General features: G+C 67.4%; 41 protein-coding genes. 18 read left to right on the top strand and 23 right to left on the bottom strand.

Annotated features, from left to right (window positions below; translation table 11 throughout):
• Positions 1-39: 39 nt before the first annotated feature.
• The 4 genes from ACO6D5_RS04175 (at position 40) to ACO6D5_RS04160 (ending at position 3,222) form a co-directional block, all read left to right on the top strand.
• Positions 40-465, top strand: coding sequence for a CopD family protein (locus ACO6D5_RS04175; protein WP_315529565.1), 426 nt, complete (start codon positions 40-42; stop codon positions 463-465).
• 253 nt (positions 466-718) lie between these two features.
• Positions 719-1,480 (top strand): MetQ/NlpA family ABC transporter substrate-binding protein, encoded by a 762-nt coding sequence (locus ACO6D5_RS04170; protein WP_315529574.1) that lies wholly within the window; start codon positions 719-721, stop codon positions 1,478-1,480.
• Between the two features lies 1 nt (position 1,481).
• The gene (locus tag ACO6D5_RS04165; RefSeq protein ID WP_485824680.1) at positions 1,482-2,585 is read left to right on the top strand and encodes a methionine ABC transporter ATP-binding protein; all 1,104 of its coding nucleotides are present in this window, start codon (positions 1,482-1,484) and stop codon (positions 2,583-2,585) included.
• The gene (locus ACO6D5_RS04160) at positions 2,566-3,222 is read left to right on the top strand and encodes a methionine ABC transporter permease MetI (RefSeq protein WP_315529562.1); all 657 of its coding nucleotides are present in this window, start codon (positions 2,566-2,568) and stop codon (positions 3,220-3,222) included. Before ACO6D5_RS04165 ends, ACO6D5_RS04160 begins: the two co-directional genes overlap by 20 nt.
• A gap of 37 nt (positions 3,223-3,259) precedes the next feature.
• Here the strand turns inward: ACO6D5_RS04160 and ACO6D5_RS04155 are convergent, their stop codons facing one another.
• On the bottom strand, positions 3,260-4,045 hold the full coding sequence (locus ACO6D5_RS04155) for a hypothetical protein (RefSeq protein WP_485824679.1): 786 nt from the start codon (positions 4,043-4,045) through the stop codon (positions 3,260-3,262).
• Between the two features lie 116 nt (positions 4,046-4,161).
• Here ACO6D5_RS04155 and ACO6D5_RS04150 point away from each other — a divergent pair, with 116 nt between their 5' ends.
• Positions 4,162-5,352 (top strand): trans-sulfuration enzyme family protein, encoded by a 1,191-nt coding sequence (locus ACO6D5_RS04150; protein WP_485824678.1) that lies wholly within the window; start codon positions 4,162-4,164, stop codon positions 5,350-5,352.
• Here ACO6D5_RS04150 and ACO6D5_RS04145 read toward each other — a convergent pair.
• On the bottom strand, positions 5,327-5,797 hold the full coding sequence (locus tag ACO6D5_RS04145; protein ID WP_485824677.1) for a hypothetical protein: 471 nt from the start codon (positions 5,795-5,797) through the stop codon (positions 5,327-5,329). The genes ACO6D5_RS04150 and ACO6D5_RS04145 overlap by 26 nt on opposite strands.
• A gap of 194 nt (positions 5,798-5,991) precedes the next feature.
• Here ACO6D5_RS04145 and ppk2 point away from each other — a divergent pair, with 194 nt between their 5' ends.
• Positions 5,992-7,143 (top strand): polyphosphate kinase 2, encoded by a 1,152-nt coding sequence (gene ppk2, locus ACO6D5_RS04140; RefSeq protein ID WP_485824676.1) that lies wholly within the window; start codon positions 5,992-5,994, stop codon positions 7,141-7,143.
• A 4-nt stretch (positions 7,144-7,147) separates the two neighbouring features.
• Here the strand turns inward: ppk2 and ACO6D5_RS04135 are convergent, their stop codons facing one another.
• The 5 genes from ACO6D5_RS04135 to ACO6D5_RS04115 form a co-directional block, all read right to left on the bottom strand.
• Positions 7,148-7,501, bottom strand: a complete 354-nt coding sequence (locus ACO6D5_RS04135; RefSeq protein ID WP_006225753.1) for a DOPA 4,5-dioxygenase family protein — start codon at positions 7,499-7,501, stop codon at positions 7,148-7,150.
• A gap of 16 nt (positions 7,502-7,517) precedes the next feature.
• Positions 7,518-7,877: a translation initiation factor Sui1 gene (locus ACO6D5_RS04130; RefSeq protein WP_315529553.1), complete on the bottom strand. Its 360-nt coding sequence runs from the start codon at positions 7,875-7,877 to the stop codon at positions 7,518-7,520.
• 56 nt (positions 7,878-7,933) lie between these two features.
• A complete protein-coding gene (locus ACO6D5_RS04125) occupies positions 7,934-8,314 on the bottom strand; it encodes a S4 domain-containing protein (RefSeq protein ID WP_315529552.1) in 381 nt (126 codons plus the stop codon).
• A 143-nt stretch (positions 8,315-8,457) separates the two neighbouring features.
• Entirely contained in the window at positions 8,458-9,447 is a 990-nt protein-coding gene (locus ACO6D5_RS04120) for a tripartite tricarboxylate transporter substrate binding protein (protein ID WP_485824675.1), read from the bottom strand.
• Complete coding sequence (locus ACO6D5_RS04115; RefSeq protein ID WP_485824674.1) at positions 9,444-10,280, bottom strand: amidohydrolase family protein; 837 nt, start codon at positions 10,278-10,280, stop codon at positions 9,444-9,446. The genes ACO6D5_RS04120 and ACO6D5_RS04115 overlap by 4 nt, the downstream gene beginning before the upstream one ends.
• 116 nt (positions 10,281-10,396) lie before the next feature.
• On the opposite strand from ACO6D5_RS04115, the gene ACO6D5_RS04110 reads away from it, so the two are divergent.
• Together ACO6D5_RS04110 and ACO6D5_RS04105 are read left to right on the top strand one after the other, a co-directional pair.
• Positions 10,397-11,284 carry a LysR substrate-binding domain-containing protein gene (locus tag ACO6D5_RS04110; RefSeq protein ID WP_315529546.1) on the top strand — a complete coding sequence of 296 codons (888 nt, stop codon included), beginning with the start codon at positions 10,397-10,399 and terminating at the stop codon, positions 11,282-11,284.
• Positions 11,285-11,416: 132 nt separating this feature from the next.
• A complete protein-coding gene (locus tag ACO6D5_RS04105) occupies positions 11,417-13,249 on the top strand; it encodes an ABC transporter ATP-binding protein/permease (RefSeq protein WP_485824673.1) in 1,833 nt (610 codons plus the stop codon).
• Positions 13,250-13,325: 76 nt separating this feature from the next.
• Here the strand turns inward: ACO6D5_RS04105 and ACO6D5_RS04100 are convergent, their stop codons facing one another.
• Entirely contained in the window at positions 13,326-14,129 is an 804-nt protein-coding gene (locus tag ACO6D5_RS04100; RefSeq protein WP_315529541.1) for an aspartate dehydrogenase, read from the bottom strand.
• Positions 14,130-14,298: 169 nt separating this feature from the next.
• Here ACO6D5_RS04100 and ACO6D5_RS04095 point away from each other — a divergent pair, with 169 nt between their 5' ends.
• Complete coding sequence (locus tag ACO6D5_RS04095; RefSeq protein ID WP_315529540.1) at positions 14,299-14,805, top strand: N-acetyltransferase; 507 nt, start codon at positions 14,299-14,301, stop codon at positions 14,803-14,805.
• Here the strand turns inward: ACO6D5_RS04095 and ACO6D5_RS04090 are convergent.
• From ACO6D5_RS04090 to ACO6D5_RS04055, 8 genes are all read right to left on the bottom strand, one after another.
• Positions 14,766-15,728 (bottom strand): BMP family ABC transporter substrate-binding protein, encoded by a 963-nt coding sequence (locus ACO6D5_RS04090; protein ID WP_485824672.1) that lies wholly within the window; start codon positions 15,726-15,728, stop codon positions 14,766-14,768. The two genes, ACO6D5_RS04095 and ACO6D5_RS04090, sit on opposite strands and share 40 nt — an antisense overlap.
• Positions 15,725-16,702 (bottom strand): Bug family tripartite tricarboxylate transporter substrate binding protein, encoded by a 978-nt coding sequence (locus ACO6D5_RS04085; RefSeq protein WP_485824671.1) that lies wholly within the window; start codon positions 16,700-16,702, stop codon positions 15,725-15,727. The genes ACO6D5_RS04090 and ACO6D5_RS04085 overlap by 4 nt, the downstream gene beginning before the upstream one ends.
• Before the next feature lie 191 nt (positions 16,703-16,893).
• Positions 16,894-18,282 carry an amidohydrolase gene (locus ACO6D5_RS04080; protein WP_485824670.1) on the bottom strand — a complete coding sequence of 463 codons (1,389 nt, stop codon included), beginning with the start codon at positions 18,280-18,282 and terminating at the stop codon, positions 16,894-16,896.
• A gap of 143 nt (positions 18,283-18,425) precedes the next feature.
• Positions 18,426-19,919, bottom strand: a complete 1,494-nt coding sequence (locus ACO6D5_RS04075; protein WP_485824669.1) for a DHA2 family efflux MFS transporter permease subunit — start codon at positions 19,917-19,919, stop codon at positions 18,426-18,428.
• Between the two features lie 131 nt (positions 19,920-20,050).
• Entirely contained in the window at positions 20,051-20,998 is a 948-nt protein-coding gene (locus ACO6D5_RS04070; RefSeq protein WP_315529533.1) for a tripartite tricarboxylate transporter substrate binding protein, read from the bottom strand.
• Positions 20,999-21,040: 42 nt separating this feature from the next.
• A complete protein-coding gene (locus ACO6D5_RS04065) occupies positions 21,041-22,312 on the bottom strand; it encodes a carboxylesterase family protein (protein WP_485824668.1) in 1,272 nt (423 codons plus the stop codon).
• A gap of 158 nt (positions 22,313-22,470) precedes the next feature.
• Positions 22,471-23,421, bottom strand: a complete 951-nt coding sequence (locus ACO6D5_RS04060) for an adenosine deaminase (RefSeq protein ID WP_485824667.1) — start codon at positions 23,419-23,421, stop codon at positions 22,471-22,473.
• 46 nt (positions 23,422-23,467) lie between these two features.
• Positions 23,468-24,403, bottom strand: a complete 936-nt coding sequence (locus tag ACO6D5_RS04055; RefSeq protein ID WP_485824666.1) for a LysR family transcriptional regulator — start codon at positions 24,401-24,403, stop codon at positions 23,468-23,470.
• A 158-nt stretch (positions 24,404-24,561) separates the two neighbouring features.
• On the opposite strand from ACO6D5_RS04055, the gene ACO6D5_RS04050 reads away from it, so the two are divergent.
• The 7 genes from ACO6D5_RS04050 to ACO6D5_RS04020 all read left to right on the top strand — a co-directional run bounded on the left by ACO6D5_RS04050 (position 24,562) and on the right by ACO6D5_RS04020 (position 30,148).
• On the top strand, positions 24,562-25,269 hold the full coding sequence (locus tag ACO6D5_RS04050) for a hypothetical protein (protein WP_485824665.1): 708 nt from the start codon (positions 24,562-24,564) through the stop codon (positions 25,267-25,269).
• A gap of 69 nt (positions 25,270-25,338) precedes the next feature.
• Entirely contained in the window at positions 25,339-25,701 is a 363-nt protein-coding gene (locus ACO6D5_RS04045) for a sel1 repeat family protein (protein ID WP_485824664.1), read from the top strand.
• A 9-nt stretch (positions 25,702-25,710) separates the two neighbouring features.
• On the top strand, positions 25,711-27,075 hold the full coding sequence (locus tag ACO6D5_RS04040) for an MATE family efflux transporter (RefSeq protein WP_485824663.1): 1,365 nt from the start codon (positions 25,711-25,713) through the stop codon (positions 27,073-27,075).
• 88 nt (positions 27,076-27,163) lie between these two features.
• Positions 27,164-28,711: a lytic murein transglycosylase gene (locus ACO6D5_RS04035; RefSeq protein ID WP_485824662.1), complete on the top strand. Its 1,548-nt coding sequence runs from the start codon at positions 27,164-27,166 to the stop codon at positions 28,709-28,711.
• Positions 28,708-29,316, top strand: coding sequence for a class I SAM-dependent methyltransferase (locus ACO6D5_RS04030; RefSeq protein ID WP_485824661.1), 609 nt, complete (start codon positions 28,708-28,710; stop codon positions 29,314-29,316). The genes ACO6D5_RS04035 and ACO6D5_RS04030 overlap by 4 nt, the downstream gene beginning before the upstream one ends.
• Positions 29,317-29,374: 58 nt before the next feature.
• The gene (locus ACO6D5_RS04025; RefSeq protein WP_485824660.1) at positions 29,375-29,932 is read left to right on the top strand and encodes a GNAT family N-acetyltransferase; all 558 of its coding nucleotides are present in this window, start codon (positions 29,375-29,377) and stop codon (positions 29,930-29,932) included.
• A gap of 30 nt (positions 29,933-29,962) precedes the next feature.
• Positions 29,963-30,148 (top strand): oxidoreductase-like domain-containing protein, encoded by a 186-nt coding sequence (locus ACO6D5_RS04020; RefSeq protein ID WP_485824659.1) that lies wholly within the window; start codon positions 29,963-29,965, stop codon positions 30,146-30,148.
• 10 nt (positions 30,149-30,158) lie between these two features.
• Here ACO6D5_RS04020 and ACO6D5_RS04015 read toward each other — a convergent pair whose 3' ends face one another.
• The 7 genes from ACO6D5_RS04015 to ACO6D5_RS03985 all read right to left on the bottom strand — a co-directional run bounded on the left by ACO6D5_RS04015 (position 30,159) and on the right by ACO6D5_RS03985 (position 38,394).
• Positions 30,159-30,596 (bottom strand): acetyltransferase, encoded by a 438-nt coding sequence (locus ACO6D5_RS04015; protein ID WP_315529518.1) that lies wholly within the window; start codon positions 30,594-30,596, stop codon positions 30,159-30,161.
• 63 nt (positions 30,597-30,659) lie between these two features.
• Positions 30,660-32,399 carry a M14 family metallopeptidase gene (locus ACO6D5_RS04010; RefSeq protein WP_485824658.1) on the bottom strand — a complete coding sequence of 580 codons (1,740 nt, stop codon included), beginning with the start codon at positions 32,397-32,399 and terminating at the stop codon, positions 30,660-30,662.
• 71 nt (positions 32,400-32,470) lie between these two features.
• Positions 32,471-33,340: an ABC transporter permease gene (locus tag ACO6D5_RS04005; protein WP_006225778.1), complete on the bottom strand. Its 870-nt coding sequence runs from the start codon at positions 33,338-33,340 to the stop codon at positions 32,471-32,473.
• 5 nt (positions 33,341-33,345) lie between these two features.
• Positions 33,346-34,269 carry an ABC transporter permease gene (locus tag ACO6D5_RS04000; protein WP_006225779.1) on the bottom strand — a complete coding sequence of 308 codons (924 nt, stop codon included), beginning with the start codon at positions 34,267-34,269 and terminating at the stop codon, positions 33,346-33,348.
• A gap of 166 nt (positions 34,270-34,435) precedes the next feature.
• Positions 34,436-35,968, bottom strand: a complete 1,533-nt coding sequence (locus tag ACO6D5_RS03995) for an ABC transporter substrate-binding protein (RefSeq protein WP_315529512.1) — start codon at positions 35,966-35,968, stop codon at positions 34,436-34,438.
• Between the two features lie 50 nt (positions 35,969-36,018).
• Positions 36,019-37,872 (bottom strand): dipeptide ABC transporter ATP-binding protein, encoded by a 1,854-nt coding sequence (locus ACO6D5_RS03990; RefSeq protein ID WP_315529511.1) that lies wholly within the window; start codon positions 37,870-37,872, stop codon positions 36,019-36,021.
• Positions 37,873-37,881: 9 nt separating this feature from the next.
• Positions 37,882-38,394: a winged helix DNA-binding protein gene (locus ACO6D5_RS03985; RefSeq protein ID WP_183013121.1), complete on the bottom strand. Its 513-nt coding sequence runs from the start codon at positions 38,392-38,394 to the stop codon at positions 37,882-37,884.
• A gap of 333 nt (positions 38,395-38,727) precedes the next feature.
• Between ACO6D5_RS03985 and ACO6D5_RS03980 the strand changes: the two genes are divergently transcribed.
• Entirely contained in the window at positions 38,728-40,437 is a 1,710-nt protein-coding gene (locus ACO6D5_RS03980; protein WP_485824657.1) for a ShlB/FhaC/HecB family hemolysin secretion/activation protein, read from the top strand.
• 67 nt (positions 40,438-40,504) lie between these two features.
• Positions 40,505-52,116 (top strand): two-partner secretion domain-containing protein (locus tag ACO6D5_RS03975; RefSeq protein ID WP_485824656.1); only part of this gene is annotated, 11,612 nt, incomplete at its 3' end.

The following is a 52,116-nucleotide window of genomic DNA, read 5'->3' as shown; positions in this document are numbered from 1 at the left end:
GGCGCTGCAGGCCGCACGCAAGCGGTGATAATGCCGGCCATGACATACCAACTACTCAAGATGGCCCACGTGGCGGCCGTCGTCGCCTGGATCGTCGGGTCGCTGTTCGTCTCCTTGTTCCTCTTGTCGTCGCAGCCGCAAGACGGCGATGACGCGCCTAAGGAACGCAAGATGCTGGGCGCGCTGCGCCGCTGGACGCTGTGGGTGACGACGCCGGCGATGGTCGTCTCCTGGATGATCGGCCTGCATCTGGCAATGACCTTCGGCTGGTTCGCCATGAACTGGATATGGATCAAGGCCGGCTTCGCCCTTGCCTTGTCCGCCTTGCTGGGCATCCAGAGCGCCGCGTTGCGCCGCATGGCTAGCGGCAGCCCGAAGCGGCCGCCGGCGGTGGATCTCTACGCGCCGTTCACCGTCATCGCCTGCGCGGTCATCGTGACGCTGGTCGTCGTCAAACCGTTCTGACGTGTTGCCGGCGGCTTATGCCGCTGGGCCATATCCAAAGATCCCCGTAATAAGGACTCAACGAAGTATTCGTTCGTGCCCGTCGGGGCCCTCCCTAGAATCGTCTCTCTCATAACTGCATTGACTGAGAGGCGATTCCATCATGACTACCCGTTTTCTAGGCGCGCGCACCGCGCAGGGCAACACCGCGCCCGTCAAGCGGACGCGCCTCGTCCTCAAAACGCTGCTGGGCGCCGTGCTGGCTTCGGCCGCGATGTTTCATGGTCCGGCGTTCTCCGCCGATCCCAAGCCCTTGAAAGTGGGCGTGCGCGGCGGGGTGGACGAGCAGATCTGGGAAGTGGTGACGCAGGTCGCCAAGAAGAACGGCCTGGCCGTCGAGCCCGTGGTCATCACGGGCACCGCCAGCCCCAACGAAGCGCTGAACAATGGCGACCTGGAAGCCAACGCCTTCCAGCACATTCCTTTCCTGAACGACCAGATCAAGCAGCGCGGCTATAAGCTGGTGCCGGTGGCGAACACGTTGATCTCGCCCATTGCTTTCTATTCCAAGAAATACAAGTCGCTGCAGGCGTTGCCCGATGGCGCCCGCGTCGGCATTCCGAACGACCCCAGCAACCAGACCCGCGCGCTGGTGATCCTGCGCGACCATGGGTTGATTACGCTGAAGGACGGGTTCGACCCGGCGACCGGCACTGCCACGCTGGCCGATGTGACTTCCAACCCCAAAAAGCTGAATTTCGTCGAAAGCGCGTCCGTCGTGCTGGCGCGTTCGCTGCCGGACGTGGACACCGCCGCCATCGTCAACAGCTTCGCCTACCAGGCGGGCCTGATCGCCACGCGCGACGGCATTGCGGTGGAGAAAAAGGAAAACAATCCTTACGTGAACATCATTGCCGTGCGCGAAAAGGACAAGAACGCGCCGTGGGTGCCCGAGCTGATCAAGGCCTACCACTCTGAAGAAGTCCGTCAGTTCATCCTGAGCAAGTACGAAGGCTCCGTGATCCCGGTTTTCTGAGATGCAGCACGAATTCTCCCGCCCCGGCCCGTCGGCAGCGGCCGGGTCGTCGCCGGGGCCGGACGCCCATATCGTTTTCGACGGGCTGCAAAAGCGTTATCAAAGCCCGCAGGGCGCGGTGGCGGCGTTGTCCGACGTGTCGTTCTCGGTGGCGCGCGGCGAGGTCTTCGGCATCATCGGGCGCAGTGGCGCGGGCAAGTCCACCCTGTTGCGATCCATCAACATGCTGGAACGCCCCTCCGCCGGGCGCGTGCTGGTCGACGGGGTGGACGTGGGCCAACTGGACGAAGATGCGCTGGTGGGCCTGCGCCGCCGCATCGGCATGATCTTCCAGCACTTCAATCTGCTGTCGGCCAAGACGGTGGCCGAAAACGTCGCGCTGCCGCTGCGTGTGGCCGGCGTGAAGCCCGCCGCCGCGCGCGCCCGCGTCGAAGCCCTGCTGGACATGGTCGGGTTGCGCGACAAGGCGGACGTCTATCCGTCCAAGCTGTCGGGCGGCCAGAAGCAGCGCGTGGGTATCGCGCGCGCGCTGGTGCATGAGCCGGAAATCCTGTTGTGCGATGAAGCCACGTCCGCGCTGGACCCGGAAACCACGCAATCCATCCTGGCCCTGCTGCAGGACATCAACCGCAAGCTGGGGTTGACGGTGGTGCTCATCACGCACGACATGGCGGTGATCCGCGAAGTCTGCCACCAGGTGCTGGTGCTGGATGGCGGCCGCAAAGTGGAGCAGGGCGAGGTCTGGCGCGTGTTCGGCAACCCGCAGGCGGACGCCACGCGCGCACTGCTGCGACCCTTGCAGCACGAATTGCCGGCGGACCTGGCGGCCAGGCTGGTGCCCGACTTGCAGGGCCGCGATGGCGTCGCCGTGCTGCGGCTGCGCTTCACGGGGCAGGGACGGCCTGACGGCGTGTCGCTGCAGGCCTTGGCCGCGATGGGGCCGGGCGCCACCTTGCTGCATGGCGGACTGGATCGGTTGCGCGGCCATGCGCAGGGCAGTCTGCTGGTGTCGGTGCCGGCGGGCGCATTACAGGAAGAGGCCGCGCGCGCCGCGCTGGTGGCCGATCAGATCAAGGTGCTGGGTTATGTCGCTGCCGATGCTTGATAAATACCTGCAGGCGTTCCTGCAGACTCTGGCGATGGTGAGCGTATCCGCCGTCATCGCCATCGTGTCGGGCCTGGCGCTGGCGGTGGTGCTGACGGTCACCGCGCCAGGCAACCTGTATCCCAGGCCGCGCTTGAACAAGGCGCTGTCGATCACGGTGAACACGTTCCGCGCCATCCCCTTCATCATCCTGCTGGTGGCCATGCTGCCGTTCACGCGCTTCCTGGTGGGCACCACGTTGGGAACCTGGGCGGCCATCGTGCCGCTGTCGGCCAACCTCGTGCCCTTTTTCGCGCGGATCGCGCAGGTGAGCTTGAACGACGTGGATCACGGGCTGGTGGAGGCGGCGCGCGCGATGGGATGCCGGCGCTGGCATATCGTGCGCCACGTGCTGCTGCCCGAGGCCTTGCCCGGCATCATCGGCGGCATGACGGTCAGCGTCATCGCCATGATCAACGCGTCCGCCATGGCCGGCGCCGTGGGCGCGGGCGGCCTGGGCGACCTGGCGATCCGCTATGGCTACGAACGCTATGAAACCCGCGTGATGTTCGAGGTGATCGTGATCCTGATCGCGCTGGTGTCGATCGTGCAGTTCACCGGTGAATGGCTATCGCGCCGTGCCGACCACAAGCGGTAGGCACGGGGCGGCGATGCGGGCGGGCGGCCAAATCGGATCAGGGCAGCGCCGAGAGGATGCTGGCCAGCTGCTGCTTGCCCAGTTGTTCCTGTTCGGCGGACAGCTTGCCGATCGCCGCCATGTGCTGGCGGAACTGGTTCAGGTCGTCGTCGCGGTCGAACAGCAGTTCGTCATGGTCCGCATACCAGTGCTGACGGTTGTCGTCCAGCAACGTGATCATCTGGCCGAACTCTTGCAGGATGCGCGTCTCAAGCGTCCAGACCTGCGCCAGGCTGGCGCTGCGCCGTGCCAGCGACGCGTCCAGGCCCGACAGCATTTTCTGCTTTTCCGGTTCGCGGATCGCCAGCGAACGGATCAGCGCGGGCATGTCCTTCAAGACCTGCAGGCTTTGCTGCCGGTACTTCGGCACCAGGCGCTCGGCCTGTTCAAGAATCATCCGGCTTTCCACCAGGCCGGTGTCCCGGGCCAGACGGTGCGCGTCCAGCAGCCGCGGCATGCCGATGTCGTTCAGGTCCTGAAGGTAGGCCTTGTGCTGCGCCAGCCGCTCGCCGGCAACGGTCTTGATGACGCGCTCCAGCTCGCCGTAGAACCCGGTGGCCTTGGGCGTCTGGTCGATGGCCGGCAGGGCGTCGGGGGCAGCGTCCGGGCTCGTGACCATCAGCTGCAACGTATCGGCGACCTTGCGGATTTCGGCGGCGGCCACCTGTTCCTGCTCGCGGTCAGCGGCATTGCGCACGCCGATCACCACGGCGGACACGAGCACCGCCACGCCGGCAAGCAGCGCAATGCGCAGCCAGCCAGGGCGCGCACGCGGGGGGCGCAAAGGCTTGTCCTGGGAAATCATGGCGCACCAACAATTGGGGACATGGTTTTGAATGTAACGCAGTTTTCCGGCAAGGGCGTGACGCCTTTGCAATATCCGATGACAGGAGTTCCGCTATGTCCGACACCACGCAGCCAGGCTTCGCCACACGCGCCATCCACCTGGGGTACGACCCGCTGGAAGAACAGGGCGCGTTGTCGCCGCCGTTGTACCTGACGTCCACCTACACCCAGGACAGCATCGAAGCCTTTGACCAGATCCGTCTGGGCGAAAAGCAGGGCTATGTCTATGGCCGCACGCGCAACCCGACGCAGGCGCTGCTCGAAGAGCGGCTGGCGTCGCTGGAAGGGGCCGAGGCCGGCGTCGTCACGGCTTCCGGCATGGCGGCCATTTCCGCCACCTTGTTCTCGCTGCTGCAAAGCGGTGACGAGATCGTGGTGGACCAGATCGTCTACGGCACCGCGTTCACATTGTTCACGCAGGGGCTGAGCCGCTTTGGCATCCACGCCGTCTTCGCCGACTTTACGCGGCCCGAGACGGTCGCCGCGGCGATCGGCCCCAAGACGCGCGCCGTCTATTTCGAAACGCCGGCCAATCCGAATCTGCGGCTGGTCGATATCGCCGCCGTGTCCGCCATCGCGCGCGGCAAGGGCTTGTTGACCATCGTGGACAACACCTTTGCCACGCCGGTGCTGCAACGCCCGTTGGAACATGGCGCCGACATCGTGCTGCATTCCGCCACGAAGTACTTGGGCGGCCATGGCGACCTGCTGGCAGGGGCGGTCGTGGGCCGCAAGGCGCATATCGACGCCATCCGTCTGCAAGGGCTGCGCTATTTCACCGGCGCGACCTTGTCGCCGTTCACCGCCTTCCTGGTGTTGCGCGGCATTAAAACGCTGGAACTGCGGGTGCAGCGCCATAGCGAATCCGCGTTGAAGGTGGCCAAGCTGCTGCGCGAACACGGGGCCGTGGCCGACGTGTTCTATCCGGGCCTGGAAGGCACCGCCGGCGCGGACATCGCGCGGCGCCAGCAGGCGTCGGGCGGCGGCCTGGTGGCGTTCGAGCTCAAGGGCGGGCTTACGGCCGGCCGGAACCTGCTGAACAGCCTGAAGCTGGCGCGTATTGCCGTCAGCCTGGGCGACCCGGAGACGCTGATCCAGCATCCCGCGTCGATGACGCATGCCAGCTATTCCGCGGAAGACCGCGAGAAGTATGGTTTGTCCGAAGGGCTGCTGCGCCTGTCCGTGGGGCTGGAGACGCCGGAGGACATTCTGGCCGATCTCAAGCAGGGCCTGGACCGGGCGTAGGCGGCGGGCTCGCGGCGCGCCGCCAGGCGACCCATTCGCCTGCGCCTTCGAAATGGTGCAGGCCGCGGGCGGCGGTTGCCCGTCCCTCGCGCAGCACATCCAGGTCCAGCCCCGGCAGGTTGCGCAGCAGGGCGGCCGGCAGGCGGTCGATGTCCAGCACCCGCTCGTCCAGGTCCATGCGCATCAGCCCGCCGCCATCGGTGGGCACGCGCACGAACCACAGGCTTTCCATGTGGTCGCCGATCCACGGGTCGGGGTACATCGCTTCCGTGAAGACGAAGCCGAATTCGTGGATGTCGCTCCACGGCCAGAACTCTTGAATGCCCATCGCGCGCGCCAGTTCGCTTTCGCGGGTGAGGCCGGCGTCATCGAACCGCACGGTTTCGCGCAAGGGGTCTTCAGGGGGCGGCGGGCCGTTCAGGAAGCGCTTGAGGCGTGACCACATGGCAGGCAAAGGCGGGATCGGAGACGGATGGCGCAGTGTACCGGGCCGGGAATCTGTAAAGAATGTTACAACCTTTGATTCTCGTCAATTCCACGCCCCGGTGCGCACGGTAGGGTTTCGCCTTTGGCCGATGAGGCCGCCGGCGACGGGCCGGCCGGCGTGGCCAGACGACCAGCGCAGCAAGGACAGGATTCATGACAGACAAGACCCCGCAAGCCGAACAGGCCATCGCCGCCACGCCGAACAAGCGCGCGGGTGCCGCCGCCAAGCGCACCGCCAGCACCCGTGCCGGCACAGGTTCGCGCCGGGCGCAGCCGACGGCGGCGCCCATCGAACCCGTGGTGCAGGCCCGCAAGCGCGTGGCCGCCCGCGAAGATGCCGCCCGCCAGGAAACCGTGTCGGTGCTGTCCGATATCGCGCGCCGCTATACCGTCGGCCCAGACGCGCAGGCCCACGAAGCCTTGCGTTCCGTTATCGAGGACCTGTCGCCCGACGATGCCCGTGCCGTGCATCGCGCGTTGCTCGATGCCAGTACGCAGGCGCCCGGCAGCCGCCGCAATCCCGACGAAGAACTGGCGACCGATTGGCGGGAAGGAATCTATCCCTACCGCCACCGCATGCTGCGCCGCAATTACGAAAAGCAGAAGTACCAGCTGCAGGTCGAACTGTTGAAACTGCAGGCCTGGGTCAAGGCGACCGGCCAGCGGGTGGTGATCCTGTTCGAAGGCCGTGACGCCGCCGGCAAGGGCGGCACCATCAAACGCATGATGGAACACTTGAATCCGCGGGGCGCGCGCGTGGTCGCACTGGAAAAGCCATCGGACACGGAGCGGGGTCAGTGGTATTTCCAGCGCTATGTGCAGCACCTGCCTACGGCAGGCGAGATCGTGATGTTCGACCGGTCCTGGTACAACCGCGCCGGCGTGGAACGCGTGATGGGATTCTGCTCGCAACAGGAGTATCTGGATTTCCTGCGCCAGGTGCCGGACTTTGAACGCCATCTGGTCACTAGCGGCATCCATCTCGTCAAGTTCTGGTTCTCGGTCAGCCAGGAAGAGCAGCGCCGGCGGTTCCTGCAACGTAAGGTACACCCGCTCAAGCAGTGGAAGCTGAGCCCGGTGGATCTGGCCTCGCTGGACAAATGGGACGACTACACCCGCGCCAAGGAAGCGATGTTCGCCCATACCGACACCGCGGACGCGCCGTGGATCGTGGTGAAGTCCGATTGCAAGAAACGCGCGCGGCTCAATGCGATGCGCTATGTGCTGAGCCGCCTGCCGTACGAAGGCAAGAGCGGCGACGCCGGCATGGCGCTCGACTCGCTGATCGTGGGCCGGGCGCTGTAGGCGTTCAGGCGCCCAGCGCCTTCAGGTTCAGCGTGTAGCTGCGTCCGATCCACACCGCGCAGTCGCGGTGGTCTCGCAGCGAATCGCCCGTATTGGGATGCATGAAGACATCCAGCGCGCCATGGTTCAGGGTCAGCCAGGTCGAGATCTCGGCGAAGTGCGCCGGGGTGAATGCGATCTGGTAGCTCCACTGCGGATGCGGGCCGACGGGGCGCTCATGAAAGCGCCCCATTTCCATCTTGCCGTCGAACTGCGCGATCACGCGTTCGCGCAGCGCGAACGCGGCGTCACGGCTGGCGCCGTCGAAATACACGTGGGCGTGCCAGCTGGCAACGCTGCTTACGGCGACATCGTTCATGGTGTTCTCGTCAGGTTCAGCCACCGGCGCGCTTGGCGCGATGGCCGCTTTTTATCAGGGTGTCGATGATGCGGTCGCAGTGGTCGCCCTGGACTTCGATCACGCCGTCCTTGACCGTTCCGCCCGAGCCGCAAGCCGTGCGCAGCTGCTTGCCCAGCACGCCCAGCGCAACGGGATCCAGCGCCAGTCCCCTGACCACGGTCACGCTCTTGCCGCCGCGGCCTTTGGTTTCGCGGGATACGCGGGCCACGCCGTCGCCGGCGGGCACGGCAGAGGCGGCCTTGCATAGGCATTGCGCCAGCGGCTGCCGGCAATCGGGGCACATGCGGCCGCTTTCAGTGGAATAGACCAGGCCGCCGGTCGAGCTGCGTTTCATGATGGACGTTGTGGAAATTCAAGGATATGCGCCGGATTATGCCAGCCCGGCGTGCCCTACTTGCCGCGCATCTGGTCGATCAGCCGGCGGTCCCGCTTGGTTGGGCGCCCGGTTTCGATCCCGAGCGCGGGCTCCGGCGCCAGGCGCCGCATCTCCGCCGCACGCTCGCGCGCCGCGACGCTCTCGGGCGTTTCTTCGTACAGCAGGCGGGCGACGGGCGCGGGGCCGCGCACGCCGCTTACCGCGACCACGCGCACGTGCAGCGCCGGGTCTTCCTTGCGGACGGTGACGAGATCGCCCGGCGCGACTTCGCGCGAGGGCTTGGCGGCCTGGTCGTTCACCAAGATCCGGCCCTTGCCGATTTCCTGCACCGCAAGGCTGCGCGTCTTGTAGAAGCGGGCGGCCCAAAGCCACTTGTCGAGTCGAATCTTGTCCATCTTGGCTGTCCTAAGCGCAATTCTGCTTCAAGCCATGATGATAGCTGCGCCGGCCTTACGCCGCCCCGCAAAAAAAAACGGCGCCCGACAAGGGCGCCGCAAGACCGGCAATCCGGCAACCGGGCTGGCTGGCCCGGCAGTACTCAATCCAGCTTCAGGTCCGCTTCCTTCACGACGCGCTGCCATTTGGCGATTTCGGCGCGGCGGAAGGTGTCCAGTTCGGCGGGCGTCGAACCGATCGGCTCGGCGCCGATGCCGGCCAGCTGTTCGGCGATGGCGGGGTCCTTCAACACCTTGGCCAGCGCTTGCGACACCTGGTCGACGATCGCGGGCGGCGTGCCGGCGGGGGCGAACACGGCGTTCCATTCATACGTCTCGTAGCCCGGCACGCCGGATTCGGCGATGGTCGGCAGGTCGGGCGCGGTATTAGAGCGTTCCAGGCCGCCGACGGCCACGGCGCGCAGCTTGCCGTTCTTCACGTGCTGCCAGGCCGACCCCATGCTGGCGAACATGACGGGCACCTGGCCCGACATGACGTCGATCATGGCCGGGCCGCCGCCTTTGTAGGCCACGTGCTGCAGCTGCGTCTTGGCCAACAGGTTGAACAGTTCGCCTGCCAGGTGCTGCGCGGAACCGGGGCCGGCCGACGCGAAGTACACGTGGTCCTTGGCGCCGGGCTGGCCCAGCTTGATCAGGTCGGCAACCGTCTTGACCTCGTACGAGGGCGTGACCACCAGCACGTTCGGCACGCGCAGCAGCAAGGAGACGGGCGCAAACGCGGTCAGCGTGTCGAACTGCATCTTGGAATGCAGCGCGGGATTCTGCGCGTGGTTGGAGGCGTCCAGCATCAAGGTGTAGCCGTCGGGCTGCGCCTTGGCCACGACCGCGCCGCCGATCATGCCGCCGGCGCCGCCGCGGTTTTCAATAACGACGGGCTGGCCCAGTTCGGCGGCCAGCTTGGGGCCGATGAGGCGAGCCACGACGTCCACGGTACCGCCGGGCGGGTAGGTCACGACCAGCGTGACGGCGCGTTCGGGATAGGCGGCGGACGCCGCGCCAGCGGCGCCGGCCAGCAGACCGGCAGCAACGAGCAGGCCGCTGCGGCGCGCCAGGCGTTTGATCAGGTGGGTCATGATTTGTCTCCTTGGAATTGGAACAGCTGCAACGGCGTGCCGGCAAGCACGGCGTGCCGTTGCGTGGGATCGTCGATCCAGGCGTCCAGCCATTGCGTCGCCGCGGGATAGGACGCCAGGTGGCGGTGTTCGGTATGGGGCCAGTCGCTGCCCCACATCAGGCGGTCGGCGGTGTAGGCGGCCAGCAGTTGTTGCGTGGCCAACCGGCCCGACGCGGCACAGTCCGCGGCCTGCCAGTTGCGGTAGGGCGCCGACAGCTTGACCCACACGCGGCCGCTGCCGGCCTGTTGCAACAGGTACAGAAAGCCGGGGTCGGACACGCCGAGTGCCGGGTCGGGCCGCCCGAAATGGTCGACGACCACGCGGCAACCGGCAGCCAGCAAGGCGGGCAGGATATCCGGCAGGCGAGCCGCCTGGATATGGACTTCGACGTGCCAGCCCAGCGCATTCACGCGGGCCAACAGCGCTTGCCAGCCGGCGGCGGCGAGTTCGGGCACGGGCAGCCCGATCAGGTTCAGGCGGATGCCCGCCACGCCGGCCTCAGCCAGCGCCTGCAATGCTCCGTCGGCGATGCCGGGCGCGACGACCGCCACGCCGCGCAGGCGACCAGTGGCGGCGCGCAGGGCGTCGACCATGTAGCGGTTATCGGTGCCCAGGAAGCTGGGTTGCACCAGCACGCCGTGGCTGAGCCCGTGCGAGTCCAGCAGCGCCAGGTAGTCGGCGAGCGTGGCATCGTAGTCAGGCGTGTGGCGGCGCGTGTCCGCAAGCGCCAGGCCTTGCTGGAATACGTGCGCGTGCGTGTCGACGGCGGCGCCGGTCGAGAGCGGGGGCAAGGCGGTCTCCTGTTCTGTGCGCGGACGTCGTCCACGCTGTTCTGTAAGGCGGGATTCTAAGAAGTCCGGGTATAGTCTTCTATTGTTTAAAACCGCTTTTTATATATCGAATCAATATGGAAACCCGGCACCTGCGTTACTTCCTGGCGGTGGTGGACCACGGCAGCGTCAGCCGAGCGTCGGAATGGCTGGGCATCGCGCAACCCGCCTTGAGCCAGGCGCTGGCCCGCATGGAAAAAGATCTGGGCGTGCGCCTGTTCGAACGGTCGCGCCAGGGCGCCGCACCTACGCCGGCCGCGCTGGCCATCCTGGAAGACGTGCGCACAAGCGTGGCGCGTATCGACGCGGCGGCGCAGCGGGCGCGCGAGATCGGCCGCGGCAGCGCGGGACAGTTGACGGTGGGGCTGGTGTCCTCGGCGCTCTTTGATACCTTGCCGCGCGCCTTGCGCGAAATGCGGCGGCAGGCGCCCGGCGTGCGCGTGATCCTGCGCGAAATGAGCAACGCCGAGCAAGCCGAGGCCCTGCAGACGGGCGAGATCGATATCGGCCTGATGCACACGCCCGTGGCCGTGGGCGGGCGCATGCGTGAACGGCAGTTGCTGCGCGACCGGCTGGTGGCCGCGGTGCCCGACGAGTTCGTCGTGGCGCCAGACGGGCAGGTGTCGATGGCGCAGATCGCGCAGGCGGGCCTGGTGATGTATCCCCAGGCGCAGTTGCCGGCGTTCTATGCCGGCATCCTGGACGCCATGCGCAAGGGCGGGCACGACGCCCACGTGGCGCAGGAAGCCAACCGGACGTTGACCGTCCTGTCCTGCGTGGCAGGCGGTTGCGGTGTGGCGCTGTTGCCCAGCTGGATCCGGACGATGAATTTCGGGGGCGTGCGTTTCTGCGAAGTGCGCGATGGCGACGGCTTGCCCAGCTTCGACCTGAGCGCGATCTGGCCCGCCCGGTCGGTGCCGACGCTGGCTGATCTCTTCGCCAATCTGGACCTCGGTCCGCGCTGATTTCCGCGCAGCCTTTCACTGCGCATTCAGCAGCCCTTTCAGAACGCTTAAGCCTGGCTTAAAACGGCATTTTCTTCGGAACCCGGGCCATCCGCCCCGTCTAACCAGAAACGGTTATTCGGGGGCTTGCCCATGGATCTGAACTGGCAGCAGCAATTGATGGAAAGCGCGCTGTGGCTCGTGCGCGCCTTCGGCATCACGGCCGTCGCGATGGCCGCGATGGCGGTGGTGTTGGCCCGCACGACCGATTGGGGCCGGAAATTCTGGCGCCTGGCCTGGCCGTACCTGACGCCGCGGCGCAGCTGGCGCCCGCTGCTGACGTTGGCGATGCTGCTGCTCCTGGCGATGGCGGCGGTGCGCATGACCGTGTTGTTTTCCTTCTGGTACAACGGCTTCTACAGTGCGCTGCAGGCACTCGACCCATCCGCGTTCTGGCGCTTTTTGGGCATCTTCTCGGTGCTGGCGTGCGTGCACGTGGTGCGTACCCTGGCCGACAGCTATGCGGGCCAGTCTTTTGACATCCATTGGCGCGTGTGGCTCAACGACCGCCTGACGCGCGACTGGTTGGGCGCGGGCGCCTACTACCGCGGCCATTTCGTCGATGCGCCCGTTGACAACCCCGACCAGCGCATCGAGCAGGACATCGCGATGTTCGTCACCGGTTCGCGCACGCTGGCCATCGGTGCGTTGAGCGCGATCGTATCGCTGGTGGCGTTCACAGGCATCCTGTGGGGCCTGTCCGGCCCCTTGTCGGTCGCGGGCGTCGAGATCCCGCGCGCCATGGTGTTCGTGGTCTTCCTGTACGTGATCGTCGCGACCTGGTTTGCCTTCAAGATCGGCCGGCCCTTGATCCAGCTGAACTTCCTGTCCGAACGCTTGACCGCCAATTTCCGCTACGCGCTCGTTCGCCTGCGCGAAAACGCCGAGAACGTGGCGTTCTACCAGGGCGAAGCGGCAGAGCGCGCCACGTTGTGGACGCGGTTCACGGCCTATATCGCGAACCTGTGGGCGCGGGTCTACCGGGGCCTGAAGTTCGACGGCTTCAACCTGTCGGTCAGCCAGGTGGCGGTGGTGTTTCCCTTCATCCTGCAGGCCCCGCGGTTTTTCAGCGGCGCGATCAAACTGGGCGATGTGATGCAGACGTCGCAGGCCTTCGGCCAGGTGCAGGATGCGCTGTCGTTCTTTCGCACGTCCTACGATTCCTTTGCGCAATACCGCGCCACGCTGGACCGGCTGAACGGATTCCTGGACGCCAACGAAGCCGCGCGCGCCTTGCCGTCCGTGCACGCCGAGCCGTTGGCCGACGCGATGGAGCTCAAGGACGTCACGGTGACGCGGCCGGATGGCAGCATGTTGCTGCGCAACCTGAACCTGCAGATGCGGGCGGGACAGGCCCTGCTGATCAAAGGACCCTCGGGCAGCGGCAAGACGACGCTGCTGCGTGCCTTGGCCGGCTTGTGGCCCTACGCGCAAGGCCACGTGCGCCGGCCGCAGGGCGCGGCGGCGCTGTTCCTGTCGCAGCGGCCCTACCTGCCGCTGGGTGATCTGCGCGGCGCCGTCGCCTACCCCGGGCAGGCGCAGCCGCAGGACGATGCGCGTCTGGCCGAGGCCTTGCGCCAAGTCAATCTGGGGCATCTGGCCCAGCGCCTGGATGAGGCCGCGGATTGGTCCCGCATCCTGTCATTGGGCGAACAGCAGCGGGTGGCGTTTGCGCGGGTGCTGTTCAACCGGCCTGCCATCGTATTCCTGGACGAGGCCACGTCGGCGACCGACGAAGGGCTGGAGTACATGCTCTACAGCCTGCTGCGCAGCGCATTGCCCGATTGCATGCTGGTCAGCGTGGGCCATCGCAGCACGCTGGACCCCTTCCACACGCATCGGCTGGTGCTGGATGGCGCGGGCAATTGGACAGCGGAGCCGATGGCGCCGCCGGCCGCCGGCACGCCGCTGCGCGCCGCGGCCTGAGGCATCCCGGCCCGTTTGGGCCGTTTGGGCTGTGTGGGCCGTGTGGACCGTGTGGACCGGGTGCGTCGGGCGGGGTTCAGGTGCCGACGCGCAGCGGCCCGGTCAGCTTGCGCAGCGCGGCGATCACGCTTTGCGCGGTGATGCGGCCGGTCTTCGGATTGGCCGACGGAATGTTCTGGATCTCCATCGAGAAAGACGCCGAATCGGACACGACTTCAACGCGATGGATATTGCGTTCCAGCGACGGGTCTGCCCAGATTTCCAGCGTGCTGCGGTCCGGCCCGATGCCGGCCAGCGACACGCTGACCGCGACGTTCAGGTTGGCCGGAAAGCCGACGGCGGCCTCGCGCGGCGAACCACGGAAGATCAGGCGCGGTTCGGTGATGTCCGCGATGTCGATGTTGTTGTCGGTCAGGTAGGGCGCACCCAGCAAGCCGCGCACGGGCTTGCGGGTGATCATGGTGACGGAATGGATGACGCCTTCGGCGGCTGCCGTGATGGCGTCCAGGCCCAGGATGGCGCCCGACGGCACGATGATCTGGCCGTCGTGCTGGCGCGCCAGTTCGATCAGATCGTCGTGGCGCAGCAGGGCGCCGGAACTCAGCACGACCATCTTCTTGCCGTTGCGCAGCACCGGTTCGGCAATGCTGCGGAACACGGCGGCCGGCGCGCATTCCACCACCACGTCGCAATGCTCATGCAGGTCATCGATGGTGGTGAAAGCAGGCGCGGCTTGCGTCCAGGCAAAGGCGGGCGGGGCCTTGGGGTCGCGCACGGCGACGGCGGCCAGAGTCAGGCCGGGCAAGCCGGCATCCAGGGATTGCGCCACGGCTTGGCCAATGGCGCCGAAGCCGGCGATGCCGACGCGGTAGGTGTTCATAAGGGTCCAGAAGAGGGCTGCGGCGAACCGCGGCGGTTCAGGGGGCAAGCGCGCCGATTGACGCGGCGCAGGGTTGCCGGCCACTGTAGCTACCGTGCCGGCGGGCGTCAATGCGGAATCGCCGCAAGGCGCGGCTACACTTTCCGCCTGATTCGATAGGAGCGCAGGCATGCAGATTCAACCGGAAGGCCCGGACGACCGCGACACGATTTTCGCGCTGACCCAGGCCGCCTTCAGAGACCATCCCCATAGCCAGCAGACAGAGGGCTACATCATCGATGCGTTGCGCGAGGCCGGTGTGCTGACGTTGTCCCTGGTGGCGCGGGAAGATGCGGGCATCGTGGGGCACATCGCGTTTTCTCCCGTGCAGATCAGCGATGGCTCGCCGGATTGGTATGGGCTGGGCCCCGTTGCCGTGCTGCCCGGCCGGCAAGGCCGCGGCATTGGCGCGGCCCTCGTCCGGGAAGGCTTGGACCGGTTGAAAGCGCTGGGCGCAGCGGGCTGCGTGGTGATGGGCGAGCCCTCCTATTACGCGCGTTTCGGTTTCGCGCAGACTCCGGCGCTGACGTACCCCGGCGTGCCGCCGGAATACTTCATGGCACAAGCGTTCACGCTTCCCGCGCAAGGCCAGGTCGCCTACCACAAGGGATTCGACGCCGCGCCAACCGAGCGGTAAAGGGGGCGGGGCGGCATCTCGAATTCCGCACCGGCGTAGTCCGGCGCAATATCGATCGCACCCGAGGCCAATTGCGCCGCCCAGTCGTCCAGCACGCGGCGTTCTTCCGCGCCGACCTTCGCGCCCACCACCAGGCGCAGCGACGCGGCTTGCTCCAGTCCGAAGCGGGTGATCTGGCCGACGGCCAGCGTGCCCGCGGCATGGTCGGCAGCGGCGCGCTCCACGCATAGCCCGGAATCCGCCAGGGCGGACGCCAGGTACACCTGCGGGTCGCGGGCCACCCAATCCAGCACATTGCCGATCTGCCACACGCCGGTGTCGCGGCATACGCGCGTCACGCCGTCGCGGCCGCCATCCATCATCGCGAACAGCACGCGGGCATCCCGCGCGGTCAGCGCGCGGGTCCAGGCCGCGCCCAGTTCCGGGTCGTGCTGGTTGCCGCAGAAGGCGGTCAGCGGGTCGTCGCCGGTCACGCGCCGCACGCCGTCGGCATAGGCCGCGCGGCCTTTCAACCCCGGCCGCACGCGTTCACCCGACAGATGGGCGGCCCGGCCGTTGCCGGCGCGCAAGCCGGCCAGCACCCCGGCCAGGAAGGCGGTGTGCTCTTGCAGGATCTCGTACGACGCGACATTGGGACCGGTGTGATGCCCCTGGGTGATGGCGAACTGCGTGCCCGGAAATCGAGGCGCGACCTCGGCGACGGGCGCGTCGCCCTGGCCGCCATGCACGATGACCAGATCCGGCGCCGTGCCGCACAACTGCGCGATGCGTTCGGCGCGGGCCTGGGCGTCATTGGCGGATATCCATTCCAGCTGCAAGGGCTGGCCTGCGTGCGCGGCGCGCTCGGCGCCTTGCACGGCCGCTTCGTTGAAGCCTCCCCGGCCCGGATGGCCGAACAGCACCAGAATCCGGCGGGCGCTCACAGGCTGGCCCCCGTTGCCCGCACCACCGGCCCCCAGGCCTCGGCCTGGAGACGGACGAAGTCCGTGAATTCGGCGGGCGATTTGCGGGCCAGCACAAAGCCTTGCCCTTCGAGCTTCGCGCGGATGTCGGGCGTTTCCAGCACGCGGCCGATTTCCTCGTTCACGCGCTGCGATACGGCCTCGGGCAAGCCAGCCGGGCCGGACAGGCCGACGAAGTTTTCGGCGATCAGTCCGGGATAACCCAGTTCGCCAACGGCGGGGATGTCGGGGGCTTGCGGCACGCGTTGCGGGGTGGTGACCGCCAGCAGGCGCAATTGGCCGGTCCGCAGGAAGGGCAGGTTTTGCGGCAGGGCGTCGACGGCAACGCGGATTTGACCGCCCAGCAAGTCGTTGCGCATGGCGCCGGACCCTTTGTAGGGGATGTGCTGCAAGCGTACGCCCGTCTGCCGGGAATACAGTTCCCCCACGATCTGCCCCACGGAGGCCAGGCCGCCGCTGCCGTATTGGACGGGTTGGTCTTGCGCCCGGATCCACGCGGTCAACTCCGCGAAGGTGGCCGCCGGCACCGACGGATGCACGACGAATACGGTGGGCACCGCGCCGACATAGGCGATGTGGTTGAAACTGGAGAGCGCGTCGTACCCGCCTTGCGGCATCAGCGCGGGCGAAATCGACAAGGGCGCCGAATTCGACATCAGCAGGGTATAGCCGTCGGCCGGCGCCTGGGCGACCAGGCTGGCGCCGATGGTGGAGCCCGCGCCGGGCTTGTTTTCGATGACGATCGGCTGGCGCAGCCGTTCGGCCAGGGCCGGCGCGATGAGACGCGCGGCGATATCGCTGGCGCCGCCCGGCGGAAATGTGACGACCAGGCGGATCGGGCGGTCGGGCCAGACGGCGGCGCGCGCCGCGCGCGGGCGCGCCAAGGGCAGCGCCAACGCGCTGGCAAGCATGAATTTTCGACGGGACAGCGGCATGGCGGGGCTTCTACATGACGGCCGCGCAGGCGGCAAAGGGGCGTAATGTAGAAAACCGGGCAACGCCTGACAAAGAACTTGTAGCCGTTTGCTTATGCCCGCCGCAGGGCGCGGCGGGCTGCGTGGCTTGAACGGACGGGCTTCAGGCAGCTTGCGTCGCGGGCTTGCTTCAAGCCCGCGCGGCGCGCCGTTCAGCTGCCTTTCTGCGCGCGGGCCATGTAGTCGATGGTCAGGTTCGACAAGGCGCGCACGCCGTTGATCAAGCCCGATTCATCGACATAGAAGCGCGGCGAGTGGTTGGGGGCGGCTTTCTCCACGTCGGTGCCCTTGGGCGTCACGCCCAGGTAGAAGAACATGCCGGGCACCTTTTCCTGGTAGAAGGAAAAGTCTTCCGATGCCGTGGACTTCGGCTGCAGGCCATAGTTGCCTTCGCCCGCCACGCGGCGCAGCGTGGAACCCATCTGCTCGGTCAGCGCGGGGTTGTTGACGGTGGCGTTGTAGAGTTCGACCACGCGCACGTCCGCGCGGGCGCCGGCGCTTTGCGCGATCATCTCGGCGGTGCGGGCGATGCGTTGATGGATGTCCTTCTTCATGCCTTCGTCATACGTGCGGATGGTGCCCGTCATGGCGACGTTGTCCGGCACGATGTTCATGCGGTTGCCGCCGTGGATGGCGCCCACGGTGATGACGGCCGGCTCCAGCATGCTGTTGATCTGCCGGCTGGGAATGGTCTGCAGGCCCAGGATGATCTGCGAGCTGACGACGATGGGGTCGATGCCCGACCAGGGGCGCGCGCCGTGCGTCTGCTTGCCGGTGACGTCGATCCAGAACTGGTCGGCAGCGGCCATGGCCGGGCCGCTGCGCCATGACAGCCAGCCTGCCGGGTAGGCGCTGGACACGTGCAGGCCGAAGATGGCGTCTACCTTGGGATTGTCCAGCACGCCTTCCTGCACCATCATCTTGGCGCCCCAGATCTTCTTGCCGTCAGGTTCGAAGTCGGCCGGGCTTTCCTCGGCGGGCTGGAAAATGAATTTCACGCTGCCGGGCAACTGGTCTTTCATGCCGGCCAGCACTTCGGCGGTGGCCATCAGGATGGCGGTGTGGGTGTCGTGGCCGCAGGCGTGCATCACGTCCACTTCCTTGCCCAGATAGGTGCCTTTGGCCTTGGAGGCGAACGGCACGTCCACTTGTTCCTTGACGGGCAGGGCGTCCATGTCGGCGCGCAGCGCCACGACCGGGCCGGGCTTGCCGCCCTTGAGCACGGCGACGACGCCCGTGCCTGCCACGCCGGTCTTCACGTCCATGCCCAGCGCGCGCAGATGGTCGGCCACGAGCTTGGAAGTGCGCGTTTCCTGGTTGCCCAGTTCGGGATGTTGATGGATGTCGCGGCGCCACGCGATGAGCTTGTCTTCGATCGCTTTGGCACGCTGGTCGATCTGTTCGGACAGGGCGGCGTTGGGCGCGGGGACCAACGGGCCTTGCGTGCCGGGCGCGCTTTGCGCGGCGGCGGGGCCGGCCATCAGCAAATGGGCGGCAAGCGCCAACGGGGCCAGCCGGAACATTGTCTTGCGGGACTGCATGGTCTTCTCCTCGTGGTTGTTAACCTGTTATTGGGTGAGGATCTTACCCAAGCGCCGCGCGGCCGGCTCGTTTGTTACGGATGCTTAAAATCCGCCCTGTTTGATTCCGAAAGGTGGAATTCCGAACGCCGAAACCGGCATGTTCAGGCGGCGTGCAGCGCGGGTCTTGCGCCGCGCGCCACGACCCATAGCAGCACGGCTGCCACCACCGATGCACCGCCCGCGATCAGCATCGCGGCGTGAAAGCCCCCGGCCAGCGCTTCGGCGAACCACGCCGCGATGCTTGCGGGCTGCCCGGGCATCACATGCCGCGTGACGGCGGCGCGCGCCACGCCGTGCGCATCGCTGACGCCTGCGTGGGCGAGCGTGCGCGTCAACGCGTCCACCGCGCGCCCGCTCATCAATGCGCCCAGCAACGCGATGCCGATCGTCATGCCGGTCTGGCGCAGGGCATTCATGGTGGCGGACGCCATGCCGGAGCGTTCGCGCGGCACCGTGGCCATCACAGCCATGCTGGTCGACGGCACCGCCAGCCCCATGCCCACGCCCAGCATCACAATCAGGGATCCGGTCAACGGCCAGGGCGTGTGCGCTTCGAACTGCATCATGCCCAGCATGGCGGCCCCGATCAGGCCATAGCCCGCGATCATCAGCCTGGGCAGGCCGAAACGCAGATTCAGGCGGCCGAACACCGTGGACACCAGTCCGGCCGCGACGAATTGCGGCGCCATCTGCCATCCTGCCGCCAGCGGCGACAGGCCTTTGACATGCTGCAGGTACAGGGAAAAGAAAAAGAGGCTGCTGTAGCCGGAAAAGCCCAGCACGAAAGACGCGAAGTTGGTGGTGGCGAAGCCGGCGTCGCGGAACAGGGCCAGCGGCAACAGCGGCCGCGCCGCGCGGTGCTCGACGATCAGGAAAGCGGCCAGCCCCAGCGCCGCGACGCACAGGGAGACGATTGCGTCCGCCGCGTCCCAGCCGTGTTCGCCCGCGGCGATCAAGCCATAGGTCAGGGCGCCCAGCCACACCACGCTCAACGCCTGGCCCGCCGGATCGAACGCGGCGTGCTCGGGGTTCGCGCTTTCCCGGATGCCCCATGCGCCCAGGGCGATGGCCAACGCGCCGACCGGCAGGTTGATCAGGAAAATGCTCTGCCAACTGAGATGCGCCACCAGCACGCCGCCCAGCATCGGCCCCACGATCAGGGAAATCGCATTGCATGACGCCCACACGCCGATCGCCTGCGCGCGCGCTTTGGGCTCGGGAAAGGCCTGCGTCAGCAGCGATAGCGCGCCGGGGATCAGCAGCGCGCCCGCCACGCCCTGCACGGCACGGCCGGCCAGCAGCATGGGCAGGGTGGTTGCCCACCCGCACAGCGCCGATCCCGCCGTGAACAGCAGCACCCCCGCCAGCCACGATCGCTTGCGGCCATAGCGGTCGCCCAACGGTCCGGCCGAGAGCATGAAGGCGGACAGCAACAGCGCATAGGCGTCCACCACCCATTGCAGGCCGGCCATGTCGATCCGCAGGGCGGCCTGCATGGTCGGCAACGCCACGTTGACGATGCTGATGTCCAGGATGGTGATGAAGCTGCCCAGGTTGACGGCCAGGACAAGGGCGCGGCGGCGGGAGGATTGCATGGAAGAAACCCGAGACGGAAAACACCATTCTAGTTATCGACTGACCGTCGGTCAATTGAAAAGAACGCATTCTCGATACCGGTCCGGCCAGCGCCGCGACCGTTGCGCGGCGCTGGCCGAGGGGTAGGCGCCTATTGCAGCTTGATGCCCAGTTCCTTGATCAGCGGGGCCATTTCGCTGCGGTCCGCTTCGATCGTGGCGCCCAGTTCTTCCGGCGTGCTGCCGATGGGGATCATGCCCAGCGTTTGCATCTGCGCGCGCATCGCCGGGTCTTTCAGGATGTCGGACACCGACTTCTGGATCCGCGCCACGCGGTCCTGGGGAACGCCGGCGGGCGCCATCAGCCCGATCCAGGGCTGCGGCGCATAGTCCAGGCCGGACTCTTTCAGCGTCGGTGTGCCGGGCAGGCCGCCGAAGCGTTCCGGGCTGGTGATGGCCACGGCGCGCAGGCGGCCACTGTCGATCAGGCCCTTGGCGCTGGAGGGCGCATCCAGGCCCACATCCAGCTGGCCGCCGATCAGATCGTTCTGCGTCTTGCCCGATGAGGATGACGGCACATACAGCGCCTTGATCCCGGCGCGCCGGGCCGTCTGTTCCCACACCAGATGAAACGCCGTGCCGATGGAGAACGAGCCCACGCTCAGGTTGCGCGCGCGGCTTTCGCGCACGAAGTCTTCCCAGGTCTTGATCGGGCTGTCCTTGGCGACGATGAAGATGAAGGGGGTGCGCGCCACCAGCGAAATCGGCTGCAGGTCCTTCTGCGTGTCGAAGGGCAGGGCGTCGACGGCGAACGGCACGATCGTGACGGTCGACGCCACCACCATGCCCAGCGTGTAGCCGTCGGGCGCGGACTTGACGAGCGCGCTGGTGCTGATGATGCCGGAAGCGCCGGGCCGGTTCTCGACCACCACCGGTTGTCCCCAGGCGGCGCCCAGCTTGCTGGCCAGCACGCGCAGCATGACGTCCACCGGCCCGCCGGGCGGGTTGGACACGATGATCTTCACGGGTTTGTCGGGATACGCGGCCATGGCGGCCAATGGCGTCAGCAGCGCGAGCGCCAGCGCAGTTTGCTTGAACATGGAATTCCCCTTGTGTTGTTGGTGTGTGCGTCGGCCGCGGACTCAGGCCAGGATGTGCTGGTGTGGCGCCGTCGGCCAGCCGGGCGCATTGCCGCGGATGAAGGCGATCCAGGCGTCCTGGGTGCGGCGAGTCAGTTGGGCCGCTTGGGCCGCGGACAATCCGGCAAGCATGGGGGCTGCCGCGAAGGTGTCGACCGTGTCGAAGACGAACGGCAGCTCGATGCAGTGGCAGGCGCCGAAGCGCGCGGTCGGCGCGATGTCGAAGCGCGCCAGCCAGGCGTGCCGGCCTTGCGCCACGGCGTCCTCGGCCCATTGGCGCGATGGCGCGCCGAAAACCTGCTCGCCGACCTGCCGGCCGTCCGCGTCGGCCGTGTGACCGGGAAAGGCGGCCATTTCGTCGCGGGTGTATGCCACCAGCACGTCCGCTCGGGAAGCGGCCTGCTTCATCGCGGGCGCGATGTCCTGCGGCAGCACGTGGCCGTCGAGCACCGGGCAGAACTGGCTGCGACTGCTGCCTTCGGCGCGCAGCACGTCCTGCACGGCAGGGGCTTGCTGCGCGGCCAGCAGGGCGGACACCGGCAAATCGCGCGCGGCGTCCAGGGATCGGGCGCCAGCGGCTTGCAGGAACGCCTGCGCCAGCTGGTCGGCCTGCGCCGCGCTGCGAAAGCCGCGCCCGAGCGCTGCGCTTTGCAGGATGGCGCGCGAGAAGCGGGGCCGCCGGGTCAGCATGGCGCAGATCGACGACGCGCCTGCCGACTGGCCCATGACCGTGACCTGTTCAGGGTCGCCACCCAGGTCCTGGATGTTGTCCAGCACCCAGTCGATCGCCATTTCCTGGTCCAGCAAGCCGACATTGGCGGTTTGTCCCGGCACATACAGCCAGCCCAGCGCGGCCAGGCGGTAGTTGACGGCCACGACCACCAGGTCGCCCCGGGCCGCCAGCCGCGCGCCGTCGTACCAGTCCAGCGCGCCGCCGCCGCTTTGCCAGGCGCCGCCGTGCAGCCACACCACCACGGGCCGCCGCGCCTGGTCCGCGCCCGGCGTCCACACCGTCAGGTGCAGGCAGTCTTCCGACTGGGGGGCGTTGAAATCGCCCATGGCGCCGCGCAGCCGCGAGGGCAGTTGCGGCGCCACGGGGCCGGGGCGCGTGGCGTCGAACTCGCCGCGCCATGCCGCGGGTTGCGGTGGCGCGAAGCGCAGGCTGCCCACGGGCGCCTGCGCGTAAGGAATGGCGCGATAGCGGCAGATGCCGCCCGCATCGCGCACGCCAGTCAGGGTGCCGGCCTGCAGCACCGCCTGGACGGGTTGATTCATATCCTGCCCCTTGCATCATTGTTGTGCGGCCGGCGCCGGAGGGCGCCGCAGCCGTGGGGCCTATGGTAGGGATGATCGGGGCAGGGCAGCCATGCCGGTTTTGAACATTGCCATGCGCAACCCGCATGGCCCGGGGGGGCGCAGGATTCCCGTGACGCCTATTTGGCGATCCGCGCGTCCAGGCTGTTGTCGGCCAGCGCTTGCGCCTGCGCTTCGGTCATGCCCAGGTGCTCGTAGAGGGCATGGAAGTTTTCGTTGACGTAGCCGCCGAAGTAGGCCGGGTCGTCGGAGTTGACGGTGACCTTCACTCCCGCGTCCAGCAGCGACAGGATGTTGTGGTCGCGCATGTGTTCGAACACGCGCAGCCGGGTGTTCGACAAGGGGCAGACGGTCAGCGGGATCTGTTCGTCGATCAGGCGGGCGATCAGATCCGGGTCTTCGGCGGCGCGTACGCCGTGGTCGATGCGCAGCACCTTCAGCAGGTCCAGCGCTTCCCAGATGTACTCGGGCGGGCCTTCCTCGCCGGCATGGGCAACGGCCGGCAGGCCTTCGGCGCGGGCGCGGTCGAACACGCGTTGAAACAGGCGCGGCGGAAATCCCTTTTCGCTGCTGTCCAGGCCGACCGCGATAAAGGCGTCGCGAAAGGGCAAGGCTTCGTCCAGGGTGCGCATGGCCTGTTCTTCGGGCAGGTGGCGCAGGAAACTCAGGATCAGGCCGCTGGTCACGCCCAACTGCTTGCGACCGTCATCCATTGCCTGCCGGATGCCGTTGACCACAACGGCGAATGGCACGCCACGGTCCGTATGGGTCTGGGGGTCGAAGAAGGGTTCGGTGTGCACCACGTTCTGCTCGCGGCACTTCAGCAGATAAGCCCAGGTCAGGTCGTAGAAGTCCTGCTCGGTGCGCAGCACGTCCGCGCCCAGGTAATACAGGTCCAGGAATTCCTGAAGGTTGCCGTAGTTGTAGGCGCCGCGCAGGGCATCGATGTCGGGCCAGGGCAGCGCCACCCCATTGCGTTGCGCCAGCCTGAAGAGCAGCTCGGGTTCCAGCGAGCCTTCCAGGTGCAGGTGCAATTCGGCCTTGGGCAATGCGTTGAGCCAGTCGTACATGGGTGCTCCGATAAAAATGGGTGATGCAAAGGCAGAGGCCACGCGCCTACGCGGCCAGTGCGATGTTGTCTGCCTGGATGGCGCGTTGGACCTGCTCGGTGAAGGCGCGGGCCTGCAGCGTACTGGGGCGGTCGCGGCGCCAGATGGCAGCCAGGGGCGACTTCCCGATGGCGGGGCGGGCCGGCAGCACGAAGAGTTCGCCGCGGGCCTGGCGCACGGCGGCTACGCTGCCCGGCAGCATCCATAGATACTGCGAGTCCAGCAGTATTTCGCGGCCAAATTCCAGGGATAGGGCGCCGATCATATCCGGAATCGCCAGTCCGGCCTTGCGCAGGGACATTTCCAGTTCGCCCCGGATGCGGCTGCCCGGCAGGGCAGTAATCCACGGGTAGGCCACATAGTCCGCCAACGTGGTGCCGGTGCGCCCCGCCAGCGGATGGCCGGTGGCGCAGGCCAGCACCACTTGGTCCTCCAGCAAGGTAGTGGAACGGTAGATCTGCGGATTGACCGTGGATGAGAAGCGGCTGATCAGCACGTCCACGCCGCCCGCATCCAGGTCTTCGATCAGGCGTTCGTGCGTGCCGATCTCGATAGTCAGGGTGATGCGCGGATAGGCTTGCCGAAAGGCGCGCGCGGCCTGCGCGACCGGCCAGCCGGCGAACATCGAAAAGCACCCCACGGTCAGGCTGCCTTCGTCGCCGCGCGACATGGCGGCCAGATCGATCTCGGCTTTGCGGAAGTCGGTCAACAGCAGGCGGGCGTGGCGGCACATGGCCTCGCCGAGCGGCGTACAGGTGGTGCCCTTGGCCGTGCGTTCGAAGAGACGGGCGCCCACCAGCTCTTCGATCTCGGCGATCGCGCGCGACAGCCCGGATTGCGTGCTGTGCAACTGCGCCGCCGCCTTGGACAGGTTGCCCAATTCAGAGACGGTCAGCACGATTTCCAGGTGCCGGATGCGGAGCTTGCCTCGGAAGGGTGTCATGGCGCGTGGTCGGAGGGGATGTGCCGATTATTCTCCCGTGCCGGGCGCTTGGCAACGACGGCGCGGGTTTCAGATATAGTTCGTCGCCAGACAAAACAACGGATACGCGGGGTGCGCCAGCAGGCGCTGCCCGCAAGTCGGCTTGTAGGGAGACAGCCATGAATGCAGCGGTATCGGGCGCGCGACGGACAATCCGGCTTGCCGGCGCGGGGCTGATGGCGTTGGCCTTGAGCGCATGCGGCGTGGCCAAGGTGGACGAGGTCTCCGTCAAGTGGCCGCCCTTCCGGGACGGTACGCCCGTGGTGCTGCCGTCGGACCCGACGCAATGCCCCGACCTGGCCGGCACGTACCAGGCGCAGGGCGAATACCGCTCGGGCGACCGCGACGCGAAATCGTTGACGGACCTGCGCAATTTCCTGAGCTATCCGCTGGATCTTCAAGGCATGCGCGACCATGTGCTGCCCGAATGGCAATCGAATCCCGCAGCCACCGTCGCCTTCACGCCCGCTGCGGGCGGATGGGACGTACTGGCCCTGGACGGGCGCGGGGCGAGGTCGGCGGCGCATTTACCGGTGCTCAATGGCGCGCAGGATGCGGCCGCGCTGACGCATGACGCCAGGCCTGGCGTGCCGGATGGCATCCGCCGGCAGACCGGTTGCGCGCAGGGCCGGCTATGGGTCAGCGTGCGGCACGACTGGCGCCAGTACGAATCCATGGGCGTGCGGCGGCATGTGGCGCTGTTTCGTCCGGAGGCCGGCGGCCTGCTGGTGACCGTGCGGCTCGAATCCGACTCCATCGGCCTCTTGCCCTGGTATTCCAACGAAGGCAGCGTGTTCCAGTATTGGTTCGCCCCGGTCGCGCGGTAAGCGCGGTTCCCGTTCTCGGGTTTCCTTTCACGTCCGGGCGGCTGCGGTCGCCCTCAACCTGCTCTGCCAATGACCCGTAAAAACCTGTTCCTCTCGGTCGTCCTGCTGCTCGCGGCCTTGGCATTGACCGCGCTGTTCTGGCGGCATCAGTTCGCGCATACGCCGCCTTCACTGCGCAATCAGGTCGAGGGCGAATTGAGTGGCGATACGCACATCTACGGGGAGTCGCCGCGCCAGGACGCCATGGCCCAACGCGCCTTGCTGGCCGACGCGCAGCGCGGCAATCCCGGCGCCCAGTTCATGCAGGGCATGATGCTTGAGGCAGTGGATAGGGAGGCCGCGCTGCGCTGGTACGAAGCGGCCGCGGCGCAAGGGTACGAAGACGCCATCGAGCGTTTGCGGCAGCTGCGCGAGCAGCCTTCGCCGCGGTAGGCCGGGCTCGTGAACGCCCCTGCCGCCGATCCGCGGGCCCGCTTCGTGTCCGGGCCCCTGGGCCCGCATGTCCTGGAAATGATCCTGACGGGCTGGGCCAGCATGCTGGCCGTTTTCGCGGTGGAATTCCTGTCGCTGTTCTACCTGGGCACGTTGAAGGACGAGGCGGTGCTGGGCGCGGTCGGTTTCGGGTCGATGACGCAGTTCACCATCACGTCGGTGTGCATCGGCGTCACCGTGGGCGGCGCGGCGCTGGTGTCGCGTGCGCTGGGGGCCGGCGATGCGCGGCGCGCGCGGACGCTGGCTGGCGCGTCGCTGATCCTGATGGCGGGATCGGCGGTCGCGGCCGGGGCGATCTTCCTGGCGGCGATCGGGCCGTTTACCGCGGCCATCGGGCTGGCGCAAGACGTGCGGGGCCACTTGCTGTCGTATGTGCTGATCACGACGCCTTTCGCGGTAGTGATGGGCGTCGGCATGATGCTGTCGAACCTGCTGCGCGCGGCGGGCCATGGCCGCCAGTCCATGTGGGTGCTGCTGGCGGGCACCGCCACGGTGGCCGCGCTGGACCCCATCGTCATTTTCGTGCTGGATGGCGGCATGGAGGGCATTGCCTGGGCAAGCGGCGTGGGCCGCCTGGCCACGGTGGCGCTGGGCGCGTGGCTGGTGCTGCGCAAGCATCGCCTCGTGGCCTGGCCGGCGTTGCGCGCATTGCGGGCCGACCTTGCGGCCATCGGCAAGATCGCGCTGCCCGCAGCACTGACCACGCTGGCCACGCCCGCGGCGGTGATCTTCACCGTCTCTACCTATGCCGGCTTCGGCCCCAGCGTCATGGCGGGCGCCACGGTGGTGGACCGCGTGCTGCAATTGGCCTATTCGCTGTTCTTCGTGCTGCCCGGCGCGATCGGCCCCATTCTGGGGCAGAACCTGGGCTCGGGGCAGTGGGATCGCGTGAAACAGACCGTCAGGCTGACCGCACGCTGGGCGTTGTGCTACGGCTTTGCGGCGGCCACGGTGCTGGCGGTGCTGGCGCCCTGGGTGCCGGACGTGTTCCAGGTCACGGGCCCGGGCCGCGACCTGATCATCTTCTTCTGCCGCTACGGCAGCTTCGCCTGGGCGGTGAACAGCCTGTTCTTCGTGTCGATTGCCGTGTTCAACAACCTGGGCTACGCCACCTATTCCACGGTCATCGGCTGGCTGCGCTCCACCCTGGGAACCTTGCCGTTCGTGTGGCTGGGCGCGCACTACGGCGGGCCCGAAGGCGTGATGCTGGGGCAGAGTTTGGGCTTTGCCTTGTTCAGCGTGATCGCCATGGTCGTCTGCCTGCGCGTGCTCCGCGAGCCGCCGGCCGGACTGTTGGCCAAGCGGGGCGCCTAGCGCCAGGTTGCGGGTCGGCGGCGCGCGGTTCGATTTCGGCGGCTGGTCGCGGTACGATCCTGCCTGACTTCGATTTTTCAGGATTACCATGCGCCAGCGTTCCTCAGGCCCTCGAATCGATACCCTTTCCCGCGCCTTGCTGGCCGCCGCCGTGATGGCGGCCGCCACCGGCGCCGCGCAAGCGCAATCCCCCGAGTCGGCGACCGGCTCGCGCGTTCAATCGCCCGCCCCGGCGCCGGTGCAACCGGCCTTGACGCCCAAGCGCTCCTTCGATGACGTGACGGCCGCGCAAGAGGCGGCGAAAAAGCCCGCCGCCGCACAGGTGCCGGCCGCCACGGCAACCCCCGCTCCGACTCCGGCGCCAGCCCAAGTACCCGCCGCGACAGCCACGGCGGAGCCTGCCGCCGCCCCTGCCTCGGCGCCCACGGTCATCATCCCGACCGAGCTGGACACCAAGGCGTGCATCGCGAAGCTGCGCAAGGGCGCCACCGCCAACGGCTTGACCGTCGCCGACTGGGACAAGTACACCGCCAACGCCAAGCTGTTGCCGACCACCGTGGCGTCCGCCAAGGGTCAGCCGGAAGGGCGCGAAAGCTGGTGGGACTACATCGCCAAGACCGTCGACGACGAGCGCGTCAACGACGGCCGCGCCGTGATGAAGAAGGTCGGGCCGCAACTGGCCGCGATCGGCCAGCAGTACCAGGTGGATCCGGCCACGCTCGTCGCCATCTTCGGAATCGAAACGAACTACGGCCGCCAGATCGGCAAGACCGACGTGCTCAACGCCTGGTTGACGCGCGCCTGCACCGAAAACAAGACGCTGTGGGAAAAGAATGCCTACGCCTCGGTGCGGCTGCTGCGCGACGGCACGGTTCCCGCCGACAGCTTCGTCGGTTCCTGGAGCGGCGCATTCGGCATGACGCAGTTCATCCCGACTTCGTTCTACGAATTGGCCGCGGACGGCGACGGCGACGGCCGCATCGACCTCTACAACTCGCTGCCCGACGCGCTGGCCTCCACCGCCAACCACTTGCGCAAGCGCCGCGCCAAGTGGACGCACGGCCTGCCGGCCGTCGTGGAAGTGCGCGTGCCGGCCGAAATCGCCGCCGCGATCTCACCCGAACCCGACGCGGAATACGTCGGTTCGCAAGACCGCCGCAGCATCGCGCAGTGGGCCCAGGCCGGCCTGAAGCAGGGCGATGGCTCGGTGCTGAAGCTGCCGTCCGGCAACGACGAACAAGCCTATCTGTTTGCGCCCACCGGCGCCAAGGGCCCGGTGTTCCTGGCCACGGTCAATTTCGACGCCATCCTGCATTACAACCAGTCGCGCCGCTACGGCCTGGCCGTGTCGCTGTTGCTGAACCGCTTGCAGGGCGGCCCCGGCATCATCGCGGCCTGGCCCACGGACGACCCGGGGTTGTCGCGCGCCGAGATCAAGCAACTGCAGGAAGACCTCTACGGCCGCGGCTATGACATCGGCGTGGCGGACGGCATTCCCGGCGCCAAGCCCCGCGACGCGGTGCGCGCCGAGCAAGAGCGCCGCAACCTGCCGCAGGACGGCCGCGTGGGCAAGCGCATTTTCGATATCCTGAAGGCCGACCCGCCGTTGGCGGCGCGCGCGCTTCCGCCCAAATGAGCCGGCCACGCATCGGCGGCACCGAAGGGTACGGCGAGCGCGCGGCCGCCTTGGCCGACCAGTACGAGAGCATCGCGTTTGCCGACGTGCATCGCGATGTGCTCCATCTGATCCCGGACGCGCCCGCGCGCATCGCGGACATTGGCGCGGGTTCCGGGCGCGACGCCGCGGCGCTGGCGCGCATGGGGCATGCGGTCGTGGCAGCCGAGCCCACCCCCGAGTTGCGTCTGGAGGGGCAACGCCGCCACGCGGCGCTCGACCTGGAATGGGTGGACGATGCCTTGCCGGAGCTGGCGGGCCTGCGTGCCCAGGGACGCGCATTCGACGTGATCATGCTGACGGCCGTTTGGATGCATCTGGACGCGGCCGAGCGTGCGTCGGGCATGGCCAGCCTGGCCGCGCTGCTGGCCCCGCAAGGCCGCATCCTGATGTCGCTTCGCCACGGGCCGGTGCCGCCGGGCAGGCGCATGTTCGAGGTGTCCGCCGACGAGACCTTCGCCCTGGCGGCCGGGCATGGGCTGTCGCGCCTGCACCTGAGCACGCGCGAAGACATGCTGGACCGCGGCGACGTGCATTGGAGCTTCGTGGGATTGGTGCGAGGCTGATGCCCGGCGCGGCCCGGCGACGCTATGATGGAGCCGTCCTGTCATTGGCCCGCTTGTCATGCCGCAATCCGTGTTTCCTGACGTTTTCCTGACTCCCCGGCTGCGTGCGCAGCGCATGCGGCAGGGGCATCTGCCATTCATCATCGACATGCACGCCAACGCCGATCTGATGGAGACGATGGGCGGCACGCGCGACGCCGCCGCCAGCCGGCTCTACGTGGCGCAGAACGTCTCGCATTGGGTCGAGTACGGGTACGGCATGTATATGCTCGAAGACCGGCACACGGGCGCGATGGCGGGCCGCGCCGGCCTGAAGTACACGGTGTCGGGCGACCACGGCGCCATCGAGCTTGCCTATGCCTTCCAGCCCCACTGCTGGGGGCAGGGCTACGCGGGCGAGATCGCCGCCTCGCTGATCGAAATGGGGTTCGAGTTGTTGCCGGTGGACGTGCTGTCAGCGGTGGCGTTGCGCTCCAACGCGGCGTCTCGCCGCGTCATGGAAAAGACAGGCTTGCGGTATGTGGGTGAAACGGCGGGCGACGACGCCAGCGCCAAAGTCCGCTACGAGATCCGCCGCAGGGAATGGCGGGCCGCCCACGCGCCAGCCAGTGCCTGACGGCGGGCGCATCGGCGCTAACATTGCGGCATGAGCACGACGACCCTCTCCGAAGACAATGACCCGCAGCCCGTTCCCCCGGAGCGCCCCGCGCCCGAGGAATGCTGCAACAGCGGTTGCATCCCCTGCGTCTATGACCGCTACGACGAGGCGATGGAGGCCTACCGCGAGGCGCTGAAAGCCTGGCGCGCCCGCCACGAACGACAGAATCCGTAGATCTGTCGCGTCACCCTGCCAGCTTCATGTGGATGATCGGGAACGGGCGGCCCGCGTCGTCTTGGGCCGACCTGCCCACGTCTTCGAATCCGTAATGCTTGTAGAAGCCGTGCGCTTGCGGGTTTTGTTCGTTCACATCCACCAGCAGGGTGCCGTGCAGCGAACGCGCGAAGTTCAGCAGCCGGCGGCCGGCGCCTTTGCCGCGCTGGTTGGCGTCCACGAACAGCATTTCGACCTTGTTGCCGGACAAGCCCATGAAGCCGGCGAGTTCACCGGCATCGTCTTCACAGACCCACACGCGTACTGACGGCAGGTAGGTGTTGAGCACCTGCGGGTACATGGCCTGAATTTCTTTTTCGGTCAGGAAGGAATGCGTGGCGCGCACCGACCGTAGCCAGATGTCCGCCAGGACCAGGTCGTCGCCGTGATTGCGTTCTCGGATATTCATTTTCTTATTGATTCTGTTTGTCAAAAGGCGCCGCGGTCCTTGGCCGCCGCGCCTTCATCCTGCCTACAGTCCTGAACGATAAAGCTCGGTTGCCGCCAGGACGGTTTCCATTTGCACAGTATGCGCGAAAACAAAGCGGTCGCCGTAGACGGTTTCATCCGGAAACTCCGAGATCAGCGCCAGCGGCAGTTCTTCGCGGTCGCTTTCCGTGATCTGCACCGGAATGCCGTTCAGCACGTCGAAACCCGATTCGAGCGCGTGCGCATGAAAGAGTTCCAGCTGGCGCGCATTGAATTCCACCAGCCCCGGCACATTGCGGGCCAGCCGGGCCGTCACGCCTTCGATCAGGCGGCGTGCGCGTTCGCTCCAGCCCGGATGGTGGCGCAACACCAGGAAGAAGCCTTTGGGGACCGTCCACAATTCGAAATTGCGGGGCAGGTAGCCCGACAGCGGACGCGTCCATTCATGCGCGGGGTAGCCATGCAGGTTGATATGCAGCTGGGCGCCGCTGATCGCGTGCGCCTGGTGGCGGCCGTCGCGTTCGAAGAACGGCGCGTGTTCGCGGTAGGCGATGTCGTCGCCCAGGGCGCTGTAGCGCGAGGCGTGCAGCATGTGGCGCGGATGGTGTTCGCGCAGGCGGTTGAACAGCGCATAGCCATCCGGGTTCTCCGCGGCGATCAGCGCAAAATGCGCGTTGCCGCGGGCGGCCAGCGTCTGTGCCGCGCGCAAGGCGCCCACGACGCCGGACGTCTCGTTGGCGTGCTGCGCGCCCGAAATGAAAACGGCGGGGCCGGGGCCGCGCACATAGGTGCCCAGCACCGGGCGGCCCTGGCGGGAAACGGCCTGGAAGTCGTCGCCGACGAACGCCGCCATGCAGCCGGCGATCTGGCCGGCGGTCAGGGGTTCGCGGCGCTGGGCCAGGGGGGCGTCAAGCGGCGTGGCGACGACGGGCGCCGGCGCCTCGAACGGTTCGACCGAAATCTGTACGCGCGCGGCGCCGTCATGGCGGCGGATGTCGGGGATGATCTGGCCGGGCTGCAGGCCACGGTCGCCGGAGGGGCGGCCGGAGTGGTGCTGGAAGTGTTCCAGCAACGAAAAATACACGTCCTCGTGCAGGGCTTCGAAGGTGCTGACGATCTCTTCGTCCACGGGCAGGGCGAAGTCCATGCCCGGCAGGTCAACGCGGATTTCCAGACGGTCGAAGTACGGCTCGTGCGCGCCCCAGGGGTGGTTGCGCACGGTGTCGACGATGCTGCGGAACACCTGCTGGTATTCCGTGGCATGGGCGGCGTCGGTCTGCACCTGCCCATCGGCGTCGCGCACCCGCAGCCAACCAGTGGGCGACAGTTCAGGTTTGCCGTCCTGGGCCTGGCCCAGCTGGTTGGGGGCGAAGACGCGCGTCTCTACCTTGCGGCCGTCGGCGTAGGTCAGCGTGACGTCGTAGTGCAGGTCGGATGCGCCGGCCTGCATCACCACGCGCACGCCTTCCATCAAGGCGACCAGCGGGTAGGCTTCCAGCGTGAAGCGCTTGGCCTGGGCGTGCTCGTGCAGCGGGTAGCGCACCAGGGCGGACACGAGGCCTTCGCGCTCGACGTCTTCCAGAAAGAAATGCACCAGCGGCTTGTAGGCGCTGCGAAAGCGCGCCGTCACCCCGGCCTGCGCCAGCCGGGCTTCCGCCGCGCGGCGGGCGTCCACGCCCTCAAACAGCCAGCCTTCCACGACCGCGCCGCGCCAAGCGGGCGCCATATAGGCGTGGGTCCAGGCGTCCAGCGTGCGGTCGAATGTTTTTTCCAGCAAAGACATGCTTTGTGTTCCTTCGGAGTTCTTTCGTCATCCGGCAATGGGAAAAATGCCCCTTGCGGGGCATTTGTGCTTTACACCTTACCGGTGGGGTCCAGGCGGTCTCGCAGCCAGTCGCCAAGCAGGTTCAGGCCCAGTACGGTCAGCATGATCGCCAGGCCCGGGAAGACGCTGACCCACCATGCGGTCTGCATGTAGGTGCGGCCATCCGCAAGCATACCGCCCCAGCTGGGGATCATCGGATCCACGCCCAGGCCCAGGAAGGTCAGGCTGCTTTCCAGCAGGATGTTGTTGGCGACGTTGAGCGTCATCAGGATCACCAGCGGGCCCAGCAGGTTGGGCACGATGTGGTGGCGGATCATCGCCAGGTCGCGCACGCCGAAGGCGCGGGCGGCCAGCACGAACTCGCGTTCACGCAACGCCAGGACCTGTGCCCGCACCAGGCGCGCGTATTGCACCCATTGCGACACGATCATGAAGAAGATCACGTTGAACAGTCCGCCGCCCAGGATGGCGATGAACGTGATCGCGACCAGGATGAAGGGCAGCGCCAGCTGCACGTCGGCGAAGCGCATGACGATCATGTCCCAGAAGCCGCGGTAGTAGCCGGCGATCAGGCCCATGATGATGCCCAGCAGGGCGCCGCCCAGGACGGACGCGAAGCCCACCATCAGCGAAATCTTGCCGCCGACGATCACGCGGGCCAGCACGTCGCGGCCCAGCGGGTCGGTGCCGAACGGATGCGCGGCGGACGAGAAGGGCGCCATCAGGCGGGCGGCCAGGTCCATCGATTCGCCGCCGTCCGGAAACAGCCAGCCGGAGGTCAGCACCAGCAGGACCATGACGCCGGTCAGCAGGGCGCCCAGCACGAATTCCAGCGAACGGTAGCGGCTGCGCGGCTTGAAGGGCTTGGGGGCGGCGGCGGTGGGGGTGGTTGTCTGCATGATGCTTACCGCGTGCGGATACGGGGATCGACGATGCCGTAGGCGATGTCGACGATCAGGTTGACCAGGACGATGACGGTGGCCAGCACGGTGACCGTGCCTTGCAGCACCGGATAGTCGCGGCCGGAAATGGCGTCGAACGCCAGCGTGCCCAGGCCGGGCCAGTTGAACACCATCTCGATGACGACGATGCCGCCGATCAGGCCGCCGAACTGCAGGCCAAGGTAGGTGATCAGCGGAATCGCGCAATTGCGCAGCGCGTGCTTGTACAGCACCACGCGTTCCTTCAGGCCCTTGCTGCGCGCCACCATGATGTACTGCGCCGACAGCGTTTCCAGCATGGTCGTGCGCACCAGGCGGATGTTCGTGGCGCTGAGGATGATGGCCATCGTCAGGGACGGCAATATCAGGCTGGCCGGACCGCTCCAGCCCGAAGGCGGCAGCAGCGGGAACGTGATCGACAGCAGCAGCACCAGCATCAGCGCCAGCCAGAAGTTGGGAAACGACAGCCCCACCAGCGACAGGATGCGGATGGCCTGGTCGGTCGTCTTGCCGCGCTTGATGGCCGCCTGGATGCCCAGCGGCAGCGAGATCAGGATCGAGAAGATCAGCGACGTGAAGGCCAGCATCAGCGTCGCGGGCAGCGCGTCGCCGATCAGCTTGGCCACCGACGTGCCGCCCATGAAGCTGCGGCCGAAGTCGCCGTGCAACAGGCCCTGCATGTACGACAGGTATTGCTCGTGAAAGGGGCGGTTCAGGCCCAGCGCCTGGCGGATGTTGGCCAGGTCCTGTTCGGTGACGCTGCCCGAGCCCTGGCTGAGCATCAGCGCGGGGTCGCCGGTCAGGCGCACGGCATAGGAGACAAGCAGCGTCACGGCGACGATCACGAAGACCGCCTGCAACACGCGTTTAATGAGAAATCCGGTCATAAGGCGCCGCTCCGGCTTGCGCCGGAGAGGGTCGGTAATGGTATTGCTTCAACGGGCATCGTCGATGCTTCAACGGGTATCGCACCAGCGGGATGCGAGGGATCCGGCTTTGCCGGTCCCGAGGCATGCCCCCTGGGGGGAAGCGCGGTAGCGCTTCGGGGGGACGCTACTCTACGCTGGCGTCGAGGAAGCGGAAACGGATGTCGCCCGGGACTTCCAGGTTCTTCACGCGCTTGTTCACGCCCACGATCGTGTTCAGGCTGTACAGCGGCAGTTCCAGCGCCTGGTCGGCCACGTAGCCGGCGATTTCCTGCAGCATGGCTTCGCGCTTCTTCACGTCGTAGACGGTGCGTTGCGCTTCCAGCATGCCGTTGAGCTTGGCGTCGTTGTCGTACGGGTTCCACTTCTGGCCCGTGTGATACATCAGGTAGGCGGTGTTGTCGTAGTCGTACGTCCAGCCGCCCCACTGGTTCTGCCACATCTCGCCCGTCTTGCCGCCAGGGATGATGTCGTTGAGCAGCACGCCGGTTTCATACGGCTTGATGGTTGCGCGCACGCCCACGGCTTGCAGGTAGCCCGACACGGCCTGGGCCACTTCGCGGAAGTTCGAGTCGCTGCCGCGCACGTCGATCTGCACGGTGGCGCCCGGCTTCACGCCGGCGGCCGCCAGCAGCTTTTTGGCTTCGGCGGGGTTGAACGGCAGGGGCTTCTGTTCGGGGTTGTAGCCGAAGGACTGCGGGCCCTGGAAGCTGGCGATGACCTTGGCCTGGCCCAGCAGCAGTTGCTTGACGATGGCTTCGCGGTCGACCGCCATGATCAGCGCGCGGCGAACGTCGCGGTTCTGCGTGATGCCGCTCTTGGTGTTGTAGCGCAGCGCGAAGGCCACGGGGCCGCCGGTCGAGATGACGTCGGCGTTGCCGGACTTCTTCACGGTCTCGATCAGGCCCAGCGGGATCAGGGTGGCGATGTCGATGCGGCCGGCCTGCAGTTCGGCGACCTGGGTGCCGGGTTCGCCGATGAAGCGGTACACGACCTTGTCCAGCTTGGGCTTGCCGCCCCAGTATTCGTCATTGCGCGCCAGGGTCACGTTGACCTTGGGCTGGTAGCTTTCGAACTTGAACGGGCCGGTGCCGACCGGGTTCGTGTTGAAGAAGTCTTCGCCCTTTTCCTTGATGTACTTCGGCGGCACGATCATGGCGCCGTAGCCGGCCAACTTGGTCAGCAGGACGGGGTCGGGCTGCTTGAGGATGAAGTCGACGGTGTGCTCGTCCACGACCTTGACTTCGCCGATCGAGTCGTAGTTGGACTTCTGCGGGCCCTTGGCGCCTTCCGCGCCCAGCAGGCGGTCGAAGGTGAACTTCACCGCTTCCGCGTTGAAGGGTTCGCCGTTGTGGAACTTGACGCCCTCGCGCAGCTTGAAGCGCAGGCGCTTGTTCTCGTCCAGGTATTCCCAGCTGGTCGCCAGGCCCGGCTGCAGCTTCAGGTCGGCGCCGCGCATCGTCAGGCCGTCGTACAGGTTGCCGCCCACGGAACCCCAGAAGGTCACGAAGGTGTCGATCGGATCCCAGCTGCCCGGGTCCTGGTTGATGGCCACGCTGAGCGTGCCCGCGGCATGCGCGGTCGAGAAGACGGCGGGCAGCGCGCCGCCCAGCGCCAGGGTCAGGGCGGCGGCGGTGAAGGTGGTGCGTAGGGATTGCATGTTCGCTCCAGGGACGGGAAGTCGGGTCGGGCCGAGGGAAAAAGGGGGATTCAAGCCGCCCGGGCCACTTGGTGGCCGGGCGCGAATTCGATCAGGGGGATGATGGCGGGTTCGTCGCCCACGCGGCGGACCGGGCTGGGGATTTCGCCTTCGATCAACGACGTGTCGATGTGGCGGCCGGGTTCAGCCACCGGCACCGCGGCCAGCAGCTTGCGGGTATAGGCATGTTGCGGCGATTCGAAGATCTGCCGGCGGGTGCCCAGTTCCACGATCTGGCCCAGGTACAGCACCGCGACGCGGTGGCTGACCTTTTCCACCACCGCCATGTCGTGCGTGATGAACAGGTAGGACAGGCCGCGGTCTTTCTGCAGGTCCATCAGCAGGTTCAGGATCTGCGCCTGGATGGACACGTCCAGCGCCGACACGGATTCGTCGGCGATGATCAGTTTGGGGTTGCTGGCCAGGGCGCGCGCGATGCAGACGCGCTGACGCTGGCCGCCCGAAAATTCGTGCGGGTAGCGCTTGGCGTGTTCGGGCTTCAAGCCCACTTGCTCAAGCAGTTCGCCCACGCGGCGCGCAATGGCCGCGTCGCCGGCCAGGAGGCCGTGCGTGCGGATGGGTTCTGCGATGCTGAACGCCACCGTCTTGCGCGGATCCAGCGACGCGTAGGGATCCTGGAAGATGTACTGGATTTCCTGGCGCAGGCGCTGGCGGCCCGCGGCGTCCATCGAAAAGATGTCCTGGCCGTTGTAGCGCACCGCGCCCGAGGTCGGCGCCACCAGTTGCTGCAGGGTCTTGCCGATGGTGGATTTGCCGCTGCCCGATTCGCCCACCAGCGCCAGCGTTTCGCCGGGGTAGACGTCAAAGCTCACTTCTTCCACGGCATGCACGCGGTGCGTGACGCGGCCGAACAGGTTGTGGCCCACGTCGAAGCGGGTAGTCAGCTTTTCGACCCGCAACACGGGTTCGTCGTAGCGCGCCGTGTCCTGTTCGCGCGTTTCGCCCACTTCGCGCAGGGTGTCGCCTTCCAGCACGGTCTGCGGCGTGCGCCGCGGCAAGTCGCTGCCCGTCAGGCTGCCCAGCCGCGGCACGGCGGCCAGCAGCGCGCGGGTATAGGGATGCTTGGGCGCGTTGAAGATCTCGTCGACGGTGCCTTGCTCGACCTTTTTGCCGCGCAGCATTACGACCACGTCGTCGGCCATCTCGGCCACCACGCCCATGTCGTGCGTGATGAAGATGACGGCCGTGCCCAGGTCGCGCTGCAACTCGCGGATGGTATTCAGGATCTGCGCCTGGATGGTCACGTCCAGCGCGGTGGTCGGCTCGTCGGCGATCAGCAGGCGCGGCTGGCAAGACAGGGCCATCGCGATCATCACGCGCTGGCGCATGCCGCCGGACAGCTGGTGCGGATAGCGGTCCAGCAACTGCTCGGCGTCCGGCAGGCGCACCTTCTCAAGCAGCTTGCGCGCCGATTGGCGCGCGGCGGAGCGGGACAGCTGCTGGTGCAGCATGATGGCCTCGACGATCTGGTCGCCGATCGTGAAGACCGGGTTCAGCGAGGTCATCGGCTCCTGGAAGATCATCGCGATGTCGTTGCCGCGGATCGCGCGCATCTGCTCGTCGGTAGCCTGGGTCAGGTCGGTCTCGCGGCCGTCGTTGTCGCGGAACAGGATCTGGCCCGTGGCGATGCGGCCGCTGGTGTAGTCGGTCAGCCGCATGATCGCCATGGACGTAACCGACTTGCCCGAGCCCGATTCGCCGACGATCGCCAGCGTCCTGCCGGGCCGGACATCGAAGTCCAGGCCGTCGACGGCGCGGAACACGCCATTCTCGGTATTGAAATCAACCGATACGCCGCGTACGGACAGCAACGGGGCGGACGAAGAGGCAGTAGTGCTAGACAACGTGGATTCTCACAGCGAGGTGGCGGCGCGGGCAGCCTGGTCGTACAGGCCCGAGAGGGTGCGCAGGGTGTTGGCCAACTGGTGGTTGGCGTCGTCCGCGGCGGGGGAGTCGATGAACGATTTGACGAGGCATTGCTCGCGCACTTCGGCGTAGCGCTGGATCGCGGCGGCGCCGGCTTCGGTCGTCGTGTAGATCACTTCCTTGCCCGTCTTGGCGCTTTGCACCACGCCCAGCCGTTCCAGCTTCTTCAGTGAATAGTTCACCAGGTGGGTGTCTTCGACATTCAGCGTGAAGCAGATATCCGCCAGCTTCTTGCCCCGGCCGCGGTGGAACACATGGTTGAGCACCAGGATGTCCAGCGAGGTCAGTTCGGGCAAGCCTGCGCACGCCATGCAGCGCACCATCCAGCGGTTGAAGGCGTGGGACGCGATGATCAGGCCGAATTCCACCTCGGACAACTCCGGGGCAGACGAGGCGAGGTGAGCAGAGGAAACAATGACGTCCCGGACGGATACAGACATGGACAAGGCAAGTAAGGGACGGATCGATGACAAAACGTTGGCGAATTATTGACGATTTGTTGTTATGGAGGCATTCGGGATAACCCGGGGAAATAAGGGGCGCGTGCGTTACCTGAGTGATGCGACGCGGGTACCGATATTTTGGAATTCGCGATAAGGCACGAAATTCGGACTCATCTGATTTCTTTTCCGCGCAAGTTCTTCTAATTTTGGCGGCGACGGTTGCAATGTAAAAGGACATAAAAGGATATGCATCGCCCCTATGCAGTGAAATAAGTAACTAGAAATATCAAAAATAAACAGAACAGCGCGGTTTTTGCATGAGACAGACGTATGGGAGTTGCTTTGTTCAGGCGAGGGAGGGGGCTGGTTGCAGTCGCCGTAATCGGGTCTTCGGCAGCCGCTTTTGCTCAACCGTTGCCGGATGGTGGGCGCGCCGCCGAGATCCAGCGCCGGCAGGAACTTGAAATCGATGCGCAACGCCAGCGGGCCGCTGAACGCCCCGACGTCCTGAGTCCCGACGCCCAGCCTGCCGCAAGAGCCCTGCAGTTTCCGGCCGAGACTCCCTGCTTCGCCATCAAACAATTGGTTTGGGATGGCGCGCAGCCGCCGGCATTCGTGTTGCAAGCCAGCCGCGCGGTGGTGGGTCAATGTGTGGCCGGGCAAGGCTTGCGGGCATTGCAGGAATATCTCACCGGTGAACTGATCGACAGCGGCAGGGTGACCGCCCGTGTGCTGGTTCCCGAACAATCGTTGGCGGAGGGCAGGCTGACGCTGCGCTATGTGCCGGGGCGCATATCCGGCGTCAAAGGCGAAAGCACCGTCGGCTGGTGGCGCACCGCGATGCCGACGGGCCCCGGCGGCGAGTTGAACCAGCGCGATCTGGACCAGGCGTTGGAGAATATTCGCAGGCTGGCCGGTCAGGCGGGCGCGGCGATCGATGTCGCGCCCGGCCCCGAGCTGGGGGATTCGGACATCGTCATCCGTCCGGGCGCCGGCAAGCGCTGGCACGGCTATGTCGGCGGCGACAACGGCGGCTTGGAGACCGTCGGCAAATATCAGGTCAATGCCGGGCTGACCCTGGATTCACCGTTGTTTCTATATGACCAACTATCGGTGTCCTGGAACAGCAACGCACGCTGGCGCGACTCAAATTCGAACACGCGTGCGGCGTCACTGAACTACAGCATTCCCTTCGGCTATTGGACGTTCTTCGCGGGCGCCAGCAAGTCGACCTACCGGCAGACCGTGGCCGACTTCGACGAGCCCATCATCTACGGCGGAACCACCAAGCAGCTGCAGGCGGGCGTCTCCGTCGTGCCCTATCGCGGTTCGGCCTACAAGGGGAACGCGTCGTTCACCTTGTTGCGCAAGCGCACGGACAGCACCCTGGACGATGTGCCCATCGATGTGCAACGCCGTGACGTTACCGGCTACGAGTTCAGCTACGGGCATCGCCAGTATCTGGGGCAGTCGGTGCTGGACGTGGGGGGCGGGGTGCGCGGCACGTTGCCGCATTATTCCGATCAACCGGGTTACGTCTACGGCGACCCCGATTGGAACGGGCGTAGCACCATCTATGCCGGAAGTATCGGTCTTTATGTGCCCTTCAAGATTGCGGACCAGCCCTTCGCGTACCAAGGCAACTGGCAGATCCAGCACGCCAAGACCGCCGTCGTGCCGGCAGACTATTTCACTATCGGCAACCGCTACGCGGTGCGCGGCTTCGATGGCCAGATGACCTTGGCCGCCGAAGACGGCTGGTCGCTGCGCAATGACCTTTCGTTGAATCTGGAGCGCCTGACAGGCTTGCCGGGGCAGCAGCTCTATACCGGTGTCGATGTCGGCCGCGTCGGCGGCCCGTCCGCCGCGTTCCTGTCCGGTCGCACCCTGGTCGGCGCGGTGGCCGGATTGCGCGGCCGGTTTTCCATGCCTTATGTCAATGCCAGCTACGACCTGTCTGCCGGCTGGCCGTTGAAAAAGCCCGAGTCTCTAAAGACGTCGACCACCGTGTTTTCGATGGTCGTGATGTTCGAGTTCTGATCGCCCGCGCCCTCACCTTGCGGTGACGGCCCGCTCAATCCCCGAGTTGCATTCTCAGGTAGGCCTCATGTCCAAGCTTCGTTCGCTGATTGTCTGGTCCGTCGTGTTCACGCAGGTGTGGACACCGCTGTTGGCCCAGACTTTGCCGATCTCTGTCGACAAGAACGTGTCCGGAGCGAAGCCATCCGTCGGCGTTACCAACGGCGTGCCCGTCGTCAACATCGCGCCGCCATCGGCGGGCGGGGTTTCCAACAACCGCTATACCCAGTTCAACGTGGGCCCATCGGGCGTGGTACTGAACAACAGCGGCGGGGCCAGCCAATCCCAACTAGCCGGGCAAGTCGCCGGCAACGTCATGTTGGGCAACCAGCGCGCGACGACGATTCTGAACCAGGTCACGGCGCCAAATCCGTCGCAACTGCTGGGCACGCTGGAGGTCGCGGGCAACCGGGCCAATATCATCGTCGCCAATCCGGCGGGCATCACCTGTAATGGCTGCGGCTTCTTGAATGCGGACCGTGCCACCCTGACGACGGGGCGGCCGCAAGTCGGCCGGGACGGGAGCATTGCGCTGGACGTGGGCGCGGGCAAGATCCGCGTGGAGGGCGAGGGCTTGTATGGAGCCAATGTCAGGCAGGTCGACCTGATTGCCCGAAGCTTGGAGATCAACGCTGACGTGTGGGCGGATCGGCTCAATGTGACGGCCGGTGCGTCGCGCGTCGATTATTCGACGGGCGCCGTATCGGCGCAAGGCGGCGTGGGGGAGGCGCCTGCCCTGGCGTTGGATACCGCGGCCTTGGGCGGCATGTACGCCAATAGCATTCGCTTGATCGGCACCGAGGCCGGCGTGGGCGTGAACATCGGCGGCAATCTGGTCGCCCTGACCGGCGACCTGCAGGTCAACGCCGCGGGCGATGTCCGCATCGCCCCGCGCGCTACCGTGCAGGCGGCGGGCAATCTGCGCGTGGACAGCGGCCGTGACCTGGCCGTGCAGGGCGCGGCGCAGGCCGGCGGAACCGCCGCGCTCGCCGCAGTGCGCAATGTCTCGGTCCAGGGCGACGTCGCGGCGAGCGGGGCCTTGAGCGTGGCGGCCGGCGGTGACGCCATCGTCGGCACGCAGGGCAGCCTGCGCACGCAAGGCGCCTTGCGTATGGCGGCCGGCAAGGATCTGTCGCTATCGGGCAATCTGCTGACCACCGATCAGAATGTGAGCGCAACCTCTGGCCGCAACCTGAAGGTGGCGGGCCAAGCGGTCGCGCCGCAGCCGGGCCAGGGCGGGACCGGCGGCAATGCCGGCGGAAACGGTTCCAGTACGGGTACGGGTTCCGGCACGGGTTCGGGAAGCGCTGGCAGTGAAGCCGGCAAGACGCCGGATTCCGCCACGCCCGGTGGGCAGGGCGGCGGCGCTTCGATGGCGGCGGGCACCGTGTCCGCAAAGGAAGGCGTCACGCTGCAGGCGGGTCGTGACCTGGTGTTGCCGAACCAGGTATACGCGTCCGGCACGCTCCAGGCGCAGGCTGGCGCGGACGTCGTGTCCGATGCCGGGGGGCAGCTGCAGTCGGCGCGCGGCATGACGATACGCGCGGGCGAGGCCGTCACGCTGGCCGGATCGGCCCTGACGGACGGTGCGCTGTCCATCGAGGCCGCCCGAGACTTGCGCCTGGACGGTAGCGCGCTGGCCTATGGCGGCGCGCTGAACCTGAAGAGCGGGGGCGATTTGCGCCTGGGTGATTCCAGCAAGGCGCAGGGCAAGCGCGTCGGGCTGGACGCGGCGCGCGATCTGCGGGCCGGCGGCGAACTGGTGTCAGAGAGCGCGGTGGAACTCAAGGCGGGACGCGATGCCGCGGTAGGTGCGCGAGTGCTGGCGCGCGGCGATCTGGACGTGCGTGCGCAAGGTGCCGCGGCGGTGACCGGACAGCTGGAATCGCTAGGCCGCGCGCGACTGCAAGCCGGTGACGGCGCCACGCTGACGGGCAGCATGAGCGGCAATCAGGGCGTGGAGCTGCGCGCGGCCGGGCCGCTCGTCATCAGCGGCACGGCCGGCGCGGCCCAAGGCGCGTTGACCCTGGCGTCGGACGGCGATCTGACCGTGGGCGGCAGCGCGCAGGCTGGCGGCCCGGTGGCGCTCAGCACGAAGGGTGCGTTGAACGTGGCCGGTACCGTGTCATCCCTGGCCGGGCTGACGGCCCAGGCCGCGGGCGATGCCACCGTCAACGGCAAGCTGCTGGCCGGCGGCCCGTTGCTGCTGGATGCGATAGGCCGGGTGGCGGCGGGCGCGGACTCGCGCCTGCAATCGGAAGGTGCGATGCAAGTGCGCGCCGGGAACGACCTGGCCTTGGCCGGCATGGCGGAAACCAATGCGGGCCTGAACGTGGACGCGGGCCGCGACCTGCGCGTGGACGGCGCCGCGTTGGCCTATGGCGGCGAGTTGTCTCTGAACGCAGGTAACGGTTTGCGGCTGGGTAGCGCCGGCCGTGCGCAGGGCGAAGGCGTGACGGCGCGTGCCGGTGGCGATCTGCAGGCGGATGGCGCAGTGACCGCGCGCGGCGATATCGCGCTGAACGCCGGCCGCGATGCCAGCCTGGGCGGCAAAGCCGCGGCCACGAACGACGTGAAACTCGAAAGCGGTCGCAATCTGGCCGTTGCGCAGGGCGCCCAACTGGACGCCGAAGGCAAAGCGCAACTCAAGGCGGGGCAGGATGCGACGCTGGCGGGCACCGTGCGCAGCAACAACGGAAACCGCATCGAAGCCGCCGGCGCCTTGCGGCTGGACGGTGAAACCTCGGCGGTTTCGGGCGGGATCGATCTGCTGGCAGGAAGTGGCCTGACGGTGGGCAGCCAGGGCAAGGCGCAGGCAGGCGGCGCGTTGCGCGGCGAAAGCGGTGGCGCCTTGGCGGTGGACGGCGAACTGGCCAGCCAGGGGGCGTTGACCCTGGCATCGGCGGGCGGCGCAAAGGTGGGCGGACAACTTCTCTCCGGCGATACCTTGTTGCTGCACGCAGGCACGGACTTGCAGACAGGCCAAGCCGCCCAACTGCAATCGTCCAGGAACATGACGTTGAGCGCGGGTCAGGACGCCAGCTTGGCGGGCACGGCCTTGAGTGACGGCGGCATCGCGATCGACGCGGTGCGCGGATTGCGCGTGGACGGCAGCGCGCTGGCCTACGGCGGCGTATTGGCGATGAACGCCGGCAGCGATCTGCTGCTGGGCGATGCCGGCAAGACGCAGGGCAAGGGTGTTACCGCCCTGGCGGCGCGGGACCTCATCGCCGGCGGCCAGATGGTCTCGGCAGGATCGGCCACCCTGACCGCCGGCCGCGACGCGGTGTTCGGCGCCAGGCTCAGCGTCGATGGCGACTTGACGCTGCGTGCGCAGGACAAGGCGAAGCTCACGGGCCAGGTCGAAACGACGGGTATGGCCAACCTGCAGGCGGGGGGCGAAGTGGCCTTGCCAGGCAGCCTGCTTAGCAACCAGGGCACCGATGTGCGCGCCGGAGGCGCGCTGGATGTCAGCGGCACAGCCGGCGCGGCCCAAGGCGCATTGACCCTGGCCGCTGAGGGCGACTTGGCGGTGGGCGGCAGCGCGCAGGCGGGCGGGCCTTTGTCCATGATCGCAAAGGGCGCGCTGAGCGTGGCGGGCACGGCGTCGTCGCTGGCCGGATTGACGGCTCGAGCGGGAACCGACGCCACGGTCACGGGCAAGCTGCTGGCCGACGGCCCGCTGCTGCTGGAAGCAATGGGACAGTTGCTGGCGGGCGCCGACGCGCGCCTGCAATCCGAGGGGGGCATGGCCTTGCGTGCCGGCCAGGACCTGATCCTTGCCGGCGAGGCCGAAACCAATAAGGGCCTGACGCTGGAGGCCGCGCGCGACCTGCGCGTGGATGGCGCGGCGCTGGCCTATGGCGGCTTGTTGACGATGGATGCAGGCAACGACCTGCGCTTGGGCAACGCCAGCCGCACGCAGGGCAATGGCGTGTCGGCGCGCGCTACCGGCGATTTGCTGGCGGGCGGCGCGATGGCGTCGCGCGGCGACATCCTGTTGACCGCAGGACGCGACGCGCGCGTCGATAGCAAGGCCGCGGCCACTGGCAACCTGTCGTTGGTCGCCGGGCGCGACCTTGCCATGGGCACGACGGCGCAATGGGATGCCGAAGGGGCGTCGCAGGCCCGGGCCGGCAACGATATGACGCTGGCCGGTGCATGGCGCGGCAACGGCGACATGACCATGACCGCCGCAGGCAAGCTTTCCGTCGACGGCGCGCTTGCCGCCAGCGGCGGCCGCCTGAGTCTGGACGCCGGCGGCGACCTGTCGATGAGCGAAGTTGCGCGGGTGGCAGCAAAGGGTCCGGTCACTGTGACGACGCTTGGCGACCTGCGCGTGGCGGGCGCGCTCAGTTCGCTGGATGCCTTGACCATGCAGGCCGCGCGTACCGCGACCTTGGCAGGGCAGGTCTACGCGGCGCGCGGCCTCGACATGAGCGCGGGCCAGACATTGACGGCCGCGGCTGGTTCGCACCTTCAATCCGACGCGTCGATGGCGCTGCGGGCGGGGCAGGACCTGAACCTTGCCGGCACCGCGCTGGCCGAAGGCGGCATGGCGCTGGATGCCGCGCGCGACCTGCGCGTGGACGGCAACGCGCTCGCCTATGGCGGTGCGCTGAACCTGAAGAGCGGCAACGACATGCGGCTGGGCGCTGTCAGCCAGCTGCAAGGCAAGGGCGTGCTGGCGGAAGCCGGCCGCGACCTGGCGTTGGACGGCATCCTGGTGTCCTCCGCCGATGCGGCGTTGCGCGTGGCGCGCGACGTCCGCGTGGACGGCAGATTGGGCGCCGACGGCGCGCTGGATTTCAGTGCAGGGGGCAACATGCGCGTCGGCGCGGCGGCGCAGCTCGACGCCTCGGAACAGGCGCGATTGGCGGCTGCGGGCAATCTGGAACTGGCCGGGGCCGTGCGCGGCGACAAGGGCGCGCGCCTGGAAGCGGGCGGCCGGATGGATCTGTCCGGAACCGCCGCGTCGGCCAACGGTACGCTCGATCTGATCGCGGGCCTGGACATGGCACTGTCGGCAGGTAGCCGGGCGCTGGCGGGCGGTGTGCTGCAAGCGCGCGCAGGCGGCACGCTGTCGGCGGCGGGCACGGTTTCCTCGCTGGCGGACGTGATACTGGACGCGGTATCCGACATCAGCCTTGCAGGGCAGAGTCTGGCTGCGGGCAAGCTGACGATTTTGTCCGGCGCTGCGCTGGCTACCACGGCGGATTCACGCCAGCAGGCCGATGGCTCGGTCGACGTGCAGGCCGACAGCGCGACGCTGGCCGGCATGCTGGTGGCGGGGCAATCCGCGGCACTGCAAATCGACAAGGACCTGTCGGTGGATGGCACGGTGCTGGCCGATGCGGGAGCGCTCAAGGCCAGCAGCGGCGGCGTCATCACGCTGGGCAGCCAAAGCGCGCTGCAAGCCGGCGGGCTGCTGCAGGCGCAAGCGGGCGGCAAGCTGCTGGCGAACGGCACGATCTCCGGTCAGCAAGACATCGTTCTGAAGGCCGGCACGGACGCTGAGCTGAACGGCAAGGCGGTGGCCAACGACAGTCTCAGCGCCGACGCGGGCGGCAATCTGACCATCGGCCAGGCCGGCCTGGCCCAGGGTAGCAGCGAGCTGCTGCTGAACGCAGGCCAGGACTTGCGCATCGCCGGCACTGCGGGCACCGCGACGGGTGCGGGCGGCGGCGGCACGCTGCAAGCTCAGGCGGGCCGCGATCTGTTCATCACGGGCACGGCGACCGCTGGCTCGCCCATCGTCCTGGGCGCCTTGCGCGATGTTCGCATCGACGGCATCGCCACCGCGCTCGCAGGCGGCCTGACGGCCAATGCCGGCCAGAACCTGCGCGTTGGCACCGCCGGCAGAATGCAGGCTTCGGGTGGCTTGAGCGCTAGCGCGGGCGCGGACCTGGACACCGATGGCGTCATTGCCGCGGGCGGCGGCCTGACGCTTGCCGCAACCGGCGACGCCCGCTTGGGCGGCGTCGTGGCCGCGTTGGGCGAGAGCGCGGCGGGCAATGCCACGATCACGGCCGGACGCGACCTCATCGCGAAGCAAGATGGCCAGGTCCAGGCCGCGGGTACGTTGACGGCCCGCGCTGACCGCGACCTGTACGCGGCGGGCGCTCTGAGCTCGGTGGGCGACATGGCGCTTGCCGCCGCGCGCGACGCGCGGGTGGACGGCACCGCCGCCACCGACGCGGACCTGACGCTGACGGGCCGGGACATCGCGGTCGGCGCCACCGGTCTGGCGCAGGCCGGCCGCAGTCTGATCGCCACCGCCCAAGATTCGCTGCAAGCGGCCGGACGCCTGCTGGCGGGCGGCGCGCAATCGCTGACTGCGGGCGGCCGCATGACGGTGGACGGCACGGTCGCCGCCTTGCAGGGCGACCTGTCCTTGCACGCGCAGGGCGGTGACCTCTCGCTGGGGGTGGATTCGCGCCTGCAGGCGGGAGGATCGCTGACCGCGCAAGCGGGTGGCGCGTTGAGCGCCTTCGGCGCGGCGGCGGCGGAACAAGGCATGACGCTGCGGGCAGGCACGGACGCAACGTTGGGCGGGATTGCCGCTACGCAAGCCGGCGACCTCATCGTCAACGCCGGCGGCAAGCTCTCCGTCCTGGAGGACGCCCGCCTGCAGGCGGGTGCGGCGCTGGACTTGAGCGCCGGCAGCGCGCTGATCAACGCCGGCGTCGCTTCGGCGGGCACGGGCGCCCGCCTGTCGGCCGGATCCATGCTGGACAACACGGGGTCGGTATTGGCGGGCGGCGATCTGGTCGCCACCACGTTGGGGCAACTCTCCAACGCCGGCCGTTTCGTCGCGGGCGTGGGCGCCGATGGCTCGCTCAGTCTGCCGGGCAGCATTGTGCTGACGGCCGGAGCCATCGTGCATCGCGGCATCAGCCTGGCCGGCAAGGATGTGACCTTGTCCGCGGGTGGGCTGGATTTGGCGGGCGGCAAACTGTCCGCGGTCGGCAAGCTTGCCCTGGCGACACCGGGCAACATAGACACCAGCAATGCCGTCGTGCAGGGGGCAACCCTGGACATCACCGGCGCCAAGCTGCGCAACCAGGGCGGCAAGCTGACCGCGACGGGCGACGCCGCGATCAAGCTGGGCGGGCAACTCGACAGCACCGGCGGGCTGATTGCCGCCGCTGGCGACGCGTACATTGAAGCCGCAAGCATCGTCAACCGCGACGGCACGCTGGCCGCCCAAGACCTCACCGTCACCGCCTCCGGCGCAATCGATAACCGCGGCGGCCTGATCCAGGCAGACAACGCGCTGACCCTGAACGCGGCCAGTCTGGACAACAGCGGTACGCTGGGCGCCGCGGACGCGCCGCCCAAAGGGGTGCTGGGCAAGGTGGTCTCCATCGTGGCGGACCGCGTCAACAACCAGGCGGGCTCCATCGAGGCGATCGAGGACCTTGCTCTGACCGCCAAGGAACTGGACAACACAGGCGGCGAAGTCGCCTCGCAGGGCAACGCCAGTATCGTCGCCGACACGTTCAAGAACGCACAGGGCAAGGTGCAGGCGGGCAAGAGCCTGACGGTCATTACGCAGGTGCTGCAGGGGCTGGGCATGCTGCAATCGGCGGGCGACCTGTCGTTCCAATACGCGGGGTCCCTGAACCAGGAAGGCGACATCGCCAGCGGCCGCGATTTGAACCTGTCGGTCGGCGGCGCGATGGACAACCGCGCCACGATCACCGCCGCCCGCGACCTGAGCATCACGGCGGATTCGCTGAACAACCAGGCTTCCGGAGCGTTGCTGGCCGGTGGCGTGAACACCATCACGGTGGCGCAGGGCCTGAACAACGCTGGGCTGATCGACGGCGGCTCGACCCGCATCACCGCGGGCAGCCTGGACAATACGGGCCGCATTTATGGCGATGCCGTCACGATCCAGGCAGGCTCGCTGGTCAACGGCGCGGGCGCGGGCGGCGGCGCCGTCATCGCCTCGCGCGACAGCATGGATTTGGGCGTGGGCTCGCTGGTCAACCGCGACCACGCGCTGGTCTACACGGGAGCTGACCTGCGCATCGGCGGCGCGCTGGATGCCGCCGGCCGTGCCACGGGCCAGGCCGTCTCGCTGCTGAACGCCTCGGCCACTATCGAGGTGGCCGGCAACGCCAACATCTCGGCGGCGTCCATCCGCAACCAGAACGACCGCTACGTCAGCGAAACGGTGCAGCTGTCGGCCACGCCCAAGGTGTACTTCACGCCGGCCGGCACCACCGATATGTATGACGCCGAAACGAACTGGCTGTGCGATGAAGTGACGCCCATGTGCAGCAAGGATCCGGCCTGGCTGGACGACGATCCGGAGCGCATGTTCCTGTTGCCGTCGACCACCTATCCGGCGTCGCAGTACGGCCCCCCGTTTGACTACGCGCCTGCCTACAAAGGGAAGGCGGGGCAGGATGCACCGATTGCGCCGGCGCGTATCGCGAATCTGCGCGAATGCCTGTCAAGCGGCGTCAATACCGAGAATTGTGTCGGAAAGACGCGCTATGCGCCGGGAGACAAGATCTGGTCGGTATTCGGGGTGCCACCGCCGGAGGGCAATATTCCGCCGATGATCGAGTCCTGCCTGGGCGTGCAGTGCGAAATGGTGTCGACGCCGGAGCGTGACGCGGCGATCGCGCGAGACGAGGGCCGGCATGACCTGCTGGACGCGCGCATTCGCGCTTTCAATGCCGACTTCAACAATCGCCTGGTTGGCACGTTCACCTACTACCGCGTACAGGAGACCGTCACCGAGACCCGTACCGTTTCTTCCGACCCCGGCAAGATCCTGTCGGGCGGAGCCATGACGCTCACCGGCTCGGTCACCAACGACAAGAGCCAGATCGCCGCAGGCGGCGCGCTCACCGTGGCCGGTCCCGCCATCAACAACATTGGCGCGGGCGGCGAACGCACCGTCACACGAGTCGGCACCGCCACGGTCACCCAGGCGCGTTCGAGTGATCGCAAGGAATACGCCAGTGCGTACAACGCCACCCTGGCCGGCCAGCCCATCGAGCTTCCGGTCGGCACGTCAGAGGGATACGCCGCAGTCAAGCTCGACGGTTCCGCGCCTGGCGCCAGCAACGGTGGAAGCGGACCCAGCCCGGTGCTGGTCGCCAGCGTCGACCTGCCCGGCGGAACAGTGGTGCGCACCGTCTCCAACCCGGCCGGCATTCCGGACAGTCAGCTCTACACCGTCAACGGGCGACCGGATGCGCCCTATATCGTCGCCACCGATCCGCGTTTCGTCGGGCAGCGGCCCACCGTCTCCAGCGATTACTTGTTCGACCTGTTGAGTCAGCCCGGCGCGCTGCCGGGCACCATCATCGGCGGCGGCGCTGGTTCGGGCGGGGGCCTGGACGGCCCGCGCCAGGACGGCGAGGGTGGCACCGGCCCCGTCAATGCCGGCGTGGGCGCCGGCTCGGTCTCGGGTGCGGGCCAGGGCGGCGCCATGGTCGGTGTCAGCGGCAGCCTGGACGGCCAGCGCCTGAACGCACAAGGCGCGTCCGGCCCGACCGGCGCCACGCCGGGCGCGGGCGGCGCGCTCTCGGCCGGCGGCGCAGCCGCCATCGCCGGCGGCAAGAACCTGTCGGGTGCTCGCCTGGGCAGCTGGGACTCCCTGGTTCCCCCGGGCGCCAAGTTCCTGACGCCTTCGGGCCAGCCCAAGCGCCTGGGCGACGGCTTCTACGAGCAAAAGCTGGTGTCTGACCAGATCCTGGCCACCACCGGCCAGCGCTTCCTCGACAACTACGGCGACAACGACAGCCAGTACAAGGCCCTGCTCGCCGCTGGCGCGCAATTCGCCCGCGACAACGGCATCCAGCTTGGCGTCGCACTGACCGAGGAGCAGCAGCGCCACCTGTCGACCGACCTGGTCTGGCTGGTGGAGCAGACCGTCACGTTGCCCGACGGCACCACCGAAAGCGTGCTCGTGCCCCAGGTCTACCTGCTGGTCCGCGACGGCGACCTCAGGGGCGACGGCACGCTCATGGCCGGCCGGGACGTCAAACTGGCGGCCGAAGGCGACATCGTCAACAGCGGCACCATCGGCGCACGCGACGCCACCGTCATGACGGCGGGCAATATCGTCAACCAGGCCGGCGGCCTGATCCAGGGATCCACCGTCGACCTTGCCGCGCGCGAAGACCTGACCAACCTGGTCTCGCTGATCAAGGGCGACAACGTTGCCTTGAAGGCGGGACGAGACATCGCCCTCACGTCCACCGCGGCTTCAGAGGACTTCGGCAGCACCTGGGGCTCGCACATCAGCGGCGTCGCCCGCGTCGATGCCGGCAATCTCAGCATGCAGGCCGGGCGCGACATCACCCTGACTGCCGCGCAGGTCTCCGTCAAGGACGATGCGCGCCTGCAGGCAGGCCGCGACATCGCCCTGGGGACGCTTACCGAAAGCCACGGCGAATCCCTGGTCCTGAACGCCAAGAACCGCCACGACTTGAGCACCAGCACGGAGATCGGCTCGACCCTCGCCGCGGGTGGCAACCTCACGATGATCGCGGGCCAGGACGTCAAAGCGCGTGCGGCCGACGTCACCGCTGGCAAGCAGCTCGCCGTGGGGGCCGGGCGCGACATCAATCTGATCGCCGGCGCAGAAACCGGCTCGGCTTACGACGAGGTCCGCTACAAGACCACGGGCTTCCTTTCGTCCAAGACCACCCACACCAAGACAGCCCTGGACTGGGAGCAGTCCTTGGCCACCACCTTCACGGGTGACACTGCCGTGCTGATGGCCGGACGCGACCTGACCGTGGCGGGCTCGAACGTCGGCGCGCAGAAGGACTTGGTGCTGTCCGCCGAGCGCGACGTCAATATCCTGCCGGGCCAGAACGCCGAGGACGGCTACGACTACAAAATGGTCAAGAAGTCGGGCTTTGGCGCGATGGGCGGCTTTAGCTACGGCACCAGCCAACAGACGGATTCGCTAGATAGCAAGAAGGTCTTTCACAACGCCAGCACCGTCGGCAGCGTGGAAGGCGATGTGCTGATCAACGCCGGCAATGCCCTGAACATCATGGGCAGCAACGTCATCGCGCGGCAAGGCGACATCACGCTGATCGGCAAGGAAGTCAACATCGGCGCGGCGCTGGACACCACGCGTGAAAAGGAATTCCACGAGATCAAGCAGACGGGGCTGACGCTTACCGCCAGCAATCCCGTGGTCAGCGCGGTGCAAACCGGCGTGCGCATGGGGGAAGCGGCAGGCAAGACGGACAACGCCGTCATGAAGGGTCTGGCTGGCGCCACGACAGGCCTGGCTGCCGTCAATGCGTATGACGCGGTGCAAGCCTCGGCCAAAGCCGCAGCGGCGGCTGAACTTGCCAAGCCCGGCTCGTCCAACGAGATCGACAAGGTTGGCGGCGTCAGCCTCAAGCTTAGCCTGGGCACCAGCAAAAGCAGCAGCACGACCAACCGTAGTTCATCTAGCGGATTTGGTTCGACGGTGTCGGCCGGTAAAGACCTGACCATCGTCGCGCAGGGCGCGGGCCAGGACTCGGACATCACCGTCACGGGGTCGAACCTGTCTGCGGGCAACAACGTGGTGCTCAAGGCCGAAGGCGACATCGTGCTGCAAGCGGCGCGCAATGCGTTCGAGCAGAAGACGGACAGCAAGAGCAGCAG

The organism is Achromobacter sp. (genome assembly GCF_057314935.1).
Note: the sequence above shows the minus strand (reverse complement) of the source record. Positions and strands in the feature narration are given on the sequence as shown.

Coding starts and splice junctions, on each gene's coding strand:
- ACO6D5_RS04175 (WP_315529565.1), top strand. CDS start 40: ATGACATACCAACTACTCAAGATGGCCCACGTGGCGGCCGTCGTCGCC.
- ACO6D5_RS04170 (WP_315529574.1), top strand. CDS start 719: ATGTTTCATGGTCCGGCGTTCTCCGCCGATCCCAAGCCCTTGAAAGTG.
- ACO6D5_RS04165 (WP_485824680.1), top strand. CDS start 1,482: ATGCAGCACGAATTCTCCCGCCCCGGCCCGTCGGCAGCGGCCGGGTCG.
- ACO6D5_RS04160 (WP_315529562.1), top strand. CDS start 2,566: ATGTCGCTGCCGATGCTTGATAAATACCTGCAGGCGTTCCTGCAGACT.
- ACO6D5_RS04150 (WP_485824678.1), top strand. CDS start 4,162: ATGTCCGACACCACGCAGCCAGGCTTCGCCACACGCGCCATCCACCTG.
- ACO6D5_RS04145 (WP_485824677.1), bottom strand. CDS start 5,797: ATGTGGTCACGCCTCAAGCGCTTCCTGAACGGCCCGCCGCCCCCTGAA.
- ppk2 (WP_485824676.1), top strand. CDS start 5,992: ATGACAGACAAGACCCCGCAAGCCGAACAGGCCATCGCCGCCACGCCG.
- ACO6D5_RS04135 (WP_006225753.1), bottom strand. CDS start 7,501: ATGAACGATGTCGCCGTAAGCAGCGTTGCCAGCTGGCACGCCCACGTG.
- ACO6D5_RS04130 (WP_315529553.1), bottom strand. CDS start 7,877: ATGAAACGCAGCTCGACCGGCGGCCTGGTCTATTCCACTGAAAGCGGC.
- ACO6D5_RS04125 (WP_315529552.1), bottom strand. CDS start 8,314: ATGGACAAGATTCGACTCGACAAGTGGCTTTGGGCCGCCCGCTTCTAC.
- ACO6D5_RS04120 (WP_485824675.1), bottom strand. CDS start 9,447: ATGACCCACCTGATCAAACGCCTGGCGCGCCGCAGCGGCCTGCTCGTT.
- ACO6D5_RS04110 (WP_315529546.1), top strand. CDS start 10,397: ATGGAAACCCGGCACCTGCGTTACTTCCTGGCGGTGGTGGACCACGGC.
- ACO6D5_RS04105 (WP_485824673.1), top strand. CDS start 11,417: ATGGATCTGAACTGGCAGCAGCAATTGATGGAAAGCGCGCTGTGGCTC.
- ACO6D5_RS04100 (WP_315529541.1), bottom strand. CDS start 14,129: ATGAACACCTACCGCGTCGGCATCGCCGGCTTCGGCGCCATTGGCCAA.
- ACO6D5_RS04095 (WP_315529540.1), top strand. CDS start 14,299: ATGCAGATTCAACCGGAAGGCCCGGACGACCGCGACACGATTTTCGCG.
- ACO6D5_RS04085 (WP_485824671.1), bottom strand. CDS start 16,702: ATGCCGCTGTCCCGTCGAAAATTCATGCTTGCCAGCGCGTTGGCGCTG.
- ACO6D5_RS04080 (WP_485824670.1), bottom strand. CDS start 18,282: ATGCAGTCCCGCAAGACAATGTTCCGGCTGGCCCCGTTGGCGCTTGCC.
- ACO6D5_RS04075 (WP_485824669.1), bottom strand. CDS start 19,919: ATGCAATCCTCCCGCCGCCGCGCCCTTGTCCTGGCCGTCAACCTGGGC.
- ACO6D5_RS04070 (WP_315529533.1), bottom strand. CDS start 20,998: ATGTTCAAGCAAACTGCGCTGGCGCTCGCGCTGCTGACGCCATTGGCC.
- ACO6D5_RS04065 (WP_485824668.1), bottom strand. CDS start 22,312: ATGAATCAACCCGTCCAGGCGGTGCTGCAGGCCGGCACCCTGACTGGC.
- ACO6D5_RS04060 (WP_485824667.1), bottom strand. CDS start 23,421: ATGTACGACTGGCTCAACGCATTGCCCAAGGCCGAATTGCACCTGCAC.
- ACO6D5_RS04055 (WP_485824666.1), bottom strand. CDS start 24,403: ATGACACCCTTCCGAGGCAAGCTCCGCATCCGGCACCTGGAAATCGTG.
- ACO6D5_RS04050 (WP_485824665.1), top strand. CDS start 24,562: ATGAATGCAGCGGTATCGGGCGCGCGACGGACAATCCGGCTTGCCGGC.
- ACO6D5_RS04045 (WP_485824664.1), top strand. CDS start 25,339: ATGACCCGTAAAAACCTGTTCCTCTCGGTCGTCCTGCTGCTCGCGGCC.
- ACO6D5_RS04035 (WP_485824662.1), top strand. CDS start 27,164: ATGCGCCAGCGTTCCTCAGGCCCTCGAATCGATACCCTTTCCCGCGCC.
- ACO6D5_RS04030 (WP_485824661.1), top strand. CDS start 28,708: ATGAGCCGGCCACGCATCGGCGGCACCGAAGGGTACGGCGAGCGCGCG.
- ACO6D5_RS04025 (WP_485824660.1), top strand. CDS start 29,375: ATGCCGCAATCCGTGTTTCCTGACGTTTTCCTGACTCCCCGGCTGCGT.
- ACO6D5_RS04020 (WP_485824659.1), top strand. CDS start 29,963: ATGAGCACGACGACCCTCTCCGAAGACAATGACCCGCAGCCCGTTCCC.
- ACO6D5_RS04015 (WP_315529518.1), bottom strand. CDS start 30,596: ATGAATATCCGAGAACGCAATCACGGCGACGACCTGGTCCTGGCGGAC.
- ACO6D5_RS04010 (WP_485824658.1), bottom strand. CDS start 32,399: ATGTCTTTGCTGGAAAAAACATTCGACCGCACGCTGGACGCCTGGACC.
- ACO6D5_RS04005 (WP_006225778.1), bottom strand. CDS start 33,340: ATGCAGACAACCACCCCCACCGCCGCCGCCCCCAAGCCCTTCAAGCCG.
- ACO6D5_RS04000 (WP_006225779.1), bottom strand. CDS start 34,269: ATGACCGGATTTCTCATTAAACGCGTGTTGCAGGCGGTCTTCGTGATC.
- ACO6D5_RS03995 (WP_315529512.1), bottom strand. CDS start 35,968: ATGCAATCCCTACGCACCACCTTCACCGCCGCCGCCCTGACCCTGGCG.
- ACO6D5_RS03985 (WP_183013121.1), bottom strand. CDS start 38,394: ATGTCTGTATCCGTCCGGGACGTCATTGTTTCCTCTGCTCACCTCGCC.
- ACO6D5_RS03980 (WP_485824657.1), top strand. CDS start 38,728: ATGGGAGTTGCTTTGTTCAGGCGAGGGAGGGGGCTGGTTGCAGTCGCC.